At 62.4% G+C, this 54,924-nt stretch carries 64 protein-coding genes and 4 tRNA genes (2 of these 68 running past the window's edge); 12 read left to right on the top strand and 56 right to left on the bottom strand.

What is annotated here, in order from left to right; all coding sequences use genetic code 11:
- From DND132_RS17345 to DND132_RS17310, 8 genes are all read right to left on the bottom strand, one after another.
- On the bottom strand, positions 1-250 hold the 5' portion of the coding sequence (locus DND132_RS17345) for a sensor histidine kinase (RefSeq protein ID WP_014324075.1). 401 nt of this gene lie to the left of the window's left edge; the window shows 250 of its 651 coding nt (coding positions 1-250); the start codon lies at positions 248-250; the stop codon falls past the left edge of the window.
- A gap of 16 nt (positions 251-266) precedes the next feature.
- Positions 267-617 (bottom strand): response regulator, encoded by a 351-nt coding sequence (locus tag DND132_RS17340; protein WP_014324074.1) that lies wholly within the window; start codon positions 615-617, stop codon positions 267-269.
- 1 nt (position 618) lies between these two features.
- Positions 619-2,364 carry a sensor histidine kinase gene (locus DND132_RS17335; protein ID WP_014324073.1) on the bottom strand — a complete coding sequence of 582 codons (1,746 nt, stop codon included), beginning with the start codon at positions 2,362-2,364 and terminating at the stop codon, positions 619-621.
- A gap of 21 nt (positions 2,365-2,385) precedes the next feature.
- Positions 2,386-3,603, bottom strand: a complete 1,218-nt coding sequence (locus DND132_RS17330) for a response regulator (RefSeq protein WP_014324072.1) — start codon at positions 3,601-3,603, stop codon at positions 2,386-2,388.
- A 20-nt stretch (positions 3,604-3,623) separates the two neighbouring features.
- Positions 3,624-5,750: a SulP family inorganic anion transporter gene (locus tag DND132_RS17325; RefSeq protein WP_014324071.1), complete on the bottom strand. Its 2,127-nt coding sequence runs from the start codon at positions 5,748-5,750 to the stop codon at positions 3,624-3,626.
- A 17-nt stretch (positions 5,751-5,767) separates the two neighbouring features.
- Positions 5,768-6,349 (bottom strand): TetR/AcrR family transcriptional regulator, encoded by a 582-nt coding sequence (locus DND132_RS17320; RefSeq protein WP_014324070.1) that lies wholly within the window; start codon positions 6,347-6,349, stop codon positions 5,768-5,770.
- A 514-nt stretch (positions 6,350-6,863) separates the two neighbouring features.
- Complete coding sequence (locus tag DND132_RS17315; RefSeq protein ID WP_014324069.1) at positions 6,864-9,884, bottom strand: proline dehydrogenase family protein; 3,021 nt, start codon at positions 9,882-9,884, stop codon at positions 6,864-6,866.
- Positions 9,885-9,901: 17 nt separating this feature from the next.
- The gene (locus tag DND132_RS17310) at positions 9,902-10,375 is read right to left on the bottom strand and encodes an Lrp/AsnC family transcriptional regulator (protein ID WP_014324068.1); all 474 of its coding nucleotides are present in this window, start codon (positions 10,373-10,375) and stop codon (positions 9,902-9,904) included.
- Between the two features lie 162 nt (positions 10,376-10,537).
- Here DND132_RS17310 and DND132_RS17305 point away from each other — a divergent pair, with 162 nt between their 5' ends.
- The 7 genes from DND132_RS17305 to DND132_RS17275 all read left to right on the top strand — a co-directional run bounded on the left by DND132_RS17305 (position 10,538) and on the right by DND132_RS17275 (position 16,568).
- Positions 10,538-11,683: an ABC transporter permease gene (locus DND132_RS17305; protein ID WP_014324067.1), complete on the top strand. Its 1,146-nt coding sequence runs from the start codon at positions 10,538-10,540 to the stop codon at positions 11,681-11,683.
- 9 nt (positions 11,684-11,692) lie between these two features.
- On the top strand, positions 11,693-12,496 hold the full coding sequence (locus DND132_RS17300) for an ABC transporter ATP-binding protein (RefSeq protein ID WP_014324066.1): 804 nt from the start codon (positions 11,693-11,695) through the stop codon (positions 12,494-12,496).
- A 3-nt stretch (positions 12,497-12,499) separates the two neighbouring features.
- Positions 12,500-13,651 carry an MlaD family protein gene (locus DND132_RS17295; RefSeq protein WP_014324065.1) on the top strand — a complete coding sequence of 384 codons (1,152 nt, stop codon included), beginning with the start codon at positions 12,500-12,502 and terminating at the stop codon, positions 13,649-13,651.
- A gap of 12 nt (positions 13,652-13,663) precedes the next feature.
- The gene (locus DND132_RS17290; RefSeq protein WP_014324064.1) at positions 13,664-14,281 is read left to right on the top strand and encodes an ABC-type transport auxiliary lipoprotein family protein; all 618 of its coding nucleotides are present in this window, start codon (positions 13,664-13,666) and stop codon (positions 14,279-14,281) included.
- A complete protein-coding gene (yjgA, locus tag DND132_RS17285; protein WP_014324063.1) occupies positions 14,281-14,808 on the top strand; it encodes a ribosome biogenesis factor YjgA in 528 nt (175 codons plus the stop codon). The genes DND132_RS17290 and yjgA overlap by 1 nt, the downstream gene beginning before the upstream one ends.
- 426 nt (positions 14,809-15,234) lie before the next feature.
- The gene (locus tag DND132_RS17280) at positions 15,235-15,504 is read left to right on the top strand and encodes a hypothetical protein (protein WP_014324062.1); all 270 of its coding nucleotides are present in this window, start codon (positions 15,235-15,237) and stop codon (positions 15,502-15,504) included.
- Between the two features lie 167 nt (positions 15,505-15,671).
- Positions 15,672-16,568: a DMT family transporter gene (locus tag DND132_RS17275; protein WP_014324061.1), complete on the top strand. Its 897-nt coding sequence runs from the start codon at positions 15,672-15,674 to the stop codon at positions 16,566-16,568.
- 3 nt (positions 16,569-16,571) lie between these two features.
- Here DND132_RS17275 and DND132_RS17270 read toward each other — a convergent pair whose 3' ends face one another.
- The gene (locus DND132_RS17270; RefSeq protein ID WP_014324060.1) at positions 16,572-17,399 is read right to left on the bottom strand and encodes a 1,4-dihydroxy-6-naphtoate synthase; all 828 of its coding nucleotides are present in this window, start codon (positions 17,397-17,399) and stop codon (positions 16,572-16,574) included.
- Positions 17,400-17,527: 128 nt separating this feature from the next.
- Between DND132_RS17270 and DND132_RS17265 the strand changes: the two genes are divergently transcribed.
- The 4 genes from DND132_RS17265 to DND132_RS17250 all read left to right on the top strand — a co-directional run bounded on the left by DND132_RS17265 (position 17,528) and on the right by DND132_RS17250 (position 21,312).
- Positions 17,528-18,166 carry a TetR/AcrR family transcriptional regulator gene (locus DND132_RS17265; RefSeq protein ID WP_041915845.1) on the top strand — a complete coding sequence of 213 codons (639 nt, stop codon included), beginning with the start codon at positions 17,528-17,530 and terminating at the stop codon, positions 18,164-18,166.
- A 4-nt stretch (positions 18,167-18,170) separates the two neighbouring features.
- The gene (gene mqnE / locus DND132_RS17260) at positions 18,171-19,265 is read left to right on the top strand and encodes an aminofutalosine synthase MqnE (RefSeq protein WP_014324058.1); all 1,095 of its coding nucleotides are present in this window, start codon (positions 18,171-18,173) and stop codon (positions 19,263-19,265) included.
- A 146-nt stretch (positions 19,266-19,411) separates the two neighbouring features.
- On the top strand, positions 19,412-20,482 hold the full coding sequence (mqnC, locus tag DND132_RS17255; RefSeq protein WP_014324057.1) for a cyclic dehypoxanthinyl futalosine synthase: 1,071 nt from the start codon (positions 19,412-19,414) through the stop codon (positions 20,480-20,482).
- The gene (locus DND132_RS17250; protein WP_014324056.1) at positions 20,482-21,312 is read left to right on the top strand and encodes a menaquinone biosynthetic enzyme MqnA/MqnD family protein; all 831 of its coding nucleotides are present in this window, start codon (positions 20,482-20,484) and stop codon (positions 21,310-21,312) included. The genes mqnC and DND132_RS17250 overlap by 1 nt, the downstream gene beginning before the upstream one ends.
- On the opposite strand, the gene DND132_RS17245 is transcribed toward DND132_RS17250, so the two are convergent.
- The 47 genes from DND132_RS17245 to DND132_RS17025 all read right to left on the bottom strand — a co-directional run bounded on the left by DND132_RS17245 (position 21,309) and on the right by DND132_RS17025 (position 53,703).
- The gene (locus DND132_RS17245) at positions 21,309-22,193 is read right to left on the bottom strand and encodes a selenium metabolism-associated LysR family transcriptional regulator (RefSeq protein WP_014324055.1); all 885 of its coding nucleotides are present in this window, start codon (positions 22,191-22,193) and stop codon (positions 21,309-21,311) included. The genes DND132_RS17250 and DND132_RS17245 overlap by 4 nt on opposite strands.
- Before the next feature lie 75 nt (positions 22,194-22,268).
- Positions 22,269-22,784, bottom strand: a complete 516-nt coding sequence (gene rplQ, locus DND132_RS17240) for a 50S ribosomal protein L17 (RefSeq protein ID WP_014324054.1) — start codon at positions 22,782-22,784, stop codon at positions 22,269-22,271.
- On the bottom strand, positions 22,774-23,814 hold the full coding sequence (locus DND132_RS17235) for a DNA-directed RNA polymerase subunit alpha (protein ID WP_014324053.1): 1,041 nt from the start codon (positions 23,812-23,814) through the stop codon (positions 22,774-22,776). Before DND132_RS17235 ends, rplQ begins: the two co-directional genes overlap by 11 nt.
- Positions 23,815-23,826: 12 nt before the next feature.
- Entirely contained in the window at positions 23,827-24,453 is a 627-nt protein-coding gene (gene rpsD / locus DND132_RS17230; protein WP_014324052.1) for a 30S ribosomal protein S4, read from the bottom strand.
- A 15-nt stretch (positions 24,454-24,468) separates the two neighbouring features.
- The gene (rpsK, locus tag DND132_RS17225) at positions 24,469-24,855 is read right to left on the bottom strand and encodes a 30S ribosomal protein S11 (protein ID WP_014324051.1); all 387 of its coding nucleotides are present in this window, start codon (positions 24,853-24,855) and stop codon (positions 24,469-24,471) included.
- Between the two features lie 79 nt (positions 24,856-24,934).
- On the bottom strand, positions 24,935-25,306 hold the full coding sequence (rpsM, locus tag DND132_RS17220; protein WP_014324050.1) for a 30S ribosomal protein S13: 372 nt from the start codon (positions 25,304-25,306) through the stop codon (positions 24,935-24,937).
- 12 nt (positions 25,307-25,318) lie between these two features.
- Positions 25,319-25,432, bottom strand: coding sequence for a 50S ribosomal protein L36 (rpmJ, locus tag DND132_RS18130; RefSeq protein ID WP_014324049.1), 114 nt, complete (start codon positions 25,430-25,432; stop codon positions 25,319-25,321).
- Positions 25,433-25,563: 131 nt separating this feature from the next.
- Positions 25,564-26,334, bottom strand: coding sequence for a type I methionyl aminopeptidase (gene map, locus DND132_RS17215; protein WP_014324048.1), 771 nt, complete (start codon positions 26,332-26,334; stop codon positions 25,564-25,566).
- Positions 26,335-26,336: 2 nt separating this feature from the next.
- Positions 26,337-27,647, bottom strand: coding sequence for a preprotein translocase subunit SecY (secY, locus tag DND132_RS17210; RefSeq protein WP_014324047.1), 1,311 nt, complete (start codon positions 27,645-27,647; stop codon positions 26,337-26,339).
- A gap of 32 nt (positions 27,648-27,679) precedes the next feature.
- Entirely contained in the window at positions 27,680-28,126 is a 447-nt protein-coding gene (gene rplO / locus DND132_RS17205) for a 50S ribosomal protein L15 (protein WP_014324046.1), read from the bottom strand.
- Positions 28,123-28,296, bottom strand: coding sequence for a 50S ribosomal protein L30 (rpmD, locus tag DND132_RS17200; protein ID WP_014324045.1), 174 nt, complete (start codon positions 28,294-28,296; stop codon positions 28,123-28,125). The genes rplO and rpmD overlap by 4 nt, the downstream gene beginning before the upstream one ends.
- A 13-nt stretch (positions 28,297-28,309) precedes the next feature.
- Positions 28,310-28,801 (bottom strand): 30S ribosomal protein S5, encoded by a 492-nt coding sequence (gene rpsE, locus DND132_RS17195; protein ID WP_014324044.1) that lies wholly within the window; start codon positions 28,799-28,801, stop codon positions 28,310-28,312.
- 16 nt (positions 28,802-28,817) lie between these two features.
- Complete coding sequence (gene rplR / locus DND132_RS17190) at positions 28,818-29,174, bottom strand: 50S ribosomal protein L18 (RefSeq protein WP_014324043.1); 357 nt, start codon at positions 29,172-29,174, stop codon at positions 28,818-28,820.
- A 10-nt stretch (positions 29,175-29,184) separates the two neighbouring features.
- Positions 29,185-29,721: a 50S ribosomal protein L6 gene (gene rplF / locus DND132_RS17185; protein ID WP_014324042.1), complete on the bottom strand. Its 537-nt coding sequence runs from the start codon at positions 29,719-29,721 to the stop codon at positions 29,185-29,187.
- 12 nt (positions 29,722-29,733) lie between these two features.
- On the bottom strand, positions 29,734-30,117 hold the full coding sequence (gene rpsH / locus DND132_RS17180) for a 30S ribosomal protein S8 (RefSeq protein ID WP_014324041.1): 384 nt from the start codon (positions 30,115-30,117) through the stop codon (positions 29,734-29,736).
- 15 nt (positions 30,118-30,132) lie between these two features.
- On the bottom strand, positions 30,133-30,318 hold the full coding sequence (locus DND132_RS18125) for a type Z 30S ribosomal protein S14 (protein ID WP_014324040.1): 186 nt from the start codon (positions 30,316-30,318) through the stop codon (positions 30,133-30,135).
- An 11-nt stretch (positions 30,319-30,329) separates the two neighbouring features.
- Positions 30,330-30,869: a 50S ribosomal protein L5 gene (rplE, locus tag DND132_RS17175; protein WP_014324039.1), complete on the bottom strand. Its 540-nt coding sequence runs from the start codon at positions 30,867-30,869 to the stop codon at positions 30,330-30,332.
- An 8-nt stretch (positions 30,870-30,877) separates the two neighbouring features.
- On the bottom strand, positions 30,878-31,198 hold the full coding sequence (gene rplX, locus DND132_RS17170) for a 50S ribosomal protein L24 (RefSeq protein WP_014324038.1): 321 nt from the start codon (positions 31,196-31,198) through the stop codon (positions 30,878-30,880).
- 10 nt (positions 31,199-31,208) lie between these two features.
- The gene (rplN, locus tag DND132_RS17165) at positions 31,209-31,577 is read right to left on the bottom strand and encodes a 50S ribosomal protein L14 (RefSeq protein ID WP_014324037.1); all 369 of its coding nucleotides are present in this window, start codon (positions 31,575-31,577) and stop codon (positions 31,209-31,211) included.
- Positions 31,578-31,596: 19 nt separating this feature from the next.
- Positions 31,597-31,863 (bottom strand): 30S ribosomal protein S17, encoded by a 267-nt coding sequence (gene rpsQ / locus DND132_RS17160; RefSeq protein WP_014324036.1) that lies wholly within the window; start codon positions 31,861-31,863, stop codon positions 31,597-31,599.
- Positions 31,864-31,866: 3 nt separating this feature from the next.
- Positions 31,867-32,058, bottom strand: a complete 192-nt coding sequence (gene rpmC / locus DND132_RS17155; RefSeq protein WP_148267103.1) for a 50S ribosomal protein L29 — start codon at positions 32,056-32,058, stop codon at positions 31,867-31,869.
- Positions 32,059-32,061: 3 nt separating this feature from the next.
- Positions 32,062-32,475 carry a 50S ribosomal protein L16 gene (rplP, locus tag DND132_RS17150; protein ID WP_014324034.1) on the bottom strand — a complete coding sequence of 138 codons (414 nt, stop codon included), beginning with the start codon at positions 32,473-32,475 and terminating at the stop codon, positions 32,062-32,064.
- On the bottom strand, positions 32,475-33,116 hold the full coding sequence (gene rpsC, locus DND132_RS17145; protein ID WP_014324033.1) for a 30S ribosomal protein S3: 642 nt from the start codon (positions 33,114-33,116) through the stop codon (positions 32,475-32,477). The genes rplP and rpsC overlap by 1 nt, the downstream gene beginning before the upstream one ends.
- Before the next feature lies 1 nt (position 33,117).
- The gene (rplV, locus tag DND132_RS17140; protein ID WP_014324032.1) at positions 33,118-33,450 is read right to left on the bottom strand and encodes a 50S ribosomal protein L22; all 333 of its coding nucleotides are present in this window, start codon (positions 33,448-33,450) and stop codon (positions 33,118-33,120) included.
- A 12-nt stretch (positions 33,451-33,462) separates the two neighbouring features.
- Entirely contained in the window at positions 33,463-33,732 is a 270-nt protein-coding gene (gene rpsS, locus DND132_RS17135) for a 30S ribosomal protein S19 (RefSeq protein ID WP_014324031.1), read from the bottom strand.
- An 11-nt stretch (positions 33,733-33,743) separates the two neighbouring features.
- Positions 33,744-34,574, bottom strand: coding sequence for a 50S ribosomal protein L2 (gene rplB, locus DND132_RS17130; protein WP_014324030.1), 831 nt, complete (start codon positions 34,572-34,574; stop codon positions 33,744-33,746).
- A gap of 2 nt (positions 34,575-34,576) precedes the next feature.
- Positions 34,577-34,870, bottom strand: coding sequence for a 50S ribosomal protein L23 (rplW, locus tag DND132_RS17125; RefSeq protein WP_014324029.1), 294 nt, complete (start codon positions 34,868-34,870; stop codon positions 34,577-34,579).
- Entirely contained in the window at positions 34,870-35,490 is a 621-nt protein-coding gene (gene rplD / locus DND132_RS17120; protein ID WP_014324028.1) for a 50S ribosomal protein L4, read from the bottom strand. The genes rplW and rplD overlap by 1 nt, the downstream gene beginning before the upstream one ends.
- 12 nt (positions 35,491-35,502) lie before the next feature.
- Positions 35,503-36,135, bottom strand: coding sequence for a 50S ribosomal protein L3 (rplC, locus tag DND132_RS17115; protein ID WP_014324027.1), 633 nt, complete (start codon positions 36,133-36,135; stop codon positions 35,503-35,505).
- A 10-nt stretch (positions 36,136-36,145) separates the two neighbouring features.
- Positions 36,146-36,466 carry a 30S ribosomal protein S10 gene (gene rpsJ, locus DND132_RS17110; RefSeq protein ID WP_014324026.1) on the bottom strand — a complete coding sequence of 107 codons (321 nt, stop codon included), beginning with the start codon at positions 36,464-36,466 and terminating at the stop codon, positions 36,146-36,148.
- Positions 36,467-36,599: 133 nt separating this feature from the next.
- Positions 36,600-38,675: an elongation factor G gene (fusA, locus tag DND132_RS17105; RefSeq protein ID WP_014324025.1), complete on the bottom strand. Its 2,076-nt coding sequence runs from the start codon at positions 38,673-38,675 to the stop codon at positions 36,600-36,602.
- 15 nt (positions 38,676-38,690) lie between these two features.
- The gene (rpsG, locus tag DND132_RS17100) at positions 38,691-39,161 is read right to left on the bottom strand and encodes a 30S ribosomal protein S7 (RefSeq protein ID WP_014324024.1); all 471 of its coding nucleotides are present in this window, start codon (positions 39,159-39,161) and stop codon (positions 38,691-38,693) included.
- Positions 39,162-39,258: 97 nt separating this feature from the next.
- Entirely contained in the window at positions 39,259-39,630 is a 372-nt protein-coding gene (rpsL, locus tag DND132_RS17095) for a 30S ribosomal protein S12 (protein WP_014324023.1), read from the bottom strand.
- Positions 39,631-39,846: 216 nt separating this feature from the next.
- A complete protein-coding gene (gene rpoC / locus DND132_RS17090) occupies positions 39,847-44,001 on the bottom strand; it encodes a DNA-directed RNA polymerase subunit beta' (RefSeq protein ID WP_014324022.1) in 4,155 nt (1,384 codons plus the stop codon).
- A gap of 84 nt (positions 44,002-44,085) precedes the next feature.
- A complete protein-coding gene (gene rpoB / locus DND132_RS17085; RefSeq protein WP_014324021.1) occupies positions 44,086-48,225 on the bottom strand; it encodes a DNA-directed RNA polymerase subunit beta in 4,140 nt (1,379 codons plus the stop codon).
- Between the two features lie 288 nt (positions 48,226-48,513).
- Positions 48,514-48,900 (bottom strand): 50S ribosomal protein L7/L12, encoded by a 387-nt coding sequence (rplL, locus tag DND132_RS17080; RefSeq protein WP_014324020.1) that lies wholly within the window; start codon positions 48,898-48,900, stop codon positions 48,514-48,516.
- A 40-nt stretch (positions 48,901-48,940) separates the two neighbouring features.
- A complete protein-coding gene (rplJ, locus tag DND132_RS17075) occupies positions 48,941-49,462 on the bottom strand; it encodes a 50S ribosomal protein L10 (protein ID WP_014324019.1) in 522 nt (173 codons plus the stop codon).
- 156 nt (positions 49,463-49,618) lie between these two features.
- The gene (gene rplA / locus DND132_RS17070) at positions 49,619-50,326 is read right to left on the bottom strand and encodes a 50S ribosomal protein L1 (protein ID WP_014324018.1); all 708 of its coding nucleotides are present in this window, start codon (positions 50,324-50,326) and stop codon (positions 49,619-49,621) included.
- A 14-nt stretch (positions 50,327-50,340) separates the two neighbouring features.
- A complete protein-coding gene (rplK, locus tag DND132_RS17065) occupies positions 50,341-50,766 on the bottom strand; it encodes a 50S ribosomal protein L11 (RefSeq protein WP_014324017.1) in 426 nt (141 codons plus the stop codon).
- Positions 50,767-50,812: 46 nt separating this feature from the next.
- Entirely contained in the window at positions 50,813-51,370 is a 558-nt protein-coding gene (gene nusG, locus DND132_RS17060; protein WP_041915844.1) for a transcription termination/antitermination protein NusG, read from the bottom strand.
- Positions 51,371-51,403: 33 nt separating this feature from the next.
- Positions 51,404-51,661 (bottom strand): preprotein translocase subunit SecE, encoded by a 258-nt coding sequence (gene secE, locus DND132_RS17055; protein WP_014324015.1) that lies wholly within the window; start codon positions 51,659-51,661, stop codon positions 51,404-51,406.
- 83 nt (positions 51,662-51,744) lie between these two features.
- Positions 51,745-51,821, bottom strand: a tRNA-Trp gene (locus tag DND132_RS17050).
- A 12-nt stretch (positions 51,822-51,833) separates the two neighbouring features.
- Positions 51,834-51,983, bottom strand: coding sequence for a 50S ribosomal protein L33 (gene rpmG / locus DND132_RS17045; RefSeq protein WP_014324014.1), 150 nt, complete (start codon positions 51,981-51,983; stop codon positions 51,834-51,836).
- A 2-nt stretch (positions 51,984-51,985) separates the two neighbouring features.
- Complete coding sequence (gene tuf / locus DND132_RS17040) at positions 51,986-53,179, bottom strand: elongation factor Tu (RefSeq protein ID WP_014324013.1); 1,194 nt, start codon at positions 53,177-53,179, stop codon at positions 51,986-51,988.
- 210 nt (positions 53,180-53,389) lie between these two features.
- Positions 53,390-53,466, bottom strand: a tRNA-Gly gene (locus DND132_RS17035).
- Between the two features lie 63 nt (positions 53,467-53,529).
- Positions 53,530-53,615 (bottom strand) — tRNA-Tyr (locus DND132_RS17030).
- Between the two features lie 12 nt (positions 53,616-53,627).
- Positions 53,628-53,703: transfer RNA gene (locus tag DND132_RS17025), tRNA-Thr, on the bottom strand.
- A 287-nt stretch (positions 53,704-53,990) separates the two neighbouring features.
- On the opposite strand from DND132_RS17025, the gene DND132_RS17020 reads away from it, so the two are divergent.
- Positions 53,991-54,924, top strand: partial view of a tRNA dihydrouridine synthase gene (locus DND132_RS17020; RefSeq protein WP_014324012.1) — the 5' portion only. 86 nt of this gene lie beyond the right edge of the window; only the first 934 of its 1,020 coding nucleotides appear in the window; the start codon lies at positions 53,991-53,993; its stop codon lies beyond the right edge, outside the window.

The following is a 54,924-nucleotide window of genomic DNA, read 5'->3' as shown; positions in this document are numbered from 1 at the left end:
GGGCGAAGGCGTTCATGTTCCTGACGATGCCGTCGCCGCGCCGGATCTGGCCCTGGATGGTCTTGGCCGCGCCCTTGAGCCGCTCCGGCTGGATGGGCATTCCGCGCTCGGCCATGAGCGTGAAGTCCTCGATCAGCCCGGCCGCCTCGTTGATCACGGCGAACACGTTCTTGATCTCATGGGACACGGAGGCGCTGATGCGCCCGAAAAATCTGAGTCCCTCGCGGGGCTCGCACTGGGTCCGGCTCATGCCCTCTCCTTTGTCGTTACGCCGCCACCTTGCGGATCAGGGCGACCAGTTCCTCGAGCTGGATGGGCTTGATCAGATAGTTGCAGCCCGCGGCGCAGCCCGCCTTGAAATCCGATTCCGAGCCATGGCCGGACAGGAAGATGAACTTCATGTCCGGGTGCCGTTCCGCCAGCCGCTCCATGAGCTCCAGGCCGCTCAGCTTGGGCATCTTCATGTCCAGGACGGCCACGTCGTAGGCGGTCTTGTCGGCCATTTCCAGGGCCGACTCGCCGTTGTCCGTCCAGTCCGCGTCCACGTCCCGGAACCCGAGGCGCTCGGCCATGGCGGAAACCAGTTCCACTTCGTCGTCTACCAACAGTACTTTCATGCTATGCCTTGTCCGTCTTGCATTCGGGCTTGGTCCCCTTGAGGGGCATGGTTATGGTGAAGGTCGTCCCCTTGCCCACCTCGCTCTCCACGGCCATGGTCCCGCCGAGTTCCTGGACCAGGCCGTAGGTGATGGACAGGCCGAGCCCGGTGCCGCCGGTCTTCTTCTTGGTCGAGAAGAACGGGTCGAAGATGCGCTTGATATCCGCCTCCGGGATGCCGCAGCCGTCGTCGGTCACGGCGAAGACCAGGTGGTCGCAGGCCGTCTCCCTGGCCGAGATGGACAGGTGTCCGCCGTCGTTCATGGCCTGGAAGGCGTTGTTCACCAGGTTGAGGAAGATCTGTTGCAGCTTGCCCCGGTCCGAGATGAACGGGGGCAGGTTCTCGGGGATGTCCATCTCGATGGCGATGGACCGGTACTCGGCCTCCTTGCGCAGGAAGTCGATGACCTCGTTGGCCAGGTCCTTGAACTCGATCTCGTCCATCTCCACGTCGATGTGCCGGGCGAAGCTGAGAAGCCGCTTGGTGATCTTGCCGCACCGGGCCACGGAGTTGAGGATGGAGTCGATGTTCCGCAGCAGCCGCTCGTCGTGGGCGTACTCCTGCTTGTAGATGAACAGGTCGCGGACCAGTCCGGCCTTCTCGTTGATGATGGCCAGGGGGTTGTTGATCTCGTGGGCCACGCCCGCCGCCAGCCGTCCGATGGAGGCCATGCGGTTGGTGTGCTCCATGCGGTGCAGGGTCCGCGCCCTGGTCTGGTCCGCGATGTAGACCTTGTTGACCAGGTAGGTGGCCACGCCCACGATGACCAGCAGGATGATCAGGATGCTCGAGATGAGTATCCAGAGCAGTTCCATGCGGATGGTCTGCAACGGCTTCATCAGTTCCTTGGTGCGCTTGACCACCAGGACGACGAACGGCGTGTCGTGGATGTAGGCGAAGCCCACGGAGTACTCCAGCCCGTCCCCGCCCCGGACCTGCTCCACGCTGGTCGTCTCGGAATAACCGGGGATGGCCAGGTCCACCTTGGTCAGCAGCGCGCCGTGCTCCCTGGACGGGGTCTGGATGATGCCCTCCCGGTCCACCACGAAGGCGTCGCCGCCGCCGGGCAGGTCGAGCTGAAGGATGGAGTTGAACTGGTCCGTGTCCAGCGTGGCCCGCAGGATGAAGTCCTCGCCGGACGGACCGTCGTGCACCTTGCGCGAGACCACCAGGTGCGGCTCGTCGCGGAAGCCGAGGAAGACCCGGCTGATGTAGGTGCCGTGCTCCATGGTCGTGGAGAACCCCTCCTGGCCGCTGTAGTCGCGGCCGAGCAGGTCGTAGGGGCCGACGTAGGCGATCTGCCGCCCCTGGTCGTTGATCACGCCCAGGTCCACGAACCCGCCGAAGCTCTGTTGCAGGGAGGCCAGGACCGCGGCCAGGTTCTCGCGGCTGCGCAGGGCGCCCACGCCACGATCCAGGGCCAGGAACTCCAGGGCCTTGGCCCGCTCCTCCAGGAAGTAGGCCACGGACCGCCGGGTGTTGGAAGTGGTCCGGGCCGTGCGCAACAGGTTCTCGGATTCCAGGGAATGCCGGGTGACGTTGTAGTCGATGAAGGCCATGACCATCAGGGGGATCAGGGCCACCAGCGCCAGCAGGACGATGGCGAAACGCCAGATGCGCCGGTAGTTGAACAGGTTCTTGCCCGCTCCGCCGCCATCTTCCGTGTCCCAGAATTTGGGCCGTATCTTTTCGAACAGTGCTGCCATGACGCCACCCGGCTCCCGCCGTTACTTTTCGGCTCTGATCTTGTCGTTGGCGGCCTTGAGCGTCTCGCTCAGGACGTCGATGTCCACGGGCTTGTGCAGGTAGGCGAAGGCGCCCAGCTCCATGCACACCTGGCGGTCCGCCTCCGAACCGTGGCCGGTCAGGATGATGACCTCGATGTTCGGGTGCTCGCTCTTGACCCGGCGCAGAACCTCGATGCCATCGATGCCGGGCATCTTCAGGTCGAGGATCATGACCTCGGGCTCGTCTTCGCGCACCAGATCCAGGGCGGACTCCCCATCGTAAACCACGGCCGAACCCATGTCACGCATCATCAGCCGTTCGGACAGGGTCTGGACGAATTCGCGCTCGTCGTCCACGAGCAGGACCTTGGAGGGCACCTCGAAGTCCATCTTGCGGTAGATGTCGGTCTGGTGGAATCCCTTGCCCACCTGGGCCTCCACGGCCATGACCCCGTCCACGTCGGCGACGATGGACTTCAGTTCGCGCTCCAGCTTCTCCAGCAGGAGCACGTGCTTGTTGATGGTCAGGGTGACGGTGCCCTTGTGGGCCGAGACCTGGACGCTGTGGCCCTCCTTGGCCAGCACGGTCTCCACGCGGGCGGCCAGGAGGAAGTCCTGCACGGCCGCGCGGGTCCGGTCGGTGACCTGGACCGCGGCGTTGGAGAGCTGCTCGACGATGAGGTCCGCGCAGCGGTCCACGCCGGTGGAGGCCACGGGCAGGACCAGGTCGTAGAGGGTGCCGGACCACGGATCGTCCACGTCGCGCAGGGCCTTGACCCAGGCGGCGCGATCCTCGTCGTCCTTGCGGATGAGCTTCATGGCGTGCTTCTCGGCGAAGCCCTCCTCACGCTCGGCCACGGCCACCCGCGCCTTCTTGTCGGAGATCAGGCAGACCTTGAGGATGTGGCCGATGTTCGGATCGGGCAGCTGGGAGGCGAAGCCGGGAATGACCATGGCCTCGTCCTCGACCAGCCGCTTGGCCACGGCCAGACGCATCCAGGCGATGGCCTGCTCCTTTTCGTGGCTGAAGGTGTTGAAGACCGAGGCCTTGGCCTGGAAGGCCCGGGCGATGCGGTCCTCAGCCATGCCGGACAGGCGCGCGGCGTCGGCCACGATCTCCTGGTCCGTGATCAGGCGGCAGCCCGTGGCGTCCACGACGCGCTTGACCACCACACCGGCTTCGCAAAACAATCCGTTGAAAACGGTAATAACTGACATATTGACTCCCTATTAGCGCCTTAGGCCAGGCGGCAAACGGTGGTGAGGGGACAGCTGTCTTCGTTGCCGTCGCGGTGCGCACTCTCGTGCGTGGCGCAGATGGCGCTCTCCATGGTCGCGTACACGTGGTCCTTGCCGATCTTCTCCAGCAGGTGGGTGCGCTCGAGCACGGCCATGACCGCCTCGTTCACCCCGCACAGGGAGATGTCCAGCCCACGGGAGCGGACGCGGTCGACGATCAGCGACAGGGCTTCCTCACCCGAGGCGTCCATGTCGTTGATGCCGTTGGCCACGATAATGATGTGCCTGAGCTTGTCGTTGCCCATGAGCCGCTCGGTGATCTGGTCCTCCAGGAAGCTCGCGTTGGCGAAGAACAGCGGACCGTCGAAGCGGACCAGGGAGATGTGCTGGCACTGCTTCAGGCCGAAGGCCGTGGCGTCGCGCAGGGACTCGTCCTCGCTGCGGGACAGGTTGGCCACGCGCGGCCGCATGGACTTGTACAGGAAGACCAGGAGCGACAGGACCACGCCGACCATGATGCCCTTGTCCAGGTGCGGGGCGAAGGCCAGGGTGCACAGGAAGGACAGGATGGAGATGGCCCCGTCGTACCACTGGGCCTTCCAGGCGTGGATGAAGCCCGAGGCGTTGATCAGCCCGATGACGGCCATCATGATGACCGCGGCCAGCACGGCCTGGGGCAGGTGATAGAGCAGCGGAGTGAAGAAGAGCAGCGCGATGACGACCATGAGCGAGGTGAACACCGAGGACATGCCGGTGACCGCGCCCGCCTGAAGGTTGACCGCCGAACGGGAGAACGAGCCCGAGGCCGGGTAGCTCTTGCCGCAGGCGCCGATCATGTTGGCCAGCCCCTGGCCGATGAGCTCCTGGTTGGGGTCCAGCCGCTGGCCGGTCTTGGCGGCCATGGCCTTGGCGATGGAGATGGCCTCCATGAAACCGAGCAGGGAGATGATCGCGGCGAACGGGATCAGGTGGAGCATGACCTTGAGGTCGAGCGACGGCATGGAGATGGCCGGGATGCCCGAGGGCACCACGCCGACCACGGCCCCGCCGCCCATCATCTTCAGGGAGGCCGGGTCGAGTTTGGTGTTGCCGACCTTGATGCGCCAGGTCCGGCCGTCGGCGGTCATGCCGTCCGGGACCGCGTCCCGGGGAACGAAGATCAGGTTGCCGTCGGGCTGCTCCACGCCGGTCATGAGCTCCTCGCGCAGTTCGGTGCGCAGCTCGTGGGCCTTTTCCTTGAGACCGGCCATGCGGGCGCCGACCACGTTCTGGTCGTGCTGGATGTCGATGACCCGAATGGGATCGCCGGACTCCTTGGCCTCCTCCATCTTCTTGGCCAGGGCGGTGCGCTCCAGGGCCAGCTCGTCGAGGGCGGCCACGGTGGTGTTGAAGCCGACCAAGGCCTCGTGCACGGCCGGGATGCGGATGGCGTCCACCGAGGCCTTGACGTCGTGGTTGAAGCCCAGCCCCCAGGACAGGGCCGTGGTCACCACGACCGCCACCAGGACGTTGGGAATCTTGGGATTGACGCGCTTGAGGCCGACCATGATGCCGAAGGCGAGCACGCCCATGCCCAGGGTGGGCCAGTGGGTGTAGTGGAAGGCGGACTCGACCACGCGGATGATGGTCTCATAGTGGTGCTCCGCGCCGTCCACGTAGACCCCGAAGAGCTTGGAGAACTGGGACGAGGCGATGATTATGGCCGCGGCGTTGGTGAAGCCGTTGACCACGGGATGGGACAGGAAGTTGACCACCAGGCCGAGCTTGAGCACGCCAAGCAGGAACTGGAACATGCCGACCATCAGGGCCAGCAGGATGGCGTAGGCGATGTAGCCCTCGCTGCCCGCCGTGGCCAGCGGTTCGAGCGAGGCCGCGGTCATGAGCGAGACCACGGCCACGGGGCCGGTGGCCAGCTGGCGGCTGGAGCCGAACAGGGCCGCCACCAGGGGCGGCAGGAAAGAGGCGTACAGGCCGTAGTAGGCGGGCATGCCAGCCAGCTGGGCATAGGCCATGGATTGGGGGATGAGCACCAGGGCGACGGTCAGCCCCGCGATGGCGTCGGCCCGGAGCGCCGCCATGTTGTACCCTTTGAACCAGCCGATGAAAGGGAATATTCGTGAAAGCATGCAGCCTCTTCCTTGCATTACGCCTGCAACATCCGGCGACACGCCCGCATCAACTCGTTGAACAGCGCGCCGGCATCGTACAGGTTGTAGTTTTTGAACCGAACCAGACCATCAGCCATCGTGAACAGAATGAGCGCCGATTTCCTGGGATGGACCTCCTGGCAGATGGACCCGTCCTCCAGCCCCGTCACGATGGCCTTCTCGAAGATGTCCACGAGGCAGTTGTAGATGTCCTCGAGGTTTTCCCTGAACTCCGGGTTGGACTCGGAGAACTGATAGAGAATGTGACGGTGCAGCAGCAGGAACTTGTCTTCCATCAAGCCGGCCAGGTAGAGATAGAATGAGATGACCTCCTCCGTCATCTCGAGACCCGATTTGAACGGCCTGTTCTCAAAGAACCGCTCAAACTGGTCCACGATCTCGTCCCTGGTCTTCTCCAGGATCGCCAGCAACAACCCTTCCTTGGTCTTGAAATGATAGAAGATGGTCCCCTCGGCCACCCCGGTGAGGCGGGCAAGCTCCTGCCCGGACGTGTCCGCGAACCCCTTGTGCGCGAACATGAACGTGGCGGCCTTGAGGATGGACTCCTTCTTCTTCATGCCTTTGATCCTTTTTTCCCAAGCGTACCGAGTGTTCACTCAGTTTTTTCCCTCATACTTTGTAAAATCCTACAATGTCAAAAAAATCCCGCAAACTGAGTATGCACTCAGTTTCACAATCGAGGCGTATAATATCATTGAAAAAGTAGACGACCCGAAATCGTTCCCCCGAAAAAAAATGAAAAAAAGTTCCGCCGCCGGCCCCTCCCCTCCTCTTCCCACCCTCTCTCTCCGCCACCGCACATCCCCCGGCAACGACGCCTGGCCCCACATCCCCGCACCCCGCGAAGCGGCGCCAAAAAGTTTAGGAAGGATGAGGGGATGGAGGTCCGGAGGAAGGGGGGAAGGGAACCCTTTTCTCAAAGGGTCCCCTTCCCCCCTTCCCCCAGCCGATCGCTGCTGTCCTCATCCGTAATGCTCAAGACCCGCCAACGGCTGGAGGCCCGGAGGCAACGAATAAAAAACCCCCGCCCGGTTAACCGGACGGGGGGGGTTATTCGTATCGCGTGATCGGCTAGCTCAGCCAGTCGTCGCCTTCCTCGATGGGGGCGAAGCCCCGGCGCATGGTGTTTTCGCAGACCAGGCGCGGGTCCATGAACTGGAGCAGGTAGTCGGGGCCGCCGGACTTGGAGCCCACGCCGGACATCTTGAAGCCGCCGAAGGCGTGGCGTTCGACGAGCGCGCCCACGGAGTGCTTGTTCAGGTACAGGTTGCCCACGCGGAAGTCCCGGTAGACCTGTTCCAGATGGTGCGGGCTGCGGGAGTAGACCGCGCCGGTCAGGGCGAACCGGGTGGAGTTGGCGATGTCGATGGCCTCGTCCATGTCCTTGGCGCGCATGACCGCGAGGACCGGGCCGAAGACCTCTTCCTGGGCGATGCGGTGTTCCTTGGTGATGTTCTCGACGATGGTCAGGGGCACGTAGCAGCCGCCCGTGGCCTTGACGTCGTCGGACACGCTGCGCTTGACCAGCACCCGGCCCTCCTCTTCGGCGATCTTCACGTAGCGCAGGACGTTTTCCTGAGCGGCCTTGTCCACCACCGGGCCCATGTAGTTGGCCGGGTTCTCGGCCGGGCCGAGCTTGATGGACTTGGCGGCCTGGGTCAGGCGGCCGACGAAGCGGTCGTAGACGGCGTCGAGGACGATGACCCGCGAGCAGGCCGAGCACTTCTGGCCCTGGAAGCCGAAGGCGGAATAGAGCACGCCGAGCACGGCCTCGTCCAGGTCGGCGTCGTCGTCGATGATGGTCGCGTTCTTGCCGCCCATCTCGGCGATGACCCGCTTGCAGTGCTGCTGGCCGGGCTGGGCCACGGCGGCGCGCTCCTGGATGCGCAGCCCCACTTCCATGGACCCGGTGAAGGCGATGAGAGCCACGTCGGGGTGGTCCACCAGGTGGTCGCCCATGACCGACCCGCGTCCGGGGCAGTAGTTGAACACGCCGTCGGGCAGGCCGGCGGCCTTCCACATGTCCACCAGGGCGCGGCCCACGCAGGAGGAGGACCCGGCGGGCTTGTAGACCACCGGGTTGCCGCAGACGATGGCGGCGGAGACCATGCCCACGGAGATGGCCATGGGGAAGTTCCACGGGGCGATGACCGCGGCCACGCCCTTGCCCTGGTAGAAGAGATGGCTCATCTCGCCGGGGGCGCGGCCCATGCGGCGGGGCTTGCCCAGGCGGATCATCTCGCGGGCGTAGTATTCGAGGAAGTCGATGGCCTCGCCCACGTCGGCCTGGGCCTGATCCCACTGCTTGCCCACTTCGAGGACCTGGAGGGCGGCCAGGTCGTGGACGTTGGCCTTGAGATATGCGGCAGCCTTGAGCAGGGCCTGGGCGCGCTCCTCGGGCGGCACGTCGCGCCAGGCGAAGTACGCCTCGCGGGCGGCCTCCACGGCCGCGTCCACCTCGGCCACGCCCGCCTGGCAGACGGTCCCGAGGATCTCCCCGGGATCGGCCGGGTTGTAGGAATCCAGGGTGTCGTCGGTGGTCACGTCCTTGCCGTTGATGAACAGCGGGACCTGTTTGCCCATGGCGGCGCGCAGCCGGGCCATGGACGCGGGATAGGCCGCGCGCTCGGCCGGGACGGTGAAGTCCACGGGCGGATAGTTGCGGAACCGGGGCAGCCCTTCCGTGTGTTCGGGCTCGACCCGGCACTTGCCCTCAAGCTGGCGGCGCAGGGTCTCCTGGGGGTTCTCCAGGAGCCGGTCCCGGTCCGCCTCGTCGGCAAAGGTCTGCTTGAGGAAGGACTCGTTGGCCGTGTTCTCGAGCAGGCGGCGGACCAGATAGGCCATACCGGGCAGCAGATCGCCGTAGGGGCAGTACAGGCGCACGCGCTTGGCCACGTTCTTGAGACCCTTGCGCACGGGCTCGGCCATGCCGTAGAGGACCTGGAACTCGTAGCGGTCCTCGGGCACCTTCAGCTCGGCCGCGTTCTCCATGACCGCCGAGATGGTCCGGATGTTGTGCGAGGCGCAGGCGAAATGACAGATGTCGTGGTTTTCGAGGATGTAGCGGGCCACGCGCTCGTGGGCCATGTCGGACTCGGGCTTGTGGGTCCAGACCGGCACGGGCCAGTCGTTCTGCTTGGCCAGCACGGTCTCGTAGTCCCAGTAGGCGCCCTTGACCAGCCGGATGGAGATGGGCAGGTTGACCTCGCGCGCCCACTCGACGAGCAGGCGGACGTCCTCGTCCACGCTCTTGAGGTAGGCCTGGAAGACGATGCCCAGGTAGGGATAATCCGGATACTTGAGGCGGAGGCGCTTGTACAGTTCGACCGTGGCCTCCTTGTACTTGAGCTGCTCCATGTCGATGCACATGAAGCCGCCCATCTCCATGACCTTCTTGTAGACGGGCTCGATGCTGCGGACCATGCCGTCCACGGTGCCCTCGAAGTCCACGGGTTTGGACTGGGAGTAGAAGGCGGACGGCTTGACCGCCACGTTGACCTTGGGGGCGTTGCCCCAGTCCAGATCGCCCTCGCCGCCGTCCAGGGGCTTCCACTTGTCCAATTCCTTATGGATGGCGTCCAGGACCTCCATGTAGCCCTCGCGGTAGGCGTCGGACTCCACCTCGGACACGGTGGCCTCGCCGAGCAGGTCGAGGACGAAGGCGAACCCGTCCTTGCGCAGCTTCTTGATGCCCTTGACCGCCTCCTTGGCCTCCTGGCCGATGATGAACTGGCGGGCCATGGACTCGATGTTGGAGCGGATGGTCTTGTGCAGGACCTTGGCCACCAGGCCGCCGCCGAACTTGGTCTTGGTCGCGCCCCACTTGAGCACGTCGGGGATGTTGGAATCCTCGCCCGCGAAATATTCTTCGATATGGCGCGACAGGGACTCCGAGGTGTTCAGGCAGGGAAGAACATCAACGAATCTGAACATCTGGACCTTGAAATCCTCGTTTTTCATGGCCCAATCCATGACCTTTCCGGTCCACCAGCCCTTGTTGAAAACCGAAGGAGATTCGCCGGAAATGGACGTAAAAAACTCCCTGCCCCGAGCAATGATTCTCGGGTCCAGGGAGGTCGGTGTAGCGGACATTGTTGACTCCTTGTGTTCTAGTCGTTTTCGTGGGGTAGCGGTATGACCCGTGACTCCTTGACCGTGGTCAGGACGATGGTCGAATTGGTGTCCCGGACCGGCCCGATGGTGCCGAACTTGGCCAGTGTCGCCTGCAAGGCCTCGGTGTCCTCCACCCTGACCTTGACCAGATACGAATCCCGCCCTGCGGTGTAATGAACTTCCAGAACCTCCGGAAATTCGGCCAGTTTCTGGCCGACCTCGGTGGCGCCCACGCCCTCTTCCACCCGGATGGATGTGAAGGCGGTCAGCCCGCGACCCAGAGCTTTGTGGTTGACAATACATTCATAGCCCTTGATGATACCGCTCTTCCTCAGCTTGCGCACGCGCTCAAGCACGGCCGAGGGAGCCTTGCCGACCTTCCGGGCTATTTCGGCATTGGAAACCTTTCCGTCTTCCTGAAGGATGTTCAGGATTTCCAAATCCAGTTTGTCAATTTTTCTGATATTCATGGAATAAAGGAATAATATTCTTTTCACCCCCTGTCAAGCGACTTCGGGCGGCCGGACGACCGATCGCGCACATACGACTTTTCTTTTCCCGTCTCCTCGGATAATCTGACAATTCGATATCTTCGGATGACATTCCAGGAATCACGCGAGGAACGACACCCCATGGCCACCAGCAACAAACGCAGCCCCACCGACGCGCGGGTCACCGTTTCCCCCAGGGACGGCGGCCTGGTCCTGGCCCTGTCGGGCCGCCTGGACGCGGCGGGCACCACCGCCGTCTGGGCCGAGGCCGTCAAGGGGGCGTCCGGTTCCGGCTTCTCCCGGCTGACCGCCGACTGCGGGGGCGTGACCTACATGGACGGCTCGGGCGTGGCCCTGCTGCTCAAGCTCAAGGAGCTGTGCGCCGAGAAAAAGGCCGCCATCGAACTTACGAACCTGCGCGAGGAGGACAGCCGCCTGGTGGACCTGACCTGGGACACGGCCCTGCCCAAGCAGCGGGACAGCGAACGGGAGCGGCGCGGCCTGGCCGAGGCCGTGGGCGCGGCGGGCGGCGAGCTGTGGCACAACGTGCGCGAGATGATCGCCTTTGTGGGCGAGTCCTTTTCCCTGCTCGGCCGGGCCGCCGTGCATCCGGGCATGGTGCGCTGGAAGGACGTGGTCCTGGCCTGCATCAACGTGGGCGTGGAGTCCATGTTCATCATCGTGCTCATCGGCTTCCTCATGGGACTGATCATGTCCTTCCAGTCGGCCATCAGCCTGCAGCGGTTCGGCGGCGAGATATTCGTGCCCAACATGCTCGGCCTGGTCATGTTCCGCGAGATGGGCCCGCTGGTCACCTCCATCCTCCTGGCCGCCCGGTCCGGTTCGGCCTTCGCCGCCGAGATCGGGACCATGAAGATCAACGAGGAACTGGACGCCCTGACCACCATGGGCCTTTCCCCCATGCGCTTCCTGGTGGTTCCCAAGCTCCTGGCGACCATGGCCATGGTCCCGCTGATGACCATGTTCTTCAACCTGGCCAGCCTGGTGGGCGGAGCCCTGGTCATGCTTTCCATGGGCTACCCCCTGGTGACCTTCACCTCGCGCGTTTTCGCCAACGTCAGCGCCACGGACTTCTGGGGCGGCATGGCCAAGGGGCTGGTCTTCAGCTTTCTGGTGGCGGGCGTGGGCTGCCTGCGCGGCATGCAGACCCGGTCCGGGGCCAGCGCCGTGGGACTGTCCACCACCAGCGCCGTGGTCTCGGGCATCATCCTCATCGCCTTCGCCGACGGCCTGTTCGCCGTGGCGTACTATTATTTGGGGATATAGGCGGAGGCCATGGCGGACAACACACCGGTCATCAGCGTTCGCAACCTGACCTGCGGCTACGACGGCGTGGTCATCGTCAACGACGTGACCTTCGACATCAACCGGGGCGAGGTCTTCATCATCCTCGGCGGCTCGGGCTGCGGCAAGTCCACCCTGCTCAAGAACATGATCGGCCTGATCGAGCCCATGGCGGGCCGGGTCCTCTTCGGCGGCGACGACCTGACCTCGGCCACGGGCGAGGCGCGCCAGACGATCATCCGCAAGTTCGGGGTCATGTACCAGATGGGCGCCCTGTTCGGGTCCATGTCCGTGCTCCAGAACGTCATGCTGCCGCTGGAGGAGTTCACCGACCTGCCCCAGGAGGCCATAGAACTCATCGCCAAGTCCAAGCTGGCCATGGTGGACATGGAGAACGCGGCCTACAAGATGCCCGCCGCCCTGTCCGGCGGCATGAAGAAGCGGGCGGCCATCGCCAGGGCCATGGCGCTGGACCCCGGCATCCTCTTCCTGGACGAGCCGGGCGCGGGGCTGGACCCCATCTCCAGCGCGGTCCTGGACGACCTCATCCTCGACCTGTCCAAGAACCTGGGCATCACCTTCGTCATCGTCACCCATGAATTGGAAAGCATTTACAAAATAGCGGATCGGGTTATCATGCTCGACAAGGAAGTCAAAACCATCGTGGCCGAGGGCGACCCGCGCGTGCTGCGGGACACCTCGGACAACCCGTTCGTCAGGCGCTTCTTTCTCCGCCAACCCGACATCGACACCCCCGGCCACGGCCCGGACGGACAACCGGCAGCCCAAGGATAGGCAATGGTACGCAAAAAAGACTATTTCAAGCTGGGGTTGTACATCATCCTCGGCACCGGCATGCTCCTGGCCGTGGTCGTCATCCTCGGGGCCGGACGCTACTTCCAGACCACCTTCCCCCTGGAGACCTACTTCGACGAGTCGGTCAACGGGCTGTCCGTGGGCTCCCCGGTGAAGCTGCGCGGCGTTCAGGTGGGCCGCGTGGCCGAGATCAACTTCGTGTCCAACATCTACCACGACGCCAAGTCGCCCCAGTCCCGCTACGTCTACGTCCGCTGCGAGGTCAACCCGGACCTGTTCAAGGAGATGACCGACGACGAGTTCGTCGAGCATGTGGCACGCGAGGCCAAGCGCGGCATGCGCATCCGGCCCACCTCCCTGGGGCTGACCGGCCAGCTCTTCCTGAATACGATCTACCAGGACCCCAAGACCAACCCGCCCCTGCCCATCGACTGGACCCCGGAATACGCGTACATCCCGTCCGTGCCCTCCACCCTGAGCCGGGTCGAGGAGGCCGTGACCACCATCAGCAAGACCCTGAGCAGCCTCAGGCAGGAAGACCTCCAGTCGATCATCAAGGACGTCAAGTCCATCGTCGGGACCATCGACGACTTCATGAAGACCGAGGGCGGCCGGGAGGCGGGCAACCGCGTGCTCGACATCCTCCAGTCCACCCGGAGCATCCTGGGCCGGACCGACAGGCTGCTGGCCGACCCGGCGGCCGAGACCCTCATCCCGCACACCGCCTCCATCCTGTCCAACGTGGACCGCATCACTTCGGAGTCCGCCGACAACATCATCAAGGCCGCGGCCGAGACCAGGGCGGCCATCGCCAGCTTCAAGCAGGCCTCCCAGGTCCTGAGCAAGACCCTGACCGACCCGCGCATGGACAAGGCCATGGCCGAGATCGCCCCCTCCCTGGAAAACATCTCCAGGGCCTCGTCCGACCTGGCCGCCGCCGTGACCAAGGTCCACACCCTGATCAACCGCCTCAACGGCATGGCCGCCTCCCAGGAGGCCAACGTCCGGTCCATCATCGAGGACACCCGCGAGGTCATGCAGAACGTCAAGGAACTCACGGACGACGCCAAGCGCTACCCGTCCGGCGTGATCTTCGGCACCCCGCCGAGCAAACCCCATCCCGAAGGCAACTAAGCGGTGACCGTCATGAAACGATACGCCCTTCTCATCGCCCTCCTGGTCACGGCCCTGGCCGCTTCGGCCTGCGTCAAGCTGGGCAGCAAGCCCCTGGAAAAGCGCTACTACCAGATCGCCCCGGCACGCACCGCGCCCAAGGCGGCCGCCCCCCGCGACATCATCCTCCTTGTCCGGCGGCTGTCCGTCTCGGACCTCTACAACACCCGCGAGCTGGTCTATCGCGGCCCCGAGGAACGCATTGATTCCGATTTCTACAACATGTTCTTCGTCAGCCCGGCCAACATGCTGACCACCGAGTTGCGCCGCTGGCTGCGCGAGTCCGGCCTGTTCGCGCACATCATCGAGCCCGGCAGCATGGCCGTGCCCGGCCTGACCCTGGAGGGCACGGTCAACGCGCTCTACGGCGACTATTCCACCGCCGCCCCCGCCGCCGTGGTCGAGATGCAGTTCTTCGCGGTGGACGAATCCACCGCGGACAACACCATCGTCTTCTCCGGCTCCTACTCCGAACGCATCCCCCTGGCCGACGGCTCTCCCCAGGCCCTGGTCAAGGGGCTGACCCAGGGCGTGGAGACCGTGTTCACCGCCCTTGAATCCGACCTGGCCGCCGCGCCGCTGAAAAACTGATGGCAAAGAAGAAACCGACCTACCGGCCCGAGGAATTCGACGAGATCGACGACCGCCCGAGCCGCTCCCAGCTCAAGCGCGACATGACCGCCCTGCAACAGCTCGGGGCCGACCTGGCCGCGCTGGGCGACAAGGTGATCTTGGAGGCGGACCTGCCCCCCGAGGTGGAAAAGGCCCTGCTGCTCATCAAGACCCTGACCAAGCACGAGGCCAAACGCCGCCACATGCAGTACGTGGGCAAGCTCATGCGCACCTTCGACACCACCCACGTTCGCGAACTGGTGGAGGCCGCCCACCTCGGCCACGAGGTCAAGACCCAGGCCTTCCAGGCGATCGAATCCCTGCGCGACCGCCTCCTGGACGGCGACGACGACCTGCTCCAGGAACTGTTCGAGACCCACCCGGACAACGGCCAGCGCATCCGCCAACTGACCCTTGGCGCCCGCCGCGAAAAAACCGCCGGCAAGCCCCCCAAGGACGCCCGCGCCCTCTTCCGCCTCCTCCGCGATCTCCAGTCAGCGGAGTAATAGAAGCCTCCAGCGGCCGAGGGAAGGGGGAAAGGGAACCCTTTGAAAAGGGCTTCCCTTTCCCCCTTCCCCCGGGCCCTCATCTCCCTTTCCTTCCTAAACTTTTTATCGCCGCTGCGCGGAAGGCGTGCGGGCGCGCGAAGCCGTGCCCGGATAGCGGATAACAAGCACGAAAAAGCCCCCGCGTTCGCATCCCGCGAAGCGGAACCAAAAAGTTTGGGAGGGAGAGAGGGGGATTGGGGGGTCCAGGGGGAAAGGGGAGAGGGGGAACCTTTTTCTCAAAAGGTTCCCCCTCTCCCCTTTCCCCCTGGCCGCCGGAGGCGATAAAAAAACAACCCCATGGGGTTGACGGCGGGGGTTGGGGGATTATTTTGTATCCATCGATAAAACGACGGCTTCAGTTGCCGCATGCAAGGAGATACAGCGATGGTCATTCATGAATACGCGGGCATCGTCACCGAGTTGCCCGACAAGAACTGTCCGCATTGCGGCCAACGGCTGGACCCCTGGCTGGCGCCGCCCGAAACTGGCTGGGGCGTCATCCTCATCTGCAACAACAACAATTGTCCGCATTATCTCAGTTCCGAGACCGACATCCTGCACAAGCGCGACGATTCCCACCTGGGCTGCCGCTACGCCGAGGATCCGGACAACGGCTTCAAGCCCGTCAACGTCCTGGCCGTCTGCCCCCACTAGGGCGAGCATTTCATAGAACACCGTGAAAAGGGTCCTGCGCGAGCGGGGCCCTTTTCACGTTCCGGGCCCCGCGCGGATGGCCGCCATCCGAATATATGATGGCCCACGCCATTCCCTTCAACCGTGAACAATGGTAGACGATTCGATCACATCCGCAGGAGTCGTTCATGGGTATCGCTGAAGGGAAGACAAAGGCATTGCTGGCGCTGTGGGCGGCCGTCCTGCTCTGGGCCAGCTCGTTCATCGTGCTCAAGATCGCCTTTCAGCGCTTCGACCCCATGGTGGTCATCTTCGGCCGCATGTTCGTGGCCTCCCTCTGCTTCCTGCTGGTCTTCAGGAACCTGCGCCACATCGACTACCGGCCCGGCGACTGGAAGCTGCTGGCCTTCATGGGCATCTGCGAGCCGGGGCTGTACTTCGTGTTCGAGGCCCTGGCCCTGACCTACACGGACGCCTCCCAGGCCGGGATGATCTGCGCCCTGCTGCCGCTCATGGTGGCCCTGGTGGCGCGCCTGACCCTGGACGAGCCCCTGACCCGGCGCACCGCCACCGGCTTCGGCCTGGCCATCGTCGGGGCGGTGGTCCTGTCCAGCGTGGCCGAGGCCACGGACACGGCGTCCAACCCGATACTCGGCAATTTCCTGGAATTTCTGGCCATGATCTGCGCCTGCGGGTACATGATCGCCCTGAAGAAGCTGACCCCGCGCTACGACCCGTGGTTCCTGACCATGGTCCAGGCCTTCACGGGCTCCCTGTTCTTCTTCCCGCTGCTCTTCCTGCCCACCACCGAACTGCCCACGGCCTTCGACACCACGGGCGTGCTCTCCATCCTCTACCTCGGCGTGTTCGTGACCATCGGGGCCTACGGCATGTACAACTACGGCATGTCCAAGATCCCGGCGGCCCAGGCCTCGGCCTTCATCAATCTCATCCCGGTGATCACCCTGATCCTGGGCATGGTCCTGCTGGGCGAGCGCCTCAACTGGATGCAGTACGCGGCCTCGGCCCTGGTCATCGCCGGCGTGTACGTCAGCCAGGACCGCAAGGCCGCGCAGGCCGACTAGCCCCTACAGCTCGATGAAGATGTCCGGCCGACGGCAGCCCGCCTCGGCCAGCAGCCTGGCCACGGCCCCGGCCCCGGCCTCGCCCGCGTCCAGGCTGTAGTCCGTGACGAAGGTCTCGATGTGCGTGCGGATGACGTCCCCGCTCAGTTCCTGCGCGTTTTGGCGGATGTACTCCCGCCCGGCCTCGGGATGGGCGCGGGCGTAGAGCAGGCTCCGCCGGATGGCCTCGTTCATGCGCCGGGCCGTGTCATCGCCGAGCGACCGCCGGATGGCGATGGCCCCCAGCGGGATGGGCAGGCCGGTGTGCGCCTCCCACCACGCCCCCAGGTCGAGCACCCGGACCAGGCCGCGCTCGGCAAAGGTGAACCGCCCCTCGTGGATGACCACGCCCGCGTCCGCCCGCCCGGCCCGCACCGCGTCCATGACCCGGTCGAAGACCATGGGCGCGCGCCGTACCGCAATCCCGGCCTCCCGGCAGCACAGCCCGAAGATCAGATTGGCCGTGGTCCGCTCGCCCGGAATGGCCACCGTGCCGCCGTCCAGAGAGTCGAGGGTCCGCCCCTGCCGGGCCACCAGCACCGGCCCGGCCCCGTAGCCCATGGCCCCGCCCGCGCGCAGCAGCACGTACTCGTCCAGAATCCCGGCGGCGGCGGCCGTGGACACCTTGACCACGTCCAGCGCACCCTCGGCGGCCAGCCCGTTCAGTTCCTCCACGTCGGCCAGGGTCAGGTCCAGCCCGCCCGGCCAGTCCACCAGCCCGCTGGTCAGGGCGTGAAAGATGAAGGTGTCGTTGGGACAGGGAGAATGGCCGATGGTCAATTTTTTCTGCATGACAACCTTCTGTTTTACCTAATTTTCATCACCATACTTGACACGATCTCCGCGTCCTTGTACTCATGGTGACCACCTGGTCACCACTACTGGAACCGACCGGAAAGCGCAAGTACGGGAGCCCGGCATTGACAAAAAACACCTTTGAGAACCTGCCCGAGGAGAAGCGGCGGCGCGTCCTGGACGAGGCCACCGTGGAGTTCGCCGAGTACGGCTACCACCAGGCCTCGGTCAACCGCATCGTGGACCGTCTGGGCATCGCCAAGGGTTCGCTGTTCAAGTATTTCGGCAACAAGCAGGGGCTGTTCGAGCACATCTTCAGTCGCGCCGTGGCCGGGTTCAAGAAGCCTCTCAAGGTCATCCGCGACACGCCGGGCCTGGACTTCTTCGAGCGCATGGAGATGAGCTTCCTGGCCGGGACCCGGTTCGTGGACGACCACCCCAACCTGTACCGCATCTATCTGAAGATGCTCTTCAACGAGAATTTCCCCCTGCGCGAACGGTTCCTCGGCGAGATCCGGGGCGCGCACGCCAAGTACCTCCGGCAGCTCATCGAGGACGGCATCCGGGCGGGCCAGCTGCCCGCCGCACTGGACGTGGACATGGCCGTGTTCACCCTGCACGCGGTCATGGACCGCTTCATCCAGGGCTATGCCGTGCCCTCCCTGGACAACGGGCTCGCGCCCGCCGCCTCCCTGCCGGACCTGGCCCGCGCCCTGGCCGCCTTCCTGCGCCACGGCCTGGCCGACATCCCTTCACAGGAGTAACCGCATGAACCTGTTCAAAAGCGACTATTTCGACAACATGGGCCTGGCCGACGTGCGCGACAAGGTCGAGGCGGGCGAGCGCCTGTCCTTCGACGACGGCGTGCGCCTGTTCCGCTGCCCCGAGCCCCTGGCCGTGGGCGCGCTGGCCCATCGCGTGCGCACCCGGCTGCACGGCGACAAGGCCTTCTACGTGGTCAACCGCCACGTCAACTACACCAACGTCTGCGTCAACGGCTGCGTGTTCTGCGCCTACCAGCGCGAGGAAGGCCAGTCCGGCGGCTTCGTCCTGACCCGCGACGACGTCCTGGCCAAGCTCGCCGCCGCCCCGCTCCCGCCGCGCGAGGTGCACATCGTCGGCGGCTGCCACCCGAAGCTCGGCCTGGCCTATTTCGAGGACATCCTCGCCGCCGTGCGCGACCGCTACCCGGACGCGGTCCTCAAGTGTTTCACCGCCGTGGAGATCGCCCACTTCGCCCGCCTGGAAGGCGTCCCGACCCGCGAGGTCCTGGTCCGCCTGCAAACGGCCGGGCTGGGCATGCTGGCCGGCGGCGGGGCCGAGATATTCGCCCCTTCGGTGCGCGAACAACTCTGCCCGCGCAAGGCCACGGCCGACGAGTGGCTGGCCATCCACGAGGAAGCCCACGGGTTGGGCATCAGGACCAACGCGACCATGCTCTTCGGGCACATCGAGGCCGTCGAGGACCGCGTGGACCACCTCATCCGCCTGCGCGAATCCCAGGACCGGGCGCACGGGTACACCTGTTTCATCCCCCTGCCCTTCCTGACCGAGAACAGCAAACTCAGGATCGACAACCCGTTGACCGGCCTGGAGGAGCTCAAGACCATCGCTGTATCCCGGCTGCTCCTCGACAACATCCCGCACATCAAGGCCTACTGGGTCATGCTCGGGGTCAAACAGGCCCAGGCCGCCCTCAAGTTCGGGGCCGACGACTTCGACGGCACGGTGGTCGAGGAAAAGATCGGCCACGAGGCCGGGGCCACCTCGGAACAGGGGCTGTCCCGGTCCGAACTGACCAACATGATCCGGGGCTGCGGCTGCACCCCCGTCGAACGCGACGGCTTTTTCAACGAGGTGTAATGCCTCCGGCGGCCGGGGGAAGGGAAAAACCTTTGAAAAGGGTTCTTTCCTCCCCTTCCCCCGGACCCCCATCCCCACCTTTTCCCAAACTCTTTGGCGCCGCTTCGCGGGGTGAAGTTCGGGCGGGAGGTTCAGGAGAGAACAGTATGAGCGAGCTTGAAAAAATATATGGGAAGGTTCTGGACGGCGGGCGGATCGGGTTCGACGAGGCCGAGACGCTGTATGCTGAGGCGGAGTTTCACGACCTGGGGCGGTTGGCCCATCAGGTGCGGCTGCGCAGGCATCCCGAGCCCGTGGTCACCTACGTGGTGGACCGGAACATCAACTATTCCAACGTCTGCGTCTGCTGCTGCAAGTTCTGCGCGTTCTACCGCGAGCCCGGCGGAGCGGACGGCTACGTGCTCTCCTTCGAAGAGATCGGACGCAAGATCGACGAGACCATCGCCCTGGGCGGCACCCAGATCCTCATGCAGGGCGGGCACCACCCGGACCTGCCCCTGACCTGGTACGAGGACATGCTCCGCTTCATCAAGGCCGAGCACCCCGTGCACATCCACGCCTTTTCCCCGCCCGAGGTGGTCTTCTGGGCCAACAGGGAAGGTCTCTCCGTGGCCGAGGTCATCCGGCGGCTACGTGCGGCCGGGCTGGACTCCATCCCCGGCGGCGGGGCCGAGATCCTGGTGGACGAGGTCCGCTCCCGGGTGGCTCCCAACAAGTGTCCGTCCGACCAGTGGCTCGGCGTCATGGAGGAGGCCCACCGCCAGGGGCTGCGGACCACCGCGACCATGATGTTCGGCCACCTCGAGACCCCGGTCCAGCGGCTCGAACACCTCTTCCGGGTGCGCGAGGTCCAGGACCGCACCCACGGCTTCACGGCCTTCATCCCCTGGACCTTCCAGCCCGACCACACCGCCCTGCCTCGCTGCCGCAAGCTGACCAGCGTGGAGTACCTGCGTACCCTGGCCGTCTCGCGCATCGTCCTGGACAATGTGGACAACATCCAGGTTTCCTGGGTGACCATGGGGCCCAAGATCGCCCAGCTGGCCCTGTATTTCGGCGGCAACGACTTCGGCTCGACCATGATCGAGGAGAACGTGGTCAAGGCCGCGGGCGTGTCCTTCAGCCTGTCCCGCGAGGAAATCCACCGCCTGGTCCGGGGCGCGGGGTTCGTCCCCCGGCAGCGGACCATGGACTATACCCTTCTGGAGGCCGAATAATGAGCGTGCGTCTCGGCAAGATCGGCTATCTCAACGTCCTGCCCATCTACCATCCCCTGGAGACCGGCATCCTGCCCATGGACTGCGAGGTCACTTCGGGCCCGCCCGCCGAGTTGAACCGGCTCATGGACGCCGGGCTCCTCGACGTGTCCGCCGCGTCCAGCGTGGAATACGCGCGCCACGCGGACAAGTACTACCTCATCCCGGACATCGCCATCGGCAGCCGGGGACCGGTGCAGTCGGTGCTGCTCCTGAGCCGCCGCCCGGTGGAGGAACTGGACCGCAGGACCATCCTGGTCAGCGCCCAGACCCACACCTCCGCCGCCCTGCTCCGCGTGCTCCAGGCCAAATTGTGGAAGATACGGACCGTGTTCACCACCGGCAGCGCCACCGACGTCCTCGGCACCGGGGAACGTCCCCAGGCCATCCTGTGCATCGGCGACGAGGCCCTGAACCTGCGCTATCACCCCGACTATCCCTACCGCATCGACCTGGGCGAGGCCTGGCGCGAGCTGACCGGCCTGCCGTTCATCTTCGGCGTCTGGATCGTCAGCCGCGAAAGCTGGAACCGGGACAGGGAAAAGGTGGAACAGGCCGCGAATCTGCTCCTGGCGGGCAAGCACTGGGGCGAGGAGAACATCGCCGACGTCTGCGTCATGGCCGCCGAGGAGAGCTGCCTGAACGATGAGGAGATGTGCTCCTACTTCGACGGCCTGGTCTACGACCTCGGGCCCGAGGAGCAACGGGGCATGCGGGCCTTCTACGAAAGCCTGGTGGAGACCGGGATCATCGAACGCGTCCCGGAGCTGGTCTTCCTGCCCTCCGCCTAGCCGTGGAATTCCACGAAGGCCTTGAGGGCCGGGAACATGTACCGGCCGCCGTGGTGGATCAGGTAGAACTCGCGCCGTCCCTCCAGGGCAGGGGCCTTGATCCGGACCACCTCGCCGCTGTCCAGCAGGGACTGGGCGGCCAGTTTCGAGGTGAAGCACATCCCCACCCCGTGCACCGCGTGGGCCAGGCTCTCGCAGGTGCCCTCCACCTTGATGCGCACATTCAGGTTCTGCAGGGAATAGCCCGCCTTGTTCAAGGCGTTCTCCAGGACCAGCCGCGTGGCCGAGCCCTTGACGCGCATGATCCACGGCAACTCCACCAACCGCTCCATGGGCAGGTTGTCGCCCTCGGGCAGCCAGGGAGCGTGCGGAGAGGCCACCAGGATGGTCTCGTCCCTGGCCAGGAGCTTGGCCACCAGTTCCTCTTCCTCGGGCCGCTTGCCCACAATGCCCACGGGCCAGTCGCCGCAGGCCACCCTGCGGATGACCTCGGACGAGTCGCCGGTGTGGACCACGAAGGAGACCTCGGGATACTTGGCGGAAAAGGACTTGAGCAGTTCCGGCAGAAGACTGTGCGACGGGATGGTGCTGCACCCCACCTGCAACTCGCCGACCACCCGGTCGCGCAGGACCTCGATGGCCGCCTTGGCCCGGTCCAGGTTGCGGAAGATGGTCACCATGCTCTCGTAGAGGACATCACCGGCCTGGGTGGGCATGATCTTCCGCCCCAACCGGTCGAACAGCTTGACGCCCAACTCGTCCTCCAAGTTGGCCACGTGCGAACTGATGGTCGGCTGGGACAGGAACATGGCCTCCCCGGCCTTGGAAAAACTTTGCAGTTCGTATACCTTGCAAAAGGCCTCAAGCTTTCTGATGTCCATAAAATCAATCCTGTAAATAGACGTAATCTATAATTTAAGACAAAAAAAGGGCAGGCCGGAGCCTGCCCTCTTTCATTATTCCTTGTCAGCCTTTTCCTCGGCCTCGGGAGTTTCCTCGACCGGTTCTTCGGCTTTCTCGGGAGCGGCCTTGGGCGCTTCCTTCTTCTCGGCCTTCTTGGCGGGAGCCGGCTTGGCTTCCTCCTTGGCCGGGGCTTCGGCGGTGGCCTCGGCGCCCTTCTTGGTCAGCTCGATGATGACCATGGGGGCGCAGTCGCCCTTGCGGGGCTGGGAGAGCTTGACGATGCGGGTGTATCCGCCGACGCCGCTCTCGAAGCGGGGACCGATCTCGTCGAAGAGACGCTGAACCATCTGGTGGCTGCCGAGGACCTTGTACGCCTGACGGCGGGAATGCAGGTCGTTGCGCAGAGCCATGGTCAGGAGCTTGTCAACGATGCGACGAAGTTCCTTGGCCTTGGCTTCGGTGGTGCGGATCTGCTCGTAGGTCAGGAGGGCGCGAGCCATGTTCTTGAACATGGCCGCACGGTGCGTATTGGACCGATTCAGTTTGCGGCCGGACTTTCTATGCCTCATTTTTCTCTTTCCTCTTCAACCATTCCTGGTATTTCTTGTCAAAATCCTCGACGGACATGCCGAACTTGAGTGCCATGCCGTCCAGAACCCGACGGATTTCGTCCAGGGACTTGCGTCCGAAGTTCTTGGTCTTGAGCATGGTCTGTTCGGTACGCTGGACCAGTTCGCCCACCAGCTGGATGTTGGCGGCCTTCAAGCAGTTGGTGGCGCGAACCGAGAGTTCGAGCTCGTCAATGGACTTGAAGAGGTTCGGGTTCAGATCGATGGAGTTGTCCTCTTCCTCGTGCGTCTCGGAGGAGGATTCATCGAAGTTGATGAACACCGAAAGCTGGTCCTTGAGAATCTTGGCGCTGTATGCACAGGCATCCTCGGGAGTGACGGAACCGTCGGTCCACACTTCCAGGATGAGCTTGTCGTAGTTCGTCATCTGGCCGACGCGCGCCTGTTCGACGGAATACGCGACCTTCTTGACGGGGGAGTAGCTGGCGTCGAGGACCATGGAGCCGATTTCGTCGGTCAGCCCTTCATGCATGTCGGCCGGAACGTAACCCTTGCCCATGCGGACTTCCAATTCCATCTTCAGGGGGCGATTTTCGGTCAGGGTGGCGATGAGCTGATCCTTGTTCAGAATGGTCACATTCTGGTTTTCCTGGATCATGCCGGCCGTGACCTGCCCCTTCTTGTTGGCTTCGAGGACCAAGCGCTGGGGCTCGTCCGTGGTCATGGCGATGCGAACCTGCTTCAGGTTCAGCACTACCTCGGTCATATCCTCAAGCACCCCCGGCAACGTGGTGAACTCATGCTGCACTCCCTCGATGGAGGCGGACACGATGGCACACCCCTGCATGGAGGAGAGAAGAACCCGGCGCATGGCGTTGCCGATGGTGGTGGCGTAGCCGCGCTCCAGAGGTTCGCAGATGAATTTACCGTACGTCTTGGAGGACTTGGAGTCGCGCACGAGGGCCTCGGGCTTGACCAGTTGGCTCCAGTTACGGGTGTTGATGAGTTTGTCGCCGTTCTCAATAAGCATGTAGTCCCCTATTTACTTGGAGTACAATTCGACAATCAGCTGCTCGTTGATCGGGAACTGGATGTCTTCCCGGCTCGGCATGGCCTTAACCGTGCCCTTGAAGTTGGCGCCGTCGGATTCCAGCCACTCGGGGCAGCCGCGGCGGGCGATGACTTCCTGGGCCTCGTTGATCACGGGGATCTTGCGGGCTTCCTCGCGGACCTCGATCACGTCCTCGGCCTTGACCTGCATGGACGGGATGGACACGCGGCGGCCGTTGAGCTTGAAGATGCCGTGGAGGACCAACTGACGAGCCTGGTCGCGGGAGTTGGCGAAGCCGAGACGGTAGATCACGTTGTCGAGTCGACGCTCCAGCAGGAACAGCAGGTTGTGACCCGCCACGCCCTTCATGCCTTCAGCGCGCTTGTAGTAGGTGCGGAACTGGCCTTCAAGAATGCCGTACATGCGGCGGACCTTCTGCTTCTCGCGCAGCTGGACGGCGTAGTCGGACATCTTGTGGCGAAGGCGGCCGGCCTGTCCCGGAGGATAGGGGCGCTTTTCGTAGGCGCACTTGTCGGTGTAGCAGCGATCACCCTTGAGGAAGAGCTTCTCTCCCTCGCGGCGGCACAGCTTGCATTTTGCTTCGGTATATCTTGCCACGATAATTCTCCTTAATTAGACCCTGCGGCGTTTGGGCGGCCGGCAACCATTGTGCGGGATCGGGGTGATGTCCCGGATGAAAGTGACTTTGAAGCCGACATTGTTGATGGCGCGCATGGCGGCCTCACGTCCGGAGCCGGGGCCCTTGACGTAGATGCCGACGGTACGCATGCCGGAATCCTGCGCGCGCTTGGCGGCGGCTTCGGCGGCCATCTGTGCCGCGAAAGGAGTGGACTTCCGGGAACCCTTGAAGTGAGCACCGGCGGAGGCCCAGCTGACGACATTGCCCTTGACGTCGGTGAAGGTCACGATCGTGTTGTTGAACGTGGCCTTGACGTGGGCAATACCGACGGGAATATTCTTCTTTTCTTTTTTCTTCCCAGAGCGACGGGGTTTAGCCATTGCCTTAATCTCCGTTGAATAAAAGTCTTATACAACGCCCGCGCGCTCACGGGCGCACCGGCGAAAGTCGCATGACGAGCTATTTCTTCTTGCGGCCCATGACGGAACGGCGCGGACCCTTGCGGGTACGGGCGTTGGTCTTGGACTTCTGACCGCGAACGGGCAGGCCGCGGCGATGGCGCAGGCCGCGGTAGCAGCCGATGTCCATCAACCGTTTGATGTTGGTGGTGATCTCGCGACGGAGGTCACCCTCGACCTTGTAGTTGTTCTCGATCTCGACGCGAATCTGGTTGACGTCGTCGGCAGTGAGGTCGTCACTGCTCATCGTCCAATCGATACCGGTGGTCTCGAGAATCTGCATGGCCATGGTGCGGCCGATGCCGTAAATGTACGTCAACGCGATGTCGATGCGCTTGTTCCTCGGCAGATCAACGCCAGCAATACGTGCCATAGTTCTTTCCCTCTATCCTTGACGCTGCTTGTGCCGGGGATTTTCGCAGATCACCCGCAGCACGCCGTTGCGCCGAATTACTTTGCACTTGGAACACATTTTCTTCACAGAAGGTCTGACTTTCATGACCATCTCCAATGTCTAAATAACAATAATGCCCATACCCCCCTGCCGGGGGGTGGCCTTTTTAACGAAGCTGCGTTTTATACAGCCTTTTGGAACAAAGAGCAAGCCCGAATTGCAGGCCCCCGGAGGAGCTAGTCGGACAGGCTCAATATTCTCGGTCCATCGTGGGTCACGGCGACGGTGTGCTCGAAGTGAGCGGACAGATTCCTGTCCTTGGTCACCGCAGTCCAGTTGTCCTCGAGAATCTCGACCTCGTATGCGCCCAGTGTGACCATCGGCTCAATGGCAAGGACCATTCCGGCTTTGAGAGGAACGCCGGACAGCCCCCTGGGCACGAAGTTCGGGATCTCGGGCTTCTCGTGAAGATGACTGCCGATCCCATGACCTACAAAACGACGGACGATGCCCAGGCCGAACCCTTCCACGTATGACTGGATTGCCGCGGAGATGTCATACAGATTGTTTCCGGGCCGGGCCTGTTCGATCCCTATATACAGAGACTCGCGGGTTACATCCATGAGTTTCTGCGCTTCTTTGGAAACCTGGCCCACCCCGAAGGTCCGGGCCGAGTCTCCGTGGAATCCCTTGTATTCGACACCCATGTCGAAACTGACGATGTCGCCCTCCTTGAGGATGCGCTCCTCGGAGGGAAAGCCGTGCACGATCTCCTCGTTGACCGAGCAGCACAGGGCGAAGGGAAATCCCTGGTAACCCAGGAAGTTCGGTCTGACCCCGTACTCGTCGCAGCGTGCGCGGCAGATATTCTCGAAGTACATGGTGGACACGCCGGGTCGGACGTTCTCACCCAGTTCGTCGAGAATTCTGGAAACAATGCGATTGGCCTCACGCATGAGGCCAATCTCTTTATCATTCTTGAGGAAGACGCCCCGAAACTTTTTCAAGACTAGCGCCTGCCTTTGATTTTATTGCCCTTCCCCATCAATCCCTCGTATTGGCGGGAGATCATGTAGGACTCGATCTGGCCCATGAAGTCCATGGCCACACCGACCACGATCAGCAGCGAGGTGCCGCCGAAATAGAACGGCACGCCGAACTTGCTGATCAGGACCATGGGCAGCACGCAGACCGCCGAGACATAGAAGGCGCCCCACAGGGTGATGCGGGCGAGCACCTTGTCGATGTACTCGCGGGTGCGGTTGCCCGGACGGATGCCCGGGATGAAGCCGCCCTGCTTCTGGATGTTCTCCGCGATTCCCTTGGGATCGAACATGATCGCCGTGTAGAAATAGCAGAAGAAGATGATGATCCCGATGTACAGGATGTTGTACAGGATGGAATCGGGCCGGAAGTAGGACGAGAAGTCCTGCAAATACTTGTTGTTCGAGAACTGGGCAAGCGTTGCAGGGAACATCAGGATGGAGGACGCGAAGATCGGCGGGATGACGCCGGCCGTGTTGATCTTCAGCGGCAGATGCGTGGTCTGGCCGCCGAACATGCGCCGCCCCTGCTGACGTTTGGCATAGTGGATGGGGATGCGGCGCTGGCCGCGCTCCATGAACACGATGAAGGCCAGGACCGCGACCATGGCCACGATCAGGAAGAGCAGGATGAACAGCGAGATCTCGCCCACGGTCATCAGCTGCAGGGTGTTGATCACCGCGGCCGGGAGGCCGGCGATGATACCCGCGTAGATGATCAGCGAGATGCCGTTTCCGATGCCCTTCTCCGTCATCTGTTCGCCCAGCCACATCAGGAACACGGTGCCCGCGGTCAGGGTCAGGATCGTCATCAGCTTGAAGCTGATCCCGGAGTAGAGGACCATGGGCGCGCCCGTGGGCGAGCTCATGGACTCCAGTCCGGTGGCGATGGCAAAACCCTGAACGACGGTGATCAGCACCGTGCCGTACCGGGTATATTGAGTTATCTTCTTGCGGCCGGCCTCGCCTTCCTCCTTCTGGAGCCGTTTCAGCTCGGGGCTGACCACGGTCAGAAGTTGAAGGATGATCGAGGCCGAAATGTACGGCATGATACCCAGGGCGAAGATGGACATCCGTTTGAGTCCACCGCCGGAGAACATGTCGAACACGCCGAAGAGGGTGTTCTGCGCCTGCGCGAAGAACTCGGAAAGCGCGGCACTGTCGACGCCGGGAATAGGGATATGTATGCCCAACCGGTAGACAGCGAGCAGTGCGAATGTCCAGAGCAGCTTTTTCCGCAACTCCGGCAACCGGGCAATATTGTCAACTCCTGACATCGTCTCAGTACCCTTCCGAATCAGTAGTGCGTTTATGCTTCAATGGCCTTGGCGGTACCGCCGGCCTGGGCAATCTTCTCGGCAGCGGACGCACTGAAGCGATGGGCTTCGATGGTCACGGCCTTGTCAACGTCACCCGTGCCAAGCACTTTGACCGGAGCGCCGTCCTTGACGACGCCGCGCTCGTACATGTCGGCCAGGGTAATCTCGTCCTTGCCTTCGAACATGGCGATCAGTCGGCCCACGTTCACGGCTTCGTATACTTCACGGAAGGGATTCTTGAATCCGCGCTTGGGCAGGCGCCGGGCCAGAGGCATCTGGCCGCCCTCGAAGCCGGGGCGGACGCCGCCGCCGGAACGGGAGTTCTGGCCCTTGGTGCCCTTGGTGGCGGTCTTGCCCCAGCCGGAGCCGGAGCCGCGGCCTATGCGCTTGCGGTTCTTGTATTCTTCCGGGAAGGCGTAGAGTTCATGAAGTCTCATGATTCGGTAACCTCCACCAGGTGTCTGACCTTATAGACCATTCCGCGGATGACGGGAGTGTCATCGTGCTCTTTGACCTGATTGATCCGGTGCAGGCCCAGGGACTCCAGGATCTTCACCTGGTGGGGCTTGCACGAGATCTTGCTCTTGATCTGTTTCACTTTAATCACGGCGATCACCTTCCTACTTTCTGGGAGTGGAGACCGACACGCCGCGCAGGGAGGAAATCTCCTCGGCGCTGCGCAGGGACTCCAGTCCAGCCATGGTGGCCCGCAGCACGTTGTGCGGGTTGTTGGTCCCGATGGCCTTGGTCAGGATGTCGCTGACGCCAACGGCCTCCATGATCGCACGGACGGGACCGCCGGCGATGATGCCGGTGCCTCGGCTGGCGGGCTTGAGCATGACGCGGCCCGCGCCGTAGCGTCCCAGAATCTCGTACGGGAGGGTGCCGTCCAGCAGAGGAACATTGATCATGTTCTTCTTGGCGCGCTCACCGGCCTTGCGGATGGCTTCGGGCACTTCGTTGGCCTTGCCCAGGCCATAACCGACTCCACCTTCACCGTCACCGACGACCACCAGGCAGCTGAAGCTGAAACGGCGGCCACCCTTGACAACCTTGGCGACGCGATTGAGGTAGACGATTTTTTCAATCAATCCACTTTCATTCTGTTCCATTGTTTTTTCCTGGTGCCTAGAATTTCAGCCCGCCTTCACGGGCGCCGTCGGCAAGGGCTTTGATCTTGCCGTGATAGATATATCCGTTCCGGTCGAAGACGCAGGCCTCGATCTGCTTGGCCAGGGCGGCTTCGGCGATAGCCTTGCCAACCTTGGCGGCGGATTCCTTGTTGGCCTTCAGCGTCTCGCCGTCCTTGTTCAGCACCTGGGTGCTGGCGGAGGCGAGGGTCACGCCGTTCACGTCGTCCACCAACTGAGCATAGAGATGCTGGTTGGAGCGGTAGACGACCAGGCGGGGCCGGGCTTCGGTGCCGGAGACCTTCTTCCTGATGCGAGGCTTCCGAAGAAGCCTCTGTGCATTCTTGCTTTTCATGACTTTACCCCTACTTGGAGCCGGACTTACCGGCCTTGCGGCGAATGACTTCGTCGAGGTACTTGATGCCCTTGCCCTTGTAGGGTTCCGGCGGACGCACACGACGAATCTGGGCCGCAATTTCACCGACAAGCTGCTTGTCGATGCCCTCGATGGTCAGCTTGGCGCCTTCCACCTTGGCCTCCAGGCCGGCGGGCAGGTCGAACTCCACCGGGTGGGAATACCCGACGGCCAGAACGACTTTCTTGCCCTGCACGGACACCTTGTAACCGACGCCGATGACTTCCAGGGTCTTGGTGAAGCCCTTGGTCACACCGTCCACGCAGTTGGCCAGCAGGGTCCGACGAAGACCGTGCTGATCGCGGGAGCGGCGGGAATCATCCACGCGGGAAACGTACACCTTGCCATCCTCGATCTTGTACTCAACGGACGAATCGACCGGAGTATTCAAGGACCCCTTGGGACCCTTGACCTGGATTTCGGAGGCTCCGACTGACACCTCGACACCCGAAGGGATGACGATGGGATTCTTTCCTATACGAGACATAACGGAACCTCTTTACCAGATTTCGCAGAGGAGCTCGCCGCCGACGTTGGCCTCTTTGGCCTTGGCGCCCTCGAGCAGCCCCTTGGAGGTGGACACGATACAAATACCGATGCCGTTCTGGACGCGGGGGATATCAGAAGCACCAACGTACACACGGCGACCGGGCTTGCTGACCTTCTTCAGGCCAGTGATAAGCGGTTTGCCTTCGGCGTACTTGAGGGTAATACTGATGTCCCTGTCCTCGACAGCGTAGTCGGCGATATAACCTTCTTCCTTCAGGATACCCGCGATGGAAGACTTCATCTTGGAAGCCGGCACGACGACATCGGTGTGATAGGCGCCATACGCATTCCGGATGCGGGTCAACATGTCGGCTACAGGATCAACAACAGCCATTTCATTTCTCCTTAATTACCAGCTCGCCTTGCGGACGCCGGGCAGTTCGCCGGCGAGAGCCTTGTTGCGGAAGCAGATACGGCAGATGCCGTACCGCCTCAGGAAAGCCCGAGGACGGCCACAAATCGGGCACCGATTGTAAGCGCGGACCTTGAACTTGGGTTTGCGGCTTGCCTTAACGCGTAAGCTTGTCTTGGCCACTTTCCGTCCTCCTACTTTTTAAAGGGCATGCCAAGGAGGTCAAGAAGGGTCTTGCCTTCCTTGTCGGTCTTGGCCGTGGTGGTCACGGTCACGTTCATGCCCTTCACCAATTCCACCCTGTCGATGTCAAGCTCGGGGAAGATGGTGTGTTCCTTGATGCCCAGGGTGAAGTTGCCGCGACCGTCGAAACCACGGTCGGGGACGCCGCGGAAGTCGCGGACCCGGGGCAGAGCGAAGCTCACGAGCTTGTCATAAAAGTCCCACATGAGATCATCGCGCAGGGTAACGCGGCACCCAACCGGCTGGCCCTCGCGCAGCTTGAACTGCGCGATGGACTTCTTGGCCAGGGTGACCACGGCCTTCTGCCCGGCGATGGCGGTCAACTCGTCGGCGGCGGCTTCGATGAGCTTGCTGTTCTGGCTGGCAGCACCGAGGCCGATGTTCAGGGAGATCTTGACCATTTTGGGGATCTCCATGGACGAGGTGTAACCGTACTCCTTCTGGAGCTCGGGGACGACCTTTTCGTTATACAACTTTTCGAGACGTGTCATACTGATACCTATTTGAAGGTCTCGTTGCACTTCTTGCAGAAGCGCACCTTCTTGCCGTCTTCAGTCTTCTTGTACCCTACCCGCGTGGGCTTGGTGCAGGCGTCGCACACAATAGCCACATTGGATACATGGATAGGGGCTTCCTTCTCGATAATGCCACCGGGCTGCTGGGCGTACGGGTTGGCCTTGGTATGGCGCTGGACCATGTTCACCTTCTCGACCAGGACCTTGTCCTGCTTCTTGAGGATCTTCAAGACCTTGCCGACCTTTCCCTTGTCCTTCCCGGCGATGACCATGACCTTGTCGTCTTTGCGAATTTTAGTCTGCATCGTGATTTCCTTACAGAACCTCGGGAGCGAGGGAAACGATCTTCATGAAACCGGCGGCGCGCAGTTCACGGGCCACGGGGCCGAAAATACGGGTTCCCACGGGCTCCATGTTGTTGTTCAGCAGCACGGCGGAGTTGTTGTCGAACTTGATGAAGGAGCCGTCGGGACGGCCGAGTTCCTTCTTGGTGCGGACGACAACCGCCTTCATGACCGAGCCCTTCTTCACCTTGGAATGGGGCATGGCCTCCTTGACGGACACTACGATAATATCACCGACGCTGGCGTAACGGCGTTTGGAACCACCGAGCACCTTGATGCAGGCGACCTTCTTGGCTCCGGAGTTGTCAGCCACGTCGAGATTGGATTCAACCTGAATCATTTCGATATCCTCCTAATCCCTACACGGCCTTTTCGAGAATCTTCACCAGGTGCCAGCGCTTGCGCTTGGACATGGGTCTCGACTCGACAATCTGCACCGTATCGCCGACACCGCAGTCGTTGGCCGGATCGTGGGCCATGAACTTCTTGCGGCGACGGATGTACTTCTTCAGCAGCGGATGCTTCACCAGGGTCTCGACGCGGACGACGATGGTCTTGTCGGCCTTGTCGGAGATGACCAGTCCGGTCAGCAACCGCTTGTTGCCTTGGTATTTGAACTCAGCCATTTCTTACGCTCCCTGCCGTTCCCGCTGAATGGTCAGGATACGGGCGATGGTCTTTTTTGCGCCGCTGAGAGCCTTGGTGTTTTCCAGCTGGGCCGTCGCATGCTTGAAGCGCATGGAGAACAGCTCATGCCGGGCATCCTTCAGGGTCTCGGTCAGCTTTGCGTCATCCATTTCACGAAGTTCCTTGTTGGACAGCATTTACATACCCTCCTTGACAACGATGGTCGTCTTGATCGGGAGCTTGTAGGAAGCGCGCTTGAGGGCTTCCTTGGCGAGCTCGATGTCGACGCCCTTGACTTCGTACATGATACGGCCCGGTTTCACCGGCGCGACCCAACCGTCGGGAGCGCCTTTACCCTTGCCCTGACGGACTTCCGCGGGCTTGGAGGTGGTGGGGTGATCAGGGAAGATGCGGATCCAGACCTTACCGCCGCGCTTGATGTGACGCATGATCGCGACACGAGCGGACTCAATCTGCTGATTGGTGATCTTTCCGTGCTCCAATGCCTTCAGCCCGATATCGCCGAAGGACACCACGTTACCCCGTTGGGCCTTGCCTCTGAGTCGGCCTTTCTGCCATTTTCTGAATTTAACTCTTTTTGGAGCAAGCATTACTGTTGTACCTCTTTGTCCAGAATCTCACCCTTGAAGATCCAGACCTTGACGCCGATCACGCCGTAGGTCGTGGAGGCCTCGGCAAAACCGTAGTCGATGTCCGCACGGAGGGTGTGCAGCGGCACACGCCCATCACGGTACCATTCGCCGCGCGCGATTTCGGCGCCGGCAAGGCGACCCGCACACGCGACTTTGATACCCTCGGCGCCGAATTTCCTGGCAAGGCCCACCGTGCGCTTCATGGCACGGCGGAAGGCAATGCGGCGTTCGAGTTGCTGGGCAATACTCTCAGCTACGAGCTGAGCCTCAACCTCAGGCCGACGAATCTCGTTGACCTCAATGGTGAACTCGGTTTGAAACTTGCTGCGCAATTCCTCACGCAACTTTTCTATCTCAACACCCTTGCGGCCGATGACGATACCGGGACGCGCGGTGTGGATGATCAGGCGAATCTTGCCGCCGGCCCGCTCGATCTCGATGCGGGACACGCCGGCCTGAAACAGTTTTTTCTTAACGAACTTGCGGACCTGGTCGTCCTGGAAGACGAACGCAGGGTAGTCCTTTCTGCTGTACCAGCGGGACAGCCAGTTCTTGTTATACCCCAGACGAAAACCGTAAGGATGTACTTTCTGTCCCATACTACTGTTCCTTGACTACGATGGTGATGTGACTGGTGCGCTTGCGGACGCGGTAGGCGCGGCCCATGGCGCGCGGCTGAATGCGCTTCCAGGTGGGCCCTTCATTGACCACGACCGAGGCGACGACCAGGGAATCGACGTCCACGCCGGGCATCTGCTCCGCGTTGGACACGGCGGAGTACAGCACCTTGCTGAGGATGTCGGCGGGCTTCTGCGGGGTGAACCGCAGGATGTTCAGGGCATCCTCGACGCCCTTGCCCTTGATGTTCTCGGCAACGATGCGGGTCTTGCGCGGCGACACGCGGATGAACTTGGCAACTGCTTTGGCTTCCATAACGTACTCCCCCTACTTCTTCTTGTCGGCGACGTGGCCGAAGTAGGTGCGGGTCGGGGAGAACTCACCGAGCTTGTGACCGACCATGTTTTCGGTCACGAACACGGGGATGAACTTCCGGCCGTTGTGGACGGCGAAGGTCATGCCGACCATCTCGGGGACGATCGTGGAACGGCGGGACCAGGTCTTGATCACGCGGCGGTCCTGATTCTCGGCGGCCACTTGGATTTTCTTGATCAGGTGACCGTCCAGGAACGGACCCTTCTTAAGCGATCTAGGCATTGGTTATACTCCTACTTCTGGCCGCGGCGTTTGACGATGAGCTTCGAGGAAGCCTTCTTGCGGTTCCGGGTCTTGTAGCCCTTGGCCGGGGTACCCCACGGGGACACCGGATGGCGACCACCGGAACTGCGGCCCTCACCACCACCCAGCGGGTGATCGATCGGGTTCATTGCCACACCACGGACCTTCGGGCGACGGCCAAGCCAACGATTGCGTCCGGCCTTACCGATCTTGATGTTCTCGTGATGAATGTTACCAACCTGGCCGATGGTGGCGCAGCAGGCGGCCAGCACCTTGCGGACCTCGCCGGAGGGCATGCGCAGGAGCGCGTACTTGCCTTCCTTGGCGATGAGCTGGGCGTAGGTGCCGGCGGCGCGGCAGAACTGGCCGCCCTTGCCCGGGTACAGCTCGATGTTGTGCACGACGGTACCGGTCGGGATCTGGGTCAGAGCCATGGCGTTGCCGGGCTTGATGTCGGCGCCTTCACCGGCGGTGATGACGTCGCCCTGGTTCAGCCCGACAGGGGCCAGGATGTAGCGCTTCTCGCCGTCCGCGTAGTGCAGCAGGGCGATGCGGGCGCTACGGTTCGGATCGTACTCGATCTCGGCCACCTTGGCGGGCACGCCAAGCTTGTTCCGCTTGAAGTCGATCAGGCGGTACAGGGACTTGTTGCCGCCGCCGCGGCGACGCATGGTGACACGACCGTTATTGTTACGTCCGGCCTTCTGGGTCAGACCTTTGGTCAGCGACTTCTCGGGAGTGGTCCGGGTGATCTCCGCGAAATCGGAGATGGTCTGGAACCGGCGGCCCGGAGAAGTAGGCTTCAGCTTACGGGTTGCCATGGTTACACTCCTTCGAAGATTTCGATTTTATCGCCGGCGGCAAGCTTGACGTAGGCCTTCTTGTACCCGGGGACGCGTCCACCGGTCAGGCGGCCCATGCGCTTGCGCGGCGCGGCTTTCTTGGCCACGATATTCACGGACTCGACTTTGACGTCGAAGGCTGCCTCAACGGCCTTCTTCACCTCGATCTTGTTGGAGTCGGGGTGGACGTAAAAAGAGACGTGATTGGATTGCTCCTTGGCCTCGTTGGCCTTCTCGGAGACCACGGGCTTGAGCAGGACTTTCGAATAATCCATTACTTCAACCTCTCTTGAACGTCTTGGGCGGCGGACTCGAGCATGACCAGCTCGGGGTACAGCAGCACGTCGTAAACATTCAGCTTGTCGGCCTCGATGACCTTGATGTGCGGCATGTTGCGCGCGGACATGGTCAGCTTCGGATCGGCGTCTTTGGCGACGATCAGAGTTTTGTTCAGGCCGAGGTTCTTGGCGACTTCGGCAAAGGCCTTGGTCTTGATCTCGGGGAGATCGATGGAGCTGACCACCGTCATCTTCGCTTCGGAGACGCGGGAGGACAGGGCCATCTTCAGGGCCAGCTTGCGCACCTTCTTGTTGACCTTGAAGGTGTAGTCGCGGGGCTGCGGGCCGAAAGCGGCGGCGCCGCCACGCCACAGGGGCGAATTGCTGGAACCGGCACGGGCGCGGCCGGTGCCCTTCTGGCGCCACGGCTTGCGACCGCCGCCGGCCTTGAGGGCGCGGTTCTTGGTGGCGTGGGTGCCCTGACGCTGAGAGGCACGCTGGGCGCGGACGACCTGGTTGAGGATTTCGGGCATGATCTCCACCTCGAAAACCTCGGGGGCCAGTTCGAAATCGCCCACCTTCGTGTTATTCTGATCTACAACTTGAATTTTTGCCATGACGTATACCTCTTAGCCGTTCTTGCGGATCATCACGAGGCCGTTGTTGGGGCCGGGCACCTGGCCCTTGACCAGGAGGACATTGTCCTCGGGCCTGACATCGACGATCTCAACGTTGCTCAAGGTCACACGCTCACTGCCCATATGGCCGGCCATCCGCTTGCCCTTCCAGACGCGGCCGGGGTACGTCGCGTTACCGACGGAACCGGGCACGCGGTGCACTTTCTCGGCACCGTGGGAAGCGCGGGAGCCATTGAAGTTGTGACGCTTCATGACGCCCTGGAAACCTTTACCCTTGGAGGTACCGGTAACCTTGACCTTTTCACCGGCGGCAAAGATGTCGACGGTGATTTCCTGGCCCAGCTCGTAGCCGTCCACGACCTCCAGGGGGAATTCCTTGAGGTGGCGGTACAGGGCGTCGCCGGCCTTGGCCATGTGGCCTTTCATGGGCTTGTTCACCTTGCGCTCGGGCACGGTATCGTAACCGAGCTGCAGGGCGTTGTAACCTTCCTTGTCCGTGGTCTTGATCTGCATGACCGCGCAGGGTCCCGCCTCGATAACCGTGACGGGGCAGATGGTACCATCGCTCTTGAATATGCGGGTCATGCCCAGCTTTCTGCCAAGCAATCCGAGAGTCTTAGCCATAACTATACTCCTAGAGCTTGATCTCGACGTCCACGCCGGCGGGCAGCGAAAGCTTGCCCAGGGCGTCGACCGTCTGCTGAGTGGGTTCAAGAATGTCCAGGAGACGCTTGTGGATGCGCATCTCGAACTGCTCGCGGGACTTTTTGTCCACGTGCACGGACTTCTGGACGGTGGTACGATGAATGTCGGTGGGCAGCGGCACGGGGCCGGCGATTGCCGCACCGGTATTCCGGGCGGTGTCAACGATTTCGGTGACAGCCTTGTCCAGAATACGGTAATCGTATGCTCTCAGTTTGATTCTGATGCGATCGCTCGCCATCGAAGCAGCCATAGTGCTTTCTCCTCAAAGGATTTATCTTTACCGCGCCTGAAAGAAAAAAAGGCGCCGATTCATGCGGCGGTCGGGTTGAGTACACCCGCACCGCCGCACTGTCAAGCAAAGGGAAAATCCTAGGCTCTACGTGTTAATCGTTTCCTTTCATCAACTCTTCGGCCAAATTGGCGGGCAGCCGCTCGTAGTGGTCGAACTGCATGGTGAAGGTGGCACGGCCCTGGGTCTTGGAACGGAGGTCCGTGGCGTATCCGAACATCTCGGACAGCGGCACGAAGGACCGGATGACCTGCACGCCCGTGCGGGCTTCCATTTCGCCCACGCGGCCGCGGCGGCCGTTCAAATCACCCATGACGTCACCGAGGTAGTCCTCGGGAGTGACCACTTCCACCGACATGATCGGCTCGAGCAGCACCGGCTTGGCGCCTCTGCAGGCTTCCTTGATGGCCAGGGAACCGGCGATGTAGAAGGCCTGTTCGCTGGAGTCGACTTCATGGAAGGAGCCGAAGACCAGTTTGACCTTCACATCCACGACCGGGAACCCGGCCACGATGCCGTTCTTCATGGCATCCTGGATGCCCTTGTCCACGGCGGGGATGTATTCCTTGGGAATCACGCCGCCCTTGATCTCGTCCACGAACTCGTAGCCCTTCTCGGGGTTGGGCTCGACCTCGATGACGACGTGGCCGTACTGGCCACGGCCACCCGACTGCTTGGCATGCTTGACATCGACCTTGTTCGGCGCGGAGATGGTCTCCCGATAGGCCACGCGGGGGGCGCCCACGTTGGCGTTCACGTTGAACTCGCGCAGCAGGCGGTCAACGATGATCTCGAGGTGCAACTCGCCCATTCCGGCGATCAGGGTCTGTCCGGTCTCCTCGTCGCCCTTGACGCGGAAGGACGGATCCTCCTTGGTCAGCTTGGCGAGGGCGGCGGACAGGGTGTCACGGTCTGCCTTGGTCTTGGGTTCGATGGCCACTTCGATGACCGGCTCCGGGATGTCCAGGGACTCCAGAACCACAGCGCGCTTGAGGTCGCACAGGGTATCGCCGGTGGCCACGTTCTTGAGGCCGACGGCGGCGACGATGTCGCCGGCGTACGCCTCTTTGATTTCCTCACGCTTGTTGGCGTGCATTTTCAAAAGACGACCGATGCGCTCCTTCTTGCCGGTGGCCGCGTTCATGAACGTGGCGCCGGACTCGATCTTGCCCGAGTAGAGGCGCAGGAAGGTCAGGTGACCGACGAAGGGGTCGGTCATGAGCTTGAAGGCCAGCGCGGCCATGGGCTCGTCGTCGTCGCAGGGGCACTCGATGATGGTCTCGACGTTCTGCGGGTCCGTGCCCTTCATGGGCGGGATGTCCAGCGGGCTGGGCAGGTAGTCGACAACGGCGTCCAGCAGCGGCTGCACGCCCTTGTTGCGGAACGCGGTGCCGCACAGGACCGGGCAGATGGCCAGGTTGGTGGTCGCCTTGCGCACGCCCTCGCGGATCTCGTCCGGGGTGATCTCCTCTTCGGCCATGTACTTCTCGAGCAGGCTTTCGTCCTCCTCGGCAATGGCCTCGATCATCTCGGCGCGCATCTCTTCATACTGGTCCTGCAACTCGGCGGGCACTTCCGTGGTGGTGAAGCTCGCGCCGTGATCCAGGTGGTCGTAGATATAGGCCTTGCCCTCGATCAGGTCGACGACGCCCATAAAGTCGTCCTCGGCCCCGATGGGCAACTGCAGAGGCACAGCCTTGGCGCCCAGACGGTTCTTCATCATACGGACACAACGGAAGAAATCAGCGCCGATGCGGTCCATCTTGTTGACGAAGGCCATGCGGGGCACGTGATACCGGTCGGCCTGGCGCCACACGGTCTCGGACTGCGGCTCGACGCCTGCCACGGAGTCGAAAACGGCGACGGCGCCGTCCAGGACGCGCAGGGCGCGCTCGACTTCCATGGTGAAGTCCACGTGGCCCGGGGTGTCGATGATGTTGATGCGGTGCTCTTTCCAGAAGCAGGTGGTCGCGGCGGACGTGATGGTGATGCCGCGTTCCTGCTCCTGAACCATCCAGTCCATGGTGGCTTCGCCATCATGGACCTCACCGATCTTGTGGGACACGCCGGTGTAGAACAGGATTCGCTCGGTAGTGGTAGTCTTGCCCGCATCGATGTGGGCCATGATACCAATGTTGCGCTGTTTCTCTCTAGGTACTTTTCTCGCCACTTTACTACTCCGTGACTACCAACGGTAGTGAGCGAAAGCCTTGTTGGCTTCAGCCATCTTGTGGGTGTCTTCACGCTTTTTCACGGCGCCGCCACGGTTGTTGAAAGCGTCCAGCAGCTCGCCGGACAGACGGGCGACCATGCCCTTCTCGCCGCGGCCACGGGCGTAGCCGATGGCCCAGCGGATGGCCAGGGCGGTCTGGCGGTCGGGACGGACCTCCATGGGCACCTGGTACGTGGCACCGCCGACACGGCGGGACTTGACCTCGAGGGCCGGACGAATGTTGTCCAGGCACTTCTCGAAGGCGCGCAGCGGGTCTTCGTTGGTCTTCTCGGCCAGGATGTCGATGGCCTTGTAGAAAATTTGTTCCGCAGTGGACTTCTTGCCGTCCAGCATCAGACGGTTGATGAAGCGGGTGATGAGCTTGCTGCCGTACACAGGATCCGGCAGGATCTGCCGCTTGGCGACAGGACCTTTACGAGGCATTTTTTTCTCCTTGAATTTCGGCCGGGGGGACATTATTTCGGGCAGCCTCCGCCCTACTTTGTCATCCCACCCCGGGCATTACGAAAAGGCTCTAACCTTATTTCGGGCGCTTGGTGCCGTACTTGGAACGGCCGCGGCGACGATCGTCGACACCGGAGGTATCGAGGGTACCGCGAACGATGTGGTAACGGACACCGGGAAGGTCCTTCACACGGCCGCCGCGGATCAGGACCACGGAGTGTTCCTGCAGGTTGTGGCCCTCACCACCGATGTAGGCGGTGACTTCCATGCCGTTGGTCAGGCGCACGCGGGCGACCTTACGAAGCGCGGAGTTCGGCTTCTTCGGGGTCGTGGTGTACACCCTGGTGCAAACACCGCGGCGCTGAGGGCATTCCATCAGGGCCGGGGTCTTCTTCCGTTTGGGCTGCGCTTCGCGGCCCTTGCGGATGAGCTGGTTAATGGTGGGCATTCATCCTCCAATCATTAGTTAATACTGTACCTGCGCGCAAAACATGCGCAAAGAGGACCGCTAGTACCCCGTTCGTTCGGTTGTTGTCAAGGCATTTCGCCCTGCGAACGGGAGGACTTTTCGGTCCGGGCCGGCAAAAAAGTTGGAGAGGCACGGCCTCTCCAACTTTTTCAATCACTTATATCAAACGCTGCCGAAGGTGTATTTTCGGCTGCGCTACACCATCGACACGTCCACCAAGAGCGGGCTTTCTTCCAGCTCCTCGAGGAACTTGTCGGGGCGTTCGGGCTGGTCGGGCACGCTGATCTCGGCGTCCGTGTACTTGCGGAAGCCGGTACCGGCGGGCACCAAGCGGCCCACGATGACGTTTTCCTTCAGGCCGTGCAGATGGTCGGTCTTGCCCTTCAGGGAGGCCTCGGTCAGGACCTTGGTGGTCTCCTGGAACGAGGCTGCCGAGATGAACGAGTCCGTGGACAGCGAGGCCTGGGTGATGCCGAGCACCAGGGTCTCGGCCACGGCGGGCTTGCCGCCCTCGGCCACGACCTTCTGGTTCTCTTCCATGAACCGGAGCTTGTCCACCTGCTCGCCGATGAGGAAGGAGGTGGAGCCGGGGTTCAGGATCGAGACCTTCTTGAGCATCTGCCGGACGATGATCTCGATGTGCTTGTCGTTGATGTTGACGCCCTGGAACCGGTACACGTCCTGGATTTCCTCGACCAGGTAGCGGGCCAGGTACTTTTCGCCCTTGATCCGCAGGATGTCGTGCAGCTCCGGGGAGCCTTCGGTCAGCAGGTCGCCGGCCTCGACGAAGTCGGACTCCTGAACCGTGATGTGCTTGCCCTTGGGAATGAGGAATTCCTTGGCGTCGCCGGTTTCCGGAGTGACCACGACCTTGCGCTTGCCCTTGGTCTCGGGACCGAAGGTGACCACGCCGTCGATGGACGAGACAACGCCCAGGTCCTTGGGCTTGCGCACCTCGAAGAGCTCGGCGACGCGCGGCAGACCGCCGACGATGTCCTTGGTCTTGGAGGATTCGCGCGGCTTGCGGGCGATGACGTCGCCGGCGCGGACCGTGTCGCCGTCCTTGACCATGAGGATGGCGCCCACCGGCATGGCGAAGTTGGCGTCGATGTCGGTGCCGGGCCGATGCACGGGCTTGCCGTCCTCGCCCAGCAGGGTCACGGCCGGACGGTAGTTGGTCGTCCGGTATTCCATGATGGTGAAGGACGCCTTGGAGGTGCGGTCCTCCTGGACGGTCTTGCCTTCGATGATGTCCTTGAACTTGATGGTGCCGGACACGTCGACGATGAACGGTTCCATGTACGGATCCCATTCGGCCAGGGCGGTGCCCTTCTTGACCTCCTGCCCTTCGTCCACCAGCAGACGCGCGCCGGACGGGAGCACGTACTTCTCGCGCTCGCGGCCCTGCTCGTCCACGATGCCCACCTGGCAGCTCTTGCCCAGGACCATCTTGTCGCCGTCGGCGTTGACGACGGTGCGCATGCGCGAGGTGACCACGCGGCCATTGTGCTGCGACTCGATGCTTGAGGACTCGATCTCCTTGGAGGCGGTACCGCCGATATGGAAGGTACGCATGGTCAGCTGGGTGCCGGGCTCGCCGATGGACTGCGCGGCGATGATGCCGACGGTCTCGCCCACGTTGACCAGATGGCCCCGGGCCAGATCGCGACCGTAGCACATGGCGCAGACGCCGTGCTTGGACTTGCAGGTCAGGCCGGAGCGGATGACGATGGAGTTCACGCCCGAGGCGTCGAGCTTCTTGGCGTACTCGTCGTCGATCATGGTGTTGGCGGGGACGACCAGCTCGCCGGTCTCCTCGTCATAGGTGTCGAACATGGTCACGCGGCCCAGCACGCGTTCGGCCAGGCGCTGCTTGATCTCGCCGCCCTTGATGTAGTGGGTCAGCTCCAGTCCGTCCACGGTGCCGCAGTCCAGCTCGGACACGGTCACGTCCTGGACAACGTCCACCAGGCGGCGGGTCAGGTAGCCGGAGTTCGCGGTCTTGAGCGCGGTGTCGGCCAGGCCCTTGCGTGCGCCGTGGGTGGAGATGAAGTACTGGAGGACGGACAGACCTTCGCGGAAGCTCGCGGTGATCGGGGTCTCGATGATCTCGCCCGAAGGCTTGGCCATCAGACCGCGCATGCCGGCCAGCTGCCGCATCTGGTCCTGGTTGCCTCGAGCGCCGGAGGTGGCCATCATGTAGATGGGGTTGAAGCTCGAGTTGACCTCGGTGTTGCCGGTCTTGGGGTCGACCAGGATGTCCGTGGACATCTCCTTCATCGTCTCGTTGGAGATGTCGTTGGTGACCTTGGTCCAGACGTCGACGATCTTGTTGTATTTCTCGGTCCGGGTGATGATGCCGTCCTGGAACTGGTTTTCGATCTCGTCCACTTCGGCGTTGGCCGTCGCGAGCATCTTGGGCTTGTTGTCCGGGATCTTCAGGTCCTTGACGCCGATGGTCACACCGGCGCGGGTGGCGTACTCGTAGCCCAGGTCCTTGATGCGGTCGCACAGGATGACCGTGGCCTTGGTGCCCGCCAGACGGTAGGCGCCGGAGACCAGGGCGGCGATGTTCTTCTTGTTCAGCACGCAGTTGACCAGCTCGAACGGAACCTTGTCGGGCAGAATCTCGCTGACGATGACGCGGCCCGTGGTGGTCTCGACGATCTCGCCGTTCATGCGCACCTTGATGCGCGCGTGGATGCCCACCGCGCCGAAGTCGTGGGCCGAGATGACCTCTTCCGGGGAGGAGAAGGTCATGCCCTCGCCCTTCTCGAAGGAGCGCGGTGTGGTCAGGTAGTACAGCCCGAGGACGATATCCTGGGACGGGTTGATGATCGGCGAGCCGTTGGACGGGCTGAGGATGTTGTTGGAGGACATCATCAGCACGCGGCACTCGATCTGCGCCTCAACGGACAGCGGCACGTGCACGGCCATCTGGTCGCCGTCGAAGTCCGCGTTGTAGGCGGAACAGACGAGCGGGTGCAACTGGATGGCCTTGCCCTCGACCAGGGTCGGCTCGAAGGCCTGGATGCCCAGACGGTGCAGGGTCGGGGCGCGGTTGAGCATGATCGGGTACTCGCGGACCACATCCTCCAGGATATCCCAGACGACCAGGTCCTCGCGCTCGACCATCTTCTTGGCCGACTTGATGGTCGTGGCGATCTCGCGCTTCTCCAGCTCCGAGTAGATGAACGGCTTGAACAGCTCGAGCGCCATCTTCTTGGGCAGGCCGCACTGGTGCAGCTTGAGCTTGGGACCGACCACGATGACCGAACGGCCGGAGTAGTCCACGCGCTTGCCGAGCAGGTTCTGGCGGAACCGGCCCTGCTTGCCCTTGATCATGTCGGACAGGGACTTGAGCGGACGGCCGTTGGTGCCGGTGATGGCCCGGCCGCGACGACCGTTGTCGAACAGGGCGTCGACGGCCTCCTGCAACATGCGCTTCTCGTTGCGGATGATGATCTCGGGCGCGCCGAGTTCAAGCAGCCGTTTCAGGCGGTTGTTGCGGTTGATGACGCGACGGTACAGGTCGTTGAGGTCCGAAGTGGCGAAACGGCCGCCGTCCAGGGGGACCAGCGGGCGCAGCTCGGGCGGGATGATCGGAATCACTTCCATGATCATCCACTCGGGCTTGTTGCCGGACTCCAGGAAGGACTCGACGATCTTCAGCCGCTTGGTGATCTTCTTCTTCTTGGTCTGGGACCGGGTGGTCTGCGACTCCTCGCGCAGCTCGGTGCGCAGGGTCGGCAGGTCCAGGGCCTGGAGCATGGTCCGCACGGTCTCGGCGCCCATGCCCACGGTCAGAGCGTCCTCGCCGAAGTGGTCGATGACCTGGAAGTACTGGTCCTCGCTGACCACCTGGTGCTTCTTGAGCGGGGTCTCGCCCGGATCAAGCACGATGAACGAGTCAAAGTACAGGACCTTTTCCAGGTCGGCCATGGTGATGTCGAGCAGCGTGCCGATCTTGGACGGCAGGGTCTTCAGGAACCAGATGTGCGCCACGGGGGCGGCCAGCTCGATATGTCCCATGCGCTCGCGGCGGACCTTGGAGGCGATGACCTCGACGCCGCACTTCTCGCAGACGATGCCGCGATGCTTCATGCGCTTGTATTTGCCGCAGTTGCACTCGTAGTCCTTCACCGGGCCGAAGATCTTGGCGCAGAACAGGCCGTCCCGCTCCGGTTTGAAGGTCCGGTAGTTGATGGTCTCCGGTTTTTTGACTTCACCGTAGGACCACTCCCGGATGGTTTCGGGCGCAGCTATGGATATCTGGATAGCCTTCAGGTTGCGGCCTTGTGCAGCCGCGTTCGGCGCTCCACGTAAGGTGAACAGATCGTCCAACGTCATGGATATCCCCTATCGTATAATGTTATCTCGTGCCCGGCCGATCCTTGGGACCGGCCGGGCCTATTACTTTGTGAACGTCCGGTCCTAGTCCACCAGGGGCCGGGGGCCCGCCGGCATGGCGACGGGCAGCTGAGGCTGACCGGGGCGCTGCGGCTTGCGGTCCTCGTAGTGCAGGGTCACGTCCAGACCCAGCGACATGAGTTCCTTGACCAGGACGTTGAAGGATTCCGGCAGACCGGCTTCCAGGAAGTTGTCGCCCTTGACGATCTTCTCGTACATCTTCACGCGTCCCTGAACGTCGTCGGACTTGACGGTCAGGAACTCCTGCAGCAGATAGGCGGCGCCGTAGGCCTCCAGGGCCCAGACTTCCATCTCTCCCAGCCGCTGGCCGCCGAACTGGGCCTTACCGCCCAGGGGCTGCTGCGTGACCAGGGAGTAAGGGCCGGTGGACCGGGCATGGATCTTCTCGTCGACCAGGTGGTGCAACTTGAGATAGTACATGATGCCCACGGTGACCCGGTTGTGGAACGGTTCGCCGGTGCGGCCGTCATACAGGATGAACTTGCCGTCCGAGGCGAGACCGGCCTTCTCGAGCCAGCCCCAGATGCCGTCTTCCTCGGCGCCGTCGAAGACCGGGGTCTTGGCGACGATGCCGTTCTTGAGCTTCTTGACCGCGTCCACGAACTCCTCGTCGGACATGGTGTCGATGAGTTCGTTCATGTCCTGGGTGTCGAGGATGGACTTGACTTCCTCGCGGATGGCCTTGAGGGAGTTGCCGCTTTCCTCGAGCATCTGCTGGACCTGCTGGCCGAGCTTGCGGCCGGCCATGCCCAGGTGCGTCTCCATGATCTGCCCGATGTTCATTCGGGAGGGGACGCCCAGGGGGTTCAGCACGATGTCCATGGAGGTGCCGTCCTCGAAGAACGGCATGTCCTCTTCAGGCAGGATGCAGGACACGACGCCCTTGTTGCCGTGACGGCCGGCCATCTTGTCGCCCACGGAGAGCTTGCGCTTCACCGCGACGTAGACCTTGACCATCTTGATCACGCCCGGAGGCAGATCGTCGCCCTCGGTCACCTTCTCGCGCTTCACGTCGTAGATGTTCTTGATGAAGGCGATCTGCTGCTCGTAGTCGGCCACGATGAGCTTCAGCTGGTCGTTGACCTCGCGGTCGAACAGGCCGATGAGCTTCTTGACCGGGACCTCGTCCACGGACTCGCGGTCGATGACCTCCCCGGTCTTGCCCAGGGTGGCCTTCTTGGGACCGGCCAGGTCCTTCTTCAGCTTGGCGCCCTCCACCACGGCCCAGACCTTTTCGCGGATCGCGTCGGTCAGGGCGGCAACGTGCTTCTGCTCCTTGACGTCGAAGGCCGCCAGCTCGGCGTCCTCGATGGCCTTGGTGCGGTCGTCCTTCTCGCCGGAGCGGCGGTTGAAGACCTTCACGTCCACGATGGTTCCGGCGATTCCCGGCGGTACCTTGAGGGACGTGTTTTTCACGTCGCGGGCCTTGTCGCCGAAGATGGCGCGCAGCAGCTTCTCTTCAGGGGTCAGCTGGGTCTCGCCCTTGGGCGTGATCTTGCCGACCATGATGTCGTCGGGCTTGATCCGGGCGCCGATGCGGATGATGCCGCACTCGTCGAGGTTCCGGAGCATTTCCTCGGACACGTTGGATATGTCGCGGGTCACTTCCTCGGGTCCGAGCTTGGTGTCGCGGGCGACCAGCTCGAACTCCTCGATGTGGATGGAGGTGTAGACGTCCTCCTTGACCATGCGCTCGGAGATGAGCACGGAGTCCTCGTAGTTGAACCCGCACCAGGGCATGAAGGCGACCAGCAGGTTCTTGCCCAGGGCAAGCTCGCCGTGGTCGATGCCCGGGCCGTCGGCCAGGACGTCACCCTTCCTGACCCGCTGCCCGACCTGGACGCGGGGCGTCTGGCCGAAGCAGGAGTTCTGGTTGGACTTGTGCCATTTCTGCAGTTCGTAGTGCTTGGCGCCGCCGGTCTCGGGGAACAGCCCGTTGTCGTAATTGATGATGATGCGCTCGGCGTCCACGTAGTGGATCACGCCGTCCTCCTTGGCCAGCACGCAGGCCCCGGAGTCGCGGGCGACCGGGCCTTCCATGTCGGTGCCGACGAGCGGCTCCTCGGCCTTGAGCAGGGGCACGGCCTGGCGCATCATGTTGGAGCCCATCAGCGCGCGGTTGGCGTCGTCGTGCTCCAGGAAGGGAATCAGCGCGGCCGAGATGGAGACCGTCTGGCTCGGGCTGATGTCCATGCAGGTGACGTCCTCGGCTGCGGTCAGCTGGACCTCGCCCGCCCAACGCGCGTTGACGCGCTGGTTGGTGAAGACGCCGTTCTTGTCCAGGGGCGCGTTGGCCTGGGCCACCACTTCCTTGGCCTCCTTGGAGGCGTCCATGTAGGTGACGACGTCGGTGATCTTCTTGTCCACCACCTTGCGGTACGGGGTCTCGATGAACCCGTAGTCGTTGACCTTGGCGTAGGTGGTCAGGGAGACGATCAGGCCGATGTTCGGGCCTTCCGGAGTCTCGATGGGGCAGATGCGGCCGTAGTGCGAGGTGTGCACGTCGCGCACCTCGAAGCCCGCGCGCTCGCGGGTCAGGCCGCCGGGTCCCAGGGCCGACAGGCGGCGCTTGTGGGTGACCTCGGAGAGCGGGTTGGTCTGGTCCATGAACTGGCTGAGCTGGGAGGTTCCGAAGAACTCCTTGAGCACGGCGGCAACCGGCTTGGGGTTAATCAGGTCATGGGGCATCAGGGTGGCCACTTCCTGCAGGGACATGCGCTCCTTGATGGCGCGTTCCATGCGGACCAGGCCGATGCGGTACTGGTTCTCGACCAGCTCGCCCACGGGCCGCACGCGGCGGTTGCCCAGGTGGTCGATGTCGTCCGCCGGGCCGTGGGAGTCCTTGAGGCGCATGAGTTCCTTGACCGCGAGGAGGATGTCCTCGTTGGTCAGGGTGCGGATGGACAGGTCCACGTCCTGGTTCAGGCGGGAGTTGAGCTTGTAGCGGCCCACGCTGGACAGGTCGTAGTAGTCGGAGGAGCGGAACAGGTTCTCGAAGAAGCTGGCCGCGATCTCGGGCGTGGGCGGAGAGCTGGGACGCAGCCTGCGGTAGATCTCGATCTGGGCGGACTCCATGTCCGTGGTCTTGTCGAGCAGCAGGGTGTCGCGAAGGGAGGAGGAAACCTCCATGCCGCGGGTGTGCAGCACGTCCAGGTCCTTGATCTTGGCGTCGCGCAGCTTGTCGAGCAGGTCCGCGGTCAGCTCCTCGGCGGCCTCGGCGATGACCTCGCCGTTCTTGTCCACCATGTCGCGGGCCAGGAACTGGCCGATCAGGGAGTCAGGGTCGACCTCGATGGCCTTGACCTCTGCCTTGATAAGCTTCTTCCAGGCCCCGCGGGTGATGTCCACGCCCTTCTTGAGGATGGACTTGCCGTCCACATCCACGTCGGCGTAGGCGGCTTCCTTGCGGTACTGCTCGGCCACCACCGTGCGCATGACCTTGGTCTTGAGCAGGGTGTAGGATTCGATCTCGTAGAAGTAATCGAGGATGTCGGCGCGCGACAGACCCATGGCCTTCAGGAGGATGGTCACGGGCATCTTGCGGCGGCGGTCGATGCGGACGTAGAGGATGTCCTTGTGGTCGAAGTCGAAGTCCAGCCAGGAGCCGCGCATGGGGATGATGCGGCTCGAGTAGAGAACCTTGCGGCTGGAGTGGGACTTGCCCGAGTCGTGCTCGAAGATGATGCCCGGGGAGCGCTGCAGCTGGTTCACGATGACGCGCTCGGTGCCGTTGATGACATAGGTGCCCTTCTCTGTCATCAGCGGGAGCGTGCCGAAGTATATGTCCTGTTCCTTGATGTCGCGAATCGTGCGGTTGTCCGTTTCTTCGTCCACGTCAAAAACTACGAGACGGACAGTTATACGGATGGGCGTCTCGTAGGTCAGACCCTTGGAGATGCACTCATCGACGTCGTATTTTGGTTCGCCGATTTCATAGGACACGAAATCAAGGCTAGCGGTCTTGTTGAAATCTTCAATGGGAAAAACGGACCTGAACACGCCCTCGAGCCCGAAGTCGCCCCGGCTGGCCGGCGGAGTGTCCGCCTGGAGGAATCGATTGTACGAATCCACCTGGAGCTCCAGCAGGTGCGGGATGGGGAGCGTGTTGACGATTTTGCCGAATTTTTTTCTCAGTTGACCCATTGTACCCTCATGCATGAGCGGTTGATGGTTGGGGCGCGGGGCTTGTAGGCCCTTGCCCTCTGTCTGGCGCATCGGCCGGCTAGAGCGACCGCTGCGGAAAATGGGTAGATAAGCTGCAGCCGGAACCAAAAACCCGGCACACCGACGAGGAGTAGATTTGCATCATGCAGCGCCTGCACCCAAGTAGCGAAAGGCGATTGATCCAGTATATATACATACAGAGCAAAGAGCGCAACGCCCTTTTGAGGGGGCGAGCGCTCTTTGCTTTGTTAGCTTAAGGCGTTGAAGTTACTTAACTTCAACTTCGGCGCCGGCTTCCTGCAGCTGCTTGGCAGCCTCGTCAGCCTCTTCCTTGGAGACGCCTTCCTTCAGGGCCTTGGGAGCTTCGTCGACCAGAGCCTTGGCTTCCTTCAGGCCCAGGCCGGTGATGGCGCGGACGGCCTTGATGACGGCGATCTTGTTGGCGCCGGCACCGGTCAGGACCACGTCGAACTCGGTCTGCTCTTCCTCGGCGGCGGCTTCGCCACCGGCGGCCGGGGCGGCGGCCACGGCAACGGCCGGAGCGGCGGCTTCGACGCCGAAGACATCTTCGAGTTCCTTGATGAATTCGGACAGCTGGAGGACGGTCATGTTGCCGATGAATTCGACAACCTGTTCTTTGGTGATATCAGCCATGATGAATCTCCTTGAAATTGATTCGCTTTGAACCTGGTTTTTACGCAGCTTCTTTCTGTTCCTTGATCGCGGTCAAGGCATACAGGAACTTGCGTTCGATGTTGGCGAACAGACACACGAAATTGCGAGGTACGGCCTGCATCGTGCCGAGAAGGGAACTCAGAAGCTCAGGCTTGCTGGGCATCTTGGAGAGTTCCTTCACTGCGTCGCTGTCAAGAAACTGGCCTTCGAGAGTGCCGTAGCGCATGGCGAACTTCTTGTTCGTCTTGGCGAAATCGGCGAGCGCCTTGGCCAGGGCGACGGGATCGTCGTAACCCAGCGCAATGGCGCAGTTCTCTTTAAGGTGTTCGCTCAATACACCGTGATCGGTGTCGTTGAGAGCCAACCGGGCCAGGGTATTCTTGACGACTTGGTAATCGACGCCGATTTCGAAGCACTTGGCGCGCAACTGGGTCATTTCCTCAACGGTCATGCCCTTGAAATCGGTGACGACGGCGATGCTGGCGCGCGAAGCTTTTTCGTGCAGCTGCTCGATGATCTGGGCTTTGTCTTGCCTGTTCATCTACCACTCCTCGTCGTTCGGCCCGGAAAGCAGGTCAAAGCGTAGTCTGAGCAGGATGTTTAAGGGGACACAGCCCCGCCTGCCTTCTCTGACTCAACCTTCCGTGCGATTATCTACTGGACCCCACGAGGGGGTCCGGCATTCCACTTGTTAAAACTAGGCTTCCAGGAACTTGCGGACGGTCAGGGGGTCGATCTTGACGCCCGGGCCCATGGTCGAGGAAACGGCCAGCGCCTTCATGTACGTGCCCTTCGCGGAGGAGGGCTTCATGCGCATGACGGTGTCCAGCAGGGCCTTGAGGTTCTCCAGGAGCTTGTCGGGGCCGAAGGAGACCTTGCCGATGGGGGCATGCAGCACGCCGGCCTTGTCCACCTTGAACTCGACCTTGCCGGCCTTGAGCTCGCTGACGGCCTTGGCCACGTCCATGGTCACGGTGCCGGTCTTGGCGTTGGGCATCAGGCCACGGGGGCCGAGCACGCGGCCGATCTTGCCGACCACGGCCATCATGTCAGGGGTGGCCACGGCCTTGTCGAAATCGAGCCAGCCGGACTGGATCTTCTCGACCAGATCGTCGGAACCGTAGAAATCGGCACCGGCTTCCTTGGCCTCGTTCTCCTTTTCACCCTTGCAGAAGACGGCCACGCGGACGTCCTTGCCCAGCCCGTTGGGCAGGGAGACGGCGCCGCGGATCATCTGATCGGAGTACTTCGGATCCACGCCGAGGTTGATGGCCACGTCCACGGTCTCGTCGAACTTGGCGAAGGCGGCGGCAACGGCGGCCTTCACGCCCTCTTCGACATCGACGCGCACGGTGACATCGCGGTCACCCACGGCGTTGCGGTATTTTTTTCCATGCTTAGGCATATCTCTTCACCTCGTTAGGCCTTGACATCGAGGCCCATGCTGCGGGCGGTGCCCTCAATCTGGTGCATGGCGTGTTCGATGTCATTGGCGTTCAAGTCAGCCATCTTCAGCTCGGCGATCTCGCGGATCTGGGCCTTGGTGACCTTGCCGACCTTGACTTTGTTGGGTTCACCGGAGCCCTTTTCGAGCTTGGCGGCCTTGAGCAGGAGCACCGCCGCCGGAGGGGTCTTGGTGATGAAGTCGAAGGAACGGTCCGCGAACACGGTGATGACCACGGGAATGATCAGGCCCTTCTGATCCTGCGTCCTGGCGTTGAACGCCTTGCAGAATTCCATGATGTTCACGCCGTGCTGACCCAGGGCCGGACCGACCGGAGGGGAAGGATTGGCGGCCCCAGCGGGGATTTGCAGTTTGATTTTTCCTAATTCTTTCTTAGCCATTATCGTATTCCTCGATGAGAAATTTCGCTGTTAGCGACAACCGGGGCTATCCCTTGTCCACCTGGACGAAATCAAGCTCCACAGGAGTCTGACGCCCGAAGATGGAGACGGACACTTTGAGCTTGCCCTTGTCGTAATTGACCTCTTCCACAACACCGTTGAAGCCGGAGAACGGACCGTCGATGACCCGGACCTCGTCGCCGCGTTCGAAGTTGAACTTGGGACGGGGCTTTTCCTGGCGGCTTTCCATCATGTTGAGGATGTTTTCCGCCTCGCTGTCGCGCATGGGAGTCGGGCGGTTTTTGCCGCCGACGAATCCTGTCACGCGCGGGATGGACTGAATCAGATGCCAGGAATCGTCGGTCAGGATCATCTTGATCATGATGTAGCCCGGATAGAACTTGCGCGTGGACGTCTTCCGCTCACCTTTGACCATCTCGACGATCTTTTCGGTGGGCATGACGACTTCCTCGATGAGGCCCTTGTCCTGTCCGGTGCGCATCATTTCACGCACGGTCTGTTCCACGCGCTGCTCGAAGCCCGAGTAGGTGTGGACGATGTACCAGCGTGCACGAGGCGCTGCGTGTTCCATTGTGGCATCCATGTTCTGTTCCAGCCTTTGCAAGTAGCTTTGGTCCTAGGAGAGGATGGCCTCGACGATCTTGGAGAGCGCCAGGTCGACCACGCCCAGGTAGAGAGCGATGACCACGGAAACAACCAGCACGGCGATGCACGTGGTGACGGTCTCCTTGCGCGTCGGCCAGACCACCTTCTTGATCTCGACCTTGGACTCCTCAAAGAACTCGATGAATTCCTTGACCTTGTCCTTCAGACCGGCTGCCGGGGACTGTACGGCCTGCTTTTCAGCGGCCTTCTTGCCTTTCTTCTTGGCCATATCTCGTTATCCCAAATTATTGAGCGGTTGGCGGGGCCTTGCCGTTTTACGTGCAAGACCCCGCACCGTTTCAAAGACTTAGTTGGCAGGGGCAGAGGGATTCGAACCCCCAACATCCGGTTTTGGAGACCGGCGTTCTAGCCGTTGGAACTATGCCCCTGCGCTATCGAAGCTACTTGGACTCCTTGTGGATCGTGTGCTTCTTGTCCCAGGGACAATACTTGCTCACTTCCAGACGTCCGGTAGTATTCTTCTTGTTCTTCTGCGTGGCGTAGTTCTTACGCTTGCACTCGGTGCACTGCAGCTGAATGTTGACTCGCATGATTACTCCACGATCTCGGTGACGACACCGGCGCCGACGGTGCGGCCGCCCTCGCGGATGGCGAAGCGCAGGCCGACTTCCATGGCGATCGGGTGGATCATCTCAACGTTGAAGGTTGCGTTGTCGCCGGGCATGACCATCTCGACGCCCTCGTCCAGAGTGACGACACCGGTGATGTCGGTCGTCCGGAAGTAGAACTGGGGACGGTAGCCGGTGAAGAACGGGGTGTGACGGCCGCCTTCATCCTTGGACAGGACGTAGACCTCGGCCTTGAACTTGGTGTGCGGGGTGATGGAACCGGGCTTGGCGGCAACCTGGCCACGCTCCACTTCCTCGCGCTTCACGCCGCGGATCAGCAGACCGACGTTGTCGCCGGCCTGGCCCTGGTCGAGCAGCTTACGGAACATTTCGACGCCGGTGCAGGTGGTCTTGATGGTGGGCTTGATGCCGACGATTTCGACTTCGTCACCGACCTTGATCACGCCGCGCTCCACACGACCGGTGATAACGGTACCACGGCCGGAGATGGAGAAGACGTCTTCCACGGGCATCAGGAACGGCATGTCGATGTCGCGCTCCGGCTCGGGGATGTAGTTGTCACAGGCTTCCAGCAGTTCGAAGATGGGCTTGGCGGCCGGGTCGTCGATGGAGTCGCACTCCAGGGCCTTCAGGGCGGAACCCTGGATGACCGGAATGTCGTCGCCGGGGAATTCGTACTTGGACAGCAGCTCGCGGATTTCGAGCTCGACCAGTTCCAGCAGCTCCTCGTCGTCAACCATGTCGCACTTGTTCATGAAGACGACCATGGCGGGCACGCCGACCTGACGGGCGAGCAGGATGTGCTCACGGGTCTGGGGCATGGGACCGTCGGTGGCGGCGCAGACCAGGATGGCGCCATCCATCTGGGCGGCACCGGTGATCATGTTCTTGATGTAGTCGGCGTGGCCGGGGCAGTCCACGTGAGCGTAGTGACGCTTGTCGGTCTCGTACTCGACGTGGGCGGTGGCGATGGTGATGCCGCGCTCCTTCTCTTCGGGAGCCTTGTCGATTTCGTCGAAGGCGACGAACTCGCCGTGGCCGGCCATGGCGGCCAGCTTGGTGATGGCGGCGGTCAGCGTGGTCTTGCCGTGGTCGATGTGACCGATGGTGCCGATGTTGACGTGAGGCTTGCTACGTTCAAATTTAGCTTTACCCATTTCAGTAACCCCCTGGATCAATAAATGTTGAGTAGGTTTCTATTTCTAAATACTTGTTGACAAGTAAAACAAAACAAAAAAACGCCCTTGTACTCACGATGGGTCTGAACGGGCGGCCTCATCCTTATTTGGATGCGCCCTGCCGACCGAAGCATGTGAGCACAGCCATACACTGTATATAAGGATGATGGAAGGAGAGAGATGGCGTGGTGGAGCGGGAAACGGGACTCGAACCCGCAACCCTCAGCTTGGAAGGCTGATGCTCTAGCCAATTGAGCTATTCCCGCTCACTCTCTGTAGTTCCATCGGCGGCCTCGCGGCCTGCCTCCTACAGTGTGACTCGAAAAATATGGTGGTGGGGGGAGGATTTGAACCTCCGAAGGCGTATGCCGACAGATTTACAGTCTGTTCCCTTTGGCCACTCGGGAACCCCACCATTTTGTCTTACTGGAGCTGGCGATGGGACTTGAACCCGCAACCGGCTGATTACAAATCAGCTGCTCTACCAGTTGAGCTACGCCAGCCAACCGGGAACGAAGTCTATATACGCCGCTATGTCAAAAATCAAGAGTTTTCAACGGGCTTTTTTCCCCTCGCGGGGAGCGCCGTCTTGCGCTCAGGGACGGGCCGGTGTAATGACAAAAGCGGTCGTTTGTCAACCCTGCGCCGGTATTTTTTTCAAATTCTTTCCCCCGGCGACCGCCCCTCGACCGCCCCTTCCGGCCCGGTCCGGACGGTCCCGGACCGCTCCCCTGCCCCGCCCCCTTTTTCCTTTGACTCCCGGACGCCCAGCCCGTATGTGCATCGCACCATGACCCGATTCGCCATCACCCCCGACAGCCCGTGGCTGGCCCCTCTGGCGGGCTATTCCGACCTGCCCTTCCGCCTGCTGGCGCGCCGCTTCGGCTGCGCCGTGGCCTGCTCCGAGATGGTCTCGGTCAAGGGCATGGCCTTCAAGAACTCCGGCACCCGCCGCCTCATCGCCACCTGCCCCGAGGACGACCCCATGGTCCTCCAGCTGTTCGGCTCCGAGCCCCAGTATTTCCCGCCGGTCATGGAGAAGCTCGTCTCCCTGGGCTACCGCAACTTCGACCTCAACGCGGGCTGCCCGGTACGCAAGGTCCTCAAGTCCGGCTCCGGGGTCCAGCTCATGGAGGACCTCGACAGGTTGGTCGGCCTGGCCGCCATCATGGTCGCCAAGGCCGCCGAACACCCCGAGGGCGGCCGCGTGGGCGTCAAGTTCCGCCTGGGCTTCAACAAGGGCGAGGACGTCTACCTGGACCTGGCCCGGCGGCTCGAGGACGCGGGCGTCAACTGGGTCACCCTGCACCCGCGCTACGGCAGGCAGATGTTCGGCGGTTCGGCAGACTGGTCCAAGCTGGCCGAACTCAAGCGGGCCGTGTCCATCCCGGTCATCGGCTCCGGCGATCTGTTCTCGGCCGAAGACGGGGTGCGCTGCATCGAGGAGACCGGCATCGACGCGATCATGTTCGCCCGGGGCGCGCTCTACGATCCGTCCATCTTCTCCCGCTACACGGCCCTGCGCCGGGGCGAGCCCATGCCCGTGCGCGACGGGGCGTTCCTGGCCGAGATCGTCCGCGAACATATCCGCCTGACCAGGCTGTACGAGGGCGACACCCGCTCCTTCCGCAAGATCCGCTCCATCGTCCCGCGCTACGCCAAGGGGCTCAAGGGCATCCGCTCCCTGCGCGCCTCCATGCTCCAATGCGAGACCTGGGAGGACC

The sequence above is a fragment of the Pseudodesulfovibrio mercurii genome, from assembly GCF_000189295.2.
Taxonomy (GTDB): domain Bacteria; phylum Desulfobacterota; class Desulfovibrionia; order Desulfovibrionales; family Desulfovibrionaceae; genus Pseudodesulfovibrio; species Pseudodesulfovibrio mercurii.
Note: the sequence above shows the minus strand (reverse complement) of the source record. Positions and strands in the feature narration are given on the sequence as shown.

Coding starts and splice junctions, on each gene's coding strand:
- rpoB (WP_014324021.1), bottom strand. CDS start 48,225: ATGGGTCAACTGAGAAAAAAATTCGGCAAAATCGTCAACACGCTCCCC.
- rplX (WP_014324038.1), bottom strand. CDS start 31,198: ATGCAGACTAAAATTCGCAAAGACGACAAGGTCATGGTCATCGCCGGG.
- tuf (WP_014324013.1), bottom strand. CDS start 53,179: ATGGGTAAAGCTAAATTTGAACGTAGCAAGCCTCACGTCAACATCGGC.
- DND132_RS17300 (WP_014324066.1), top strand. CDS start 11,693: ATGGCGGACAACACACCGGTCATCAGCGTTCGCAACCTGACCTGCGGC.
- mqnC (WP_014324057.1), top strand. CDS start 19,412: ATGAGCGAGCTTGAAAAAATATATGGGAAGGTTCTGGACGGCGGGCGG.
- DND132_RS17320 (WP_014324070.1), bottom strand. CDS start 6,349: ATGAAGAAGAAGGAGTCCATCCTCAAGGCCGCCACGTTCATGTTCGCG.
- rpsJ (WP_014324026.1), bottom strand. CDS start 36,466: ATGGCTGCTTCGATGGCGAGCGATCGCATCAGAATCAAACTGAGAGCA.
- DND132_RS17310 (WP_014324068.1), bottom strand. CDS start 10,375: ATGAATATCAGAAAAATTGACAAACTGGATTTGGAAATCCTGAACATC.
- rpmG (WP_014324014.1), bottom strand. CDS start 51,983: ATGCGAGTCAACATTCAGCTGCAGTGCACCGAGTGCAAGCGTAAGAAC.
- rplB (WP_014324030.1), bottom strand. CDS start 34,574: ATGGCAACCCGTAAGCTGAAGCCTACTTCTCCGGGCCGCCGGTTCCAG.
- DND132_RS17275 (WP_014324061.1), top strand. CDS start 15,672: ATGGGTATCGCTGAAGGGAAGACAAAGGCATTGCTGGCGCTGTGGGCG.
- rplC (WP_014324027.1), bottom strand. CDS start 36,135: ATGGCTAAGACTCTCGGATTGCTTGGCAGAAAGCTGGGCATGACCCGC.
- DND132_RS17235 (WP_014324053.1), bottom strand. CDS start 23,814: ATGCTTATTGAGAACGGCGACAAACTCATCAACACCCGTAACTGGAGC.
- rpsM (WP_014324050.1), bottom strand. CDS start 25,306: ATGGCACGTATTGCTGGCGTTGATCTGCCGAGGAACAAGCGCATCGAC.
- DND132_RS17245 (WP_014324055.1), bottom strand. CDS start 22,193: ATGGACATCAGAAAGCTTGAGGCCTTTTGCAAGGTATACGAACTGCAA.
- rpsC (WP_014324033.1), bottom strand. CDS start 33,116: ATGGGACAGAAAGTACATCCTTACGGTTTTCGTCTGGGGTATAACAAG.
- rplQ (WP_014324054.1), bottom strand. CDS start 22,784: ATGAGGCATAGAAAGTCCGGCCGCAAACTGAATCGGTCCAATACGCAC.
- DND132_RS17250 (WP_014324056.1), top strand. CDS start 20,482: ATGAGCGTGCGTCTCGGCAAGATCGGCTATCTCAACGTCCTGCCCATC.
- rpsQ (WP_014324036.1), bottom strand. CDS start 31,863: ATGGCTGAGTTCAAATACCAAGGCAACAAGCGGTTGCTGACCGGACTG.
- mqnE (WP_014324058.1), top strand. CDS start 18,171: ATGAACCTGTTCAAAAGCGACTATTTCGACAACATGGGCCTGGCCGAC.
- rpsG (WP_014324024.1), bottom strand. CDS start 39,161: ATGCCTCGTAAAGGTCCTGTCGCCAAGCGGCAGATCCTGCCGGATCCT.
- yjgA (WP_014324063.1), top strand. CDS start 14,281: ATGGCAAAGAAGAAACCGACCTACCGGCCCGAGGAATTCGACGAGATC.
- rpoC (WP_014324022.1), bottom strand. CDS start 44,001: ATGACGTTGGACGATCTGTTCACCTTACGTGGAGCGCCGAACGCGGCT.
- rpsL (WP_014324023.1), bottom strand. CDS start 39,630: ATGCCCACCATTAACCAGCTCATCCGCAAGGGCCGCGAAGCGCAGCCC.
- rplD (WP_014324028.1), bottom strand. CDS start 35,490: ATGGCAAAAATTCAAGTTGTAGATCAGAATAACACGAAGGTGGGCGAT.
- DND132_RS17305 (WP_014324067.1), top strand. CDS start 10,538: ATGGCCACCAGCAACAAACGCAGCCCCACCGACGCGCGGGTCACCGTT.
- rpmJ (WP_014324049.1), bottom strand. CDS start 25,432: ATGAAAGTCAGACCTTCTGTGAAGAAAATGTGTTCCAAGTGCAAAGTA.
- DND132_RS17295 (WP_014324065.1), top strand. CDS start 12,500: ATGGTACGCAAAAAAGACTATTTCAAGCTGGGGTTGTACATCATCCTC.
- rpsK (WP_014324051.1), bottom strand. CDS start 24,855: ATGGCTAAACCCCGTCGCTCTGGGAAGAAAAAAGAAAAGAAGAATATT.
- DND132_RS17315 (WP_014324069.1), bottom strand. CDS start 9,884: ATGTCCGCTACACCGACCTCCCTGGACCCGAGAATCATTGCTCGGGGC.
- rplK (WP_014324017.1), bottom strand. CDS start 50,766: ATGGCTAAGAAAGAATTAGGAAAAATCAAACTGCAAATCCCCGCTGGG.
- rpsS (WP_014324031.1), bottom strand. CDS start 33,732: ATGCCTAGATCGCTTAAGAAGGGTCCGTTCCTGGACGGTCACCTGATC.
- rplJ (WP_014324019.1), bottom strand. CDS start 49,462: ATGAACAGGCAAGACAAAGCCCAGATCATCGAGCAGCTGCACGAAAAA.
- DND132_RS17290 (WP_014324064.1), top strand. CDS start 13,664: ATGAAACGATACGCCCTTCTCATCGCCCTCCTGGTCACGGCCCTGGCC.
- rplW (WP_014324029.1), bottom strand. CDS start 34,870: ATGGATTATTCGAAAGTCCTGCTCAAGCCCGTGGTCTCCGAGAAGGCC.
- rplF (WP_014324042.1), bottom strand. CDS start 29,721: ATGTCTCGTATAGGAAAGAATCCCATCGTCATCCCTTCGGGTGTCGAG.
- rplL (WP_014324020.1), bottom strand. CDS start 48,900: ATGGCTGATATCACCAAAGAACAGGTTGTCGAATTCATCGGCAACATG.
- DND132_RS17280 (WP_014324062.1), top strand. CDS start 15,235: ATGGTCATTCATGAATACGCGGGCATCGTCACCGAGTTGCCCGACAAG.
- DND132_RS17340 (WP_014324074.1), bottom strand. CDS start 617: ATGAAAGTACTGTTGGTAGACGACGAAGTGGAACTGGTTTCCGCCATG.
- DND132_RS17325 (WP_014324071.1), bottom strand. CDS start 5,750: ATGCTTTCACGAATATTCCCTTTCATCGGCTGGTTCAAAGGGTACAAC.
- rpsE (WP_014324044.1), bottom strand. CDS start 28,801: ATGGAACAGAATGAAAGTGGATTGATTGAAAAAATCGTCTACCTCAAT.
- DND132_RS17270 (WP_014324060.1), bottom strand. CDS start 17,399: ATGCAGAAAAAATTGACCATCGGCCATTCTCCCTGTCCCAACGACACC.
- rplA (WP_014324018.1), bottom strand. CDS start 50,326: ATGCCTAAGCATGGAAAAAAATACCGCAACGCCGTGGGTGACCGCGAT.
- rplV (WP_014324032.1), bottom strand. CDS start 33,450: ATGGAAGCCAAAGCAGTTGCCAAGTTCATCCGCGTGTCGCCGCGCAAG.
- rplE (WP_014324039.1), bottom strand. CDS start 30,869: ATGACACGTCTCGAAAAGTTGTATAACGAAAAGGTCGTCCCCGAGCTC.
- rplO (WP_014324046.1), bottom strand. CDS start 28,126: ATGAGACTTCATGAACTCTACGCCTTCCCGGAAGAATACAAGAACCGC.
- secE (WP_014324015.1), bottom strand. CDS start 51,661: ATGGCCAAGAAGAAAGGCAAGAAGGCCGCTGAAAAGCAGGCCGTACAG.
- nusG (WP_041915844.1), bottom strand. CDS start 51,370: ATGGATGCCACAATGGAACACGCAGCGCCTCGTGCACGCTGGTACATC.
- rplN (WP_014324037.1), bottom strand. CDS start 31,577: ATGATTCAGGTTGAATCCAATCTCGACGTGGCTGACAACTCCGGAGCC.
- DND132_RS17330 (WP_014324072.1), bottom strand. CDS start 3,603: ATGTCAGTTATTACCGTTTTCAACGGATTGTTTTGCGAAGCCGGTGTG.
- rpsH (WP_014324041.1), bottom strand. CDS start 30,117: ATGGCTGTTGTTGATCCTGTAGCCGACATGTTGACCCGCATCCGGAAT.
- secY (WP_014324047.1), bottom strand. CDS start 27,647: ATGTCAGGAGTTGACAATATTGCCCGGTTGCCGGAGTTGCGGAAAAAG.
- rplR (WP_014324043.1), bottom strand. CDS start 29,174: ATGAAAAGCAAGAATGCACAGAGGCTTCTTCGGAAGCCTCGCATCAGG.
- rplP (WP_014324034.1), bottom strand. CDS start 32,475: ATGCTTGCTCCAAAAAGAGTTAAATTCAGAAAATGGCAGAAAGGCCGA.
- DND132_RS17335 (WP_014324073.1), bottom strand. CDS start 2,364: ATGGCAGCACTGTTCGAAAAGATACGGCCCAAATTCTGGGACACGGAA.